The following is a 57,671-nucleotide window of genomic DNA, read 5'->3' as shown; positions in this document are numbered from 1 at the left end:
GACCGCTTTATTTCCATCGTCCACCTTACCAATAAGATTCGGAAGATCACGGTATGCGTCGGGACCAACGACCACATCGACCAATTTTTCCTCTTCCAAAAACTTGGATTTCAACCGCTCGGCCATACAGCCTAAAACGCCGACAATCATTCCCGGATTCCGATTTTTTGCCGACTCAAATTCCTTTAACCGATTCCGTACGCGCTGCTCCGCATTCTCGCGAATGGAGCAGGTATTGATAAATACCACATCGGCCTCTTTATAATCTTTTGTAGTCTCAAAACCATTATCCAGTAAGATGGAGGCAACGATCTCACTGTCAGAAAAATTCATCTGACATCCATAACTTTCGATATATAATTTGCGCCCTGTAGATTTACCTGTGGGCAACATATCCAAAGCCTCTCCCTGGCGAGCCTCATCGTGTGTTTTTGTAGTGTGTTCTAATTCTAGCATGACTCCGTTTAAAAGACTACAAAGCTAACAATAAAAACTCAAATCGATGACACTTTGGCAGAGCTTGACCCAAATTTAACAAACCGATAGATGTGCTGTACGATGATGACAAACACTAAAAAAAGAGCCACCTAAGGTTAGATGGCTCTCTTAAACTTTATGCGTATAAAATTATCTACCGGCCTCAGATTGAGCCTCTTTGATCATTTTGTCGCCAGCGACAATCACGATTTCTACACGACGGTTCTCTGCGCGTCCTGCATCTGTATCATTGGATGCCAACGGTTCCGAATAGTTTTTGCCCTGCGTTTTGATACGCGCACCGCTTAAACCCTGTGATACGGCATAGGCCTTAACGGCAGCCGCACGAGATTCAGAAACTTTTTGATTCGCTGATAGTGAGCCTACATTATCCGTATGGCCAATCACTAAAATCTCCGTGTCCGGTTCTTTGTTTAAAGTCGATACTAAATTACCGATATTTGTCTTCGCTGCTGATTTTAACGTTGAACTGTTGAAGTCAAACAAGATTCCTTCATCAAATTTCACAATAATACCTTCATCGGCCTTGATCACCTCTGCACCAGCCACTGTGTTTTCAATTTCTTTGGCTTGCTTGTCCATTTTTTTACCGATCAAGCCACCGGCAACACCACCAATGGCAGCACCTGCAATAGCACCCACTGCCGTATTACCTGCTTTACCACCGATCAAAGCACCCAGCCCTGCACCAGCAGCGGTACCAATCACAGCACCTTTAGTGGTACTGTTCGTGTTTTGTATAGTAGAACAACTCGCAAACAACATAACGGATGTTGCCACCGACAAGCCATATATAGCTACTTTTCTTCTCGTTTTCATATTCAACTTTTTACTGTTACACTGAAATATGATAGCTTTAAATCAAAGCGAATGCCAAAATGTAAAAACAACGGTAAATTCAACAGAAAAGAAAAAAATTATTTTTCCTGAGGTGGGATTTCGAGCTTCGGAAGACGAGAGGATCGCGGCCTCCCATTGCGTTCCCAGCTTTCAAACGAGGTCTTTACATAGTTCATAAAATCATACTGTCCCCAACGTTGCACCATGCTAAACGATGGTCTGTACAGATCCATGAACGATTGCAGCTCGTCGCCTTCCAAATCCGTCAAGGAAGAAACCGAACTTTTATTGAAAATCCGATCCACCTGTGACTCTTCAAGCTCACGGTCCATCATCGCCGCAAAGCGCTTGGCGTTCTTAGCATCTTTGCCAAAAAGATTGTACAGTGCTGTAGCCGGGCTACCTAGATAGGTTCCTACGGTGTTTTTACCACCATTATAAACACCCTTTTTCCGATAGTCGTCCAGCATGTCGCGCATTTCGGCTTCTTTGCTCATCCGGTTCACCACAACGGTCTCGATGGTCAATCCTTCCTGCAGCTCAATGAGAATATCTTCCGCTGTCTGAATAACGGTTTTGACCGGGCCATAGCCTGTTTTACTAAACGCGAGGCTATCGCCCACCGATGCCTCGATGATAAATACACCAAATGTGTTCGTTTGTGCGCGACGGTTTGTGCGCAAATTATGCACATTGACCTCCGCTAACCGTACGCTTCCACCTTTGGCCACCACAATACCGGAAACCGCAGTGGACTGCGCTGCAGCAATCTCCACACTGCCCAAGGCCAGCAAAACGCTAAGGATGCTTATATAGATATATTTTATTCTTACGTACATTCGGTTAAAAATAGCAATTGTTTGGACTACCCCGATGTTAAAAAGTTCTAAATCGATCGAAATCAACGGTATGGATAGAAAACAAAGTTTGCCCCCTCTGGAACAATGACAAATAAACACATAAAATCGTTTGCGTTTTTGTAGTTTTTAACGAAATGATCCTTCCGCTCTTCCTTAATCAGGCCCCGATCCACAAATTCTTCCAACGATGACACCTGTATCGTCCACTGCGTATTCAATTCATTTCTATCCAACAGCACTTCGCCTACGCTCACTTCGTGCTGGTGGGCAATGAAGATTGGATAAAGGGTATACCCTTCGGCCATCATCTCGGTGGAAACTTCCTGGATCGATTCTTTATAAAAATCCAAGTCCAGCTTTAGGCTTTTCAACGGGCTATTTGCCTTCGGATCGCCGTTAGCGGCATCTCTAGCCATTAAATCCTCGATATTCATTTTGAAAAAATCAAACCTTAAAATCAACTAAAAAAATCGACAGCTAGGTGCCTACTTCAAACGCAATAAAACAACATTTTCCACATGCTGCGTGTGCGGAAACATATCGACCGGCTTGATGCGCTCGACTTGGTATTTTTCTTGTAAAAGCGCCAAATCACGCGCTTGTGTGGCGGCGTTGCAGCTCACGTAAACCACCTTCTCCGCTTCCATCTCTAAGATACGATGCACGACATCTACATGCATCCCAGCACGTGGCGGATCCGTGATCACGACATCAGGCTTTCCGTGTTCAGCCACAAACTCGGCCGTCAGCACATCCTTCATATCGCCCGCGAAAAACTTGGTATTGGCAATATCATTGATAGACGAATTGATCTTCGCATCTTCGATAGCCGAGGGCACATACTCTACACCAATAACTTCACGCGCGCTCCTTGCCACAAAATTCGCGATGGTACCGGCTCCGGTATATAAATCATACACCCGTTCGTCACCTTTCAGATCCGCAAATTCCCGTGTGATTTTATAAAGCTCGTATGCCTGTGCAGAATTTGTTTGATAAAACGATTTTGGTCCCACTTTAAATTTCAAGCCTTCCATCTCTTCATAGATAAAATCGCGACCAGCAAACAGGTGGATATCTTGATCAAAAATCGTATCGTTCCGCTTTTGATTGATGATATACAACAAAGAGGCCAAGTCAGGAAACTGCTGGTGCAGATAAGTCATGAGGGTGTCCACCTGCTCTTCCGTAGGATAGGCAAAGACGACGATCAACATCACTTCTCCAGTAGATGAGGTACGGATGATCAAATTTCGCAAGGCCCCTTCATGTGCTCGCAAATCATAAAACGAGATTTCGTGGCGGGTCGCAAACGCTCGCACGGCATTGCGAATCTTGTTGGAAGGATCCTGTTGCAGAAAGCAATGATCTATATCCAAAATCTTATCGAACCGACCGGGTACGTGAAAACCCAGCGCATTCATGTCTTCAGGTAAGACATCTTGATCCATCGACGTCAGCCACCTTTTGTTCGAAAAAGTAAACTCTAGCTTGTTTCGATAGTATTCGGTTTGGGCAGATCCCAATATATCTTCTATGCCATCCGTATCTACTTTCCCTAACCGGCGTAACGCATTATCGACATACTGCCGCTTGAATTGCAGTTGTGCCGGATAGTTCATATGCTGCCATTTGCAACCGCCACAAACACCGAAATGCGGGCAGAAAGGCTCTACACGGTGGGATGATGGCTGTTTCAACGCGACCATTCGTCCTTCGGCAAAATTTTTCTTCTTGCGCAGCAGCTCGATATCGGCGATATCGCCTGGAACGGCCTGCTCTATAAACATCACCAACTCGTCTTGCTTCGCAACACCTTTACCTTCCTCCGCAATATCAATGATGGCGATGTCGGACATAAACCGCTTATCCTGTGGAATTCTTCTACCCATAATAGCTGCAAAACTACGCTTTTTTACGCGAAGAGTAAAGCGCTATTCATGCCGACGTACAAACAGCCGATACCGCCTAGGCCCGGAGGATACGCCATAAACATCAACCACGGGCTGCGCGTCGCGGCAAAAGCAGGCCCTACAGCAGCAGCCTCTAGCTGTCGCCACGGTCATTAAAGCAATGTGGCTTGCACCAGGTAAGGTAAAATTTCCTTTTGGAAGGATATAAAATTCTTACGCACGTCGGCCTCCGTTACGGCAGTGAAGGCAAAGGAGAAGACAATGTTTTTACTGGATTTTATCAAAAAAGTGAGGCGCTCTTCCGGCACGGTCTGCCCAATTGTTTCATTCTGTATAAACGAGCTTAAAAGCAGAAATTCTAAGTCATCAGACAGTGTTTTTAAATATTCCTGCGCATTCGCAGATTCACGGATAAACTCCCACCCCACAAATTCGTTGCACACGGTGTACGTTACGCGGCTGACCCGCAGGATCGTATTGGCTAAAAAAGTGGACAGGTCGCGTTCCCTGACATTTTTTTCGAGGATGTCCTGCACATTTTCCCGAATATAATCCATCAATACGGCATGCAGAATCAGTTCTTTACTGGCAAAGTGCTTATAGAAGGTGGCTTTTGCAATTTGGGCCTGCTTCGCTAGCTCATTTACACTGGTTTTATTATAGCCATAACGCCTGAAGAGATCACGGGCAGATTTTTTTATGGATAGGATAACCTTGTCTTGTTCCATGGGTTAGTTTTGTACGTAAAAGACGTTCCCCTGTTGGCCCACCGAGTAGGAGCGCAACGGGCATTCGGCCAATGCTGCAGGAGAGCCATCTTCCAAAAGCCATTTTGCGCCGGATTGCGGATCCACCAAAAGCATGCCTTGAACCTCTACACGGCTGCCTTTTTCTGGGTTCACGGTACTGCAGCGGTCGTATGCAATAAGCTTAGGATCCTGCTGGCTGCCCGTGTTGTAAACCACCAAACCCGCATATCCGCCTTGGGCGTACACCCACCCCTTGGTGGCAAAAACATCTAAATGTTGAGCCTGATTGATATTGGTCGTGAACGATCGATCAGGAACCACATTACAACTTCCTCCTCCACAACCGGCGAGTAGGGCGACGGTCAGGAAAGCGGCGATGTAACGGGTTACTTCTTTCATCATTTTATATAATTTCCGTTTCGAATTGCGACAGGAAGCGAACATCATTTTCGGAGAACAACCGCAAGTCACGGATTTCGTACTTCAGATTTGTGATTCGCTCGATACCCATACCGAAGGCAAACCCCGTATATTTTTTACTATCTATACCGCAGTTTTCCAACACGTTCGGATCTACCATACCACATCCCAAAATTTCTACCCAACCGGAATACTTACACAATTGGCAACCTTCGCCTTTGCAAATGGTACAGGAAATATCCATTTCTGCTGAGGGTTCCGTGAATGGGAAATATGAAGGGCGGAAACGGACTTTGGTGCCCTCTCCATAGAGTTCTTGTACAAAATGGTAAAGCGTTTGCTTTAAATCGGCGAACGATACACCTTCATCGACATACAATCCCTCTACCTGATGGAAAAAACAATGGGCGCGTGCCGATATGGCTTCGTTGCGGTAAACACGCCCCGGCATGATCGCACGAAACGGTGGTTTTCCCATTTCCATCAAACGTACTTGAACCGAAGAGGTATGTGTACGCAAGGCGATATCATTCCCGTCCTTCTTCTCCACAAAAAATGTGTCTTGCATATCGCGCGCAGGATGTTCTGGCGGAAAATTAAGCGCCGAGAAATTATGCCAGTCATCTTCGATTTCGGGACCTTCGGCAACGATAAAACCTAATTTTTTGAATATCTCCACGATCTCTTTCCGAACGAGCGACAAGGGATGGCGGGAGCCCAGCTGGAATCCCACGCCCGGCAATGTCAGGTCGTCAGCTGTACGTTCAGCCTTCGCTGCCGAAGCAGCAAACTGCTCCTGTGCCTCCGAAAATTTAAGTTCAGCAAGCTGTTTAAAATCATTTAACACTTTGCCTAAGGTTCGCTTCTCTTCCGGACTGACGGACTTAAATTCATCAAAAAGAGATTTGACGATCCCTTTGGATACCAAAAACCTTAACCGAAATTGCTCTACATCAGCGGCTGACGTAGGCGTAAACTCATTTATTTCTTGCGAATACTGCGTAATTTTGTCCTGCAACATAAGGCCAAAGATACAGCAAAATATTAAAAATTAGGGGCAAACGCGCTTAATTTTTGCATGCATGGATGGCGCCGATCCCTTAAAAAGGCAACCCATCGGGGTCGTTGCTGTTTTCCGTAAAATCGACCTCCTGCTCCTTCTCGCCCTCGTCCGTCGTATTTTCGTTGGCCGAACTTTTTGTGGTCTGCCCAAAATCAGAGGGCCGTCCCAACAGTTTGAAGCTCTCTCCTACTATCTCCGTCACAAACCGCCTGTTCCCTTCCTTATCTTCGTAATTGCGTGTGCGCAGGCGTCCTTCAATATAAACGAGTTTCCCTTTCTTTAAATACTTCACGGCCATTTCTCCCAAGTTACGCCACATCACGATGTTGTGCCATTCGGTATGCTGCATCCGTACGCCATCCTTCGTATAGGTTTCGGATGTTGCCAACGGAAAACTACAGACCGTGATATTGCCTTCAAGATATCGCACTTCCGGATCCTTTCCCAGGTGCCCAACCAAAATTACTTTGTTAACGCTTGCCATAATTAGATTTTAGGATTAATCAGTTGTTTGTTCTTTTCAAGAAAAGAAAATATAAGTTTATGTTTAGCTAATGTATCAATTTTTTCCAACAGATGATATGTCCAGTTGCTTTTTTTTGCGTGACACATAGCCGGATCCGGAAGGATATAAAACTTTGCGTAAATGTTTTGGTGACTGAGCACATGCTTGGACACCTTCTCTAATTCAAACAAATGTGCATCTAATTGAAAGTGAGCGGCAAATGCTGCTGAACCGCGCAACGCATCTACCGGTGTATCATGCTCCGTCTCGATCATTGGGAATTCATACAAATTAGCCCATACATCTGCTGTGCCGCGTTTAGACATCAGTATATGATCGTCGGTGCGAATGATAAAATAGTGAAAAAAACGATCCCGGCTTGCTTTTCCTTTCAGTTTAACGGGAAGCATCTCGATGCTACCAGCGTTATAGGCCACACAATCCAGCCGTAACGGACATCCTGCACAGTGTGGTCTTTTGGGTCGGCACTGCAGTGCTCCAAAATCCATAATGGCTTGGTTGTAGGTGGCTGCGTGATCAACATCCATTACTTCTTGGGCTAGCTTAGCAAAGCGCTTTTTGCCCTGGCTACTATTGATAGGCTCGGCGATACCAAAATATCGAGCAAGCACGCGATACACATTCCCATCCACAACAGCTTTGGGCTCATTCGCGGAGAATGACGCAATGGCCGCTGCGGTATACTCGCCCACGCCCGACAAACGGATGGCTTCTGCATAACGCTGCGGGAAAACACCTCCAAACTCGTCCACGACCATCTTTGCGGCCTTGTGCATATTGCGGGCCCGCGAGTAATAGCCTAATCCTTGCCATAGGCGGAGGATTTCTCCCTCATCGGCAGCGGCAAACTTTGTTACAATTGGAAAAGCCTCCAAAAAACGGTGAAAATAGGGCAAGCCCTGTTCCACGCGGGTCTGTTGTAAAATAATCTCCGAAAGCCAAATAACATAGGGATCCTGGGTGTTTCTCCAAGGTAGGTCTCTTCCATGCTCACGGTACCAAATCATCAAATTTGAAGCAAACGACATGCACAAAGTTGCTTATTTTTTTACAATAAAAACAGCCTATCAAAATGTTAAAAAATGTAAAATATTGAACATAAACCACTTGATCGGATACCTTTGTGCTCCGTATCATTAAAAAAGTTTTTGTCATTGACGCTATGCTAAAGAAAAAAACAGCGGTACTGTTCGTGGAAACGGATGGTACATCCACCCGAAAAATGCAAGTACCGACACTGATCGTCAACCACTGGAAAAAAATAGTAGGATCTTTTGTAGCGCTGATCGCAATGACGGTCTTTTGCGTTGCGTATATCGTTAAACAGCAGACCTCCGAAGCGTATACCGCCGTCTATAATAAAAAAATAAATCTGCTGAACGAACAGAAGAAACAGTTGGAAGAAGAAGGCTTTAACAGCCAGTTGACGACCGACGAGATGAAAAAATCGTTCGATTCCATCGACAGCACCTTGACAAGCATCAATAAAAAAATGCGCACCCGAGGGCTGAAAGAAATTAAAATGAAACATGTCGGTGGACCTGTAGAAACAGGAGAAGACGATTTGGTCGAGCTATCCCTTTTCTACAAAAAACAACTCAAAAATCTGGAAGCTAAACTGGATGGTATGCCCCTGGGTGTGCCGCATCCCGGACGCATCACCTCACCTTTCGGCTATCGTCGCAATCCATTCACCAATCGTGGTCGAGAAATGCATGCCGGTGTTGATCTAAAAGGAAGAATGGGCGACCCTGTTCGGGCCACGGCCAAAGGCCGTGTCACCTTTGCGGGATACAAAGGGGATTACGGTTATGTCGTGATGGTGAAGCACAACAACGGATATGAAACACGTTATGCCCATCTGACACGAACCCGCGTAAAACGCGGGGAAGCAATCGAAGCTGGCGAAGTTGTGGGGTTGTTGGGTAGCACCGGCAGAAGCACCGGACCACATCTGCACTACGAGGTCGTAAAAAATGACAAAAAGTTGAACCCCAGCAAATTCTTTTCTTTCTAAAGCGGGACAGAAAGAAGTACGTCCGATTTACCCCCGTAAATATCTCGTGATATTCGAACAAAAGAGCTAAATATGATGGCTCTTTTGTTATTTTTGGTCCATGAGCGAAAATACGTTCCACATCGCAACCTTACATCGCGGAAAATACATGGCTCTACTTTTACTGGGCGTATGTATCGTCACGGCTATTTCGGCGAGGTTACCCTTGGCAGAAGCCGCGAAAATTCTAATCGTTCTGTGCAGTCTTCCGCTGCTGCTAATGCTTAGCATCAAGTGGAGTCGCAACGATTCGCAATGGGTCGTAAACCAGGAAGAGGTTACCATCACGTTTCCTGGTGGGAAGACCGAGCGCATTCCGCTTTTCGAGGTGAAATATCTCCGGAACGTACCCCGATCAGGCGGCAACCTCATCATGATGTTTATGAAAAATAAAAAGGTACCCAAGCGATATTGGCGCAATAAGCTCTTTCAAAAAGACGACGATCTGCAGGCTTTAATACATGTTTTAAAGCAAAAAGGGGTCGAATATTATTACATGTAAAATCTAACACACAAATGAGAAAACTATTAATCTTTGGTTTCTTTATGCTCTCCAGCGTGCTTATGTTCGCGCAACGTGCCGGCTATTGGCAGCAAGCCGTTGATTACCGCATGGAAATTGACGTAGATGAAAAAAACTACCAGTATCAGGGCAAGATGGATTTGAAATATACCAACAATTCCAATCAAGCACTATCCAAAGTATATTTTCATCTATATTTCAACGCTTTCCAACCGGGCAGTATGATGGATCACCGACTGAGCAATATAAGCGATCCCGATTCACGGATGACAAAAAATCTCGGCACCAAAGAAAATCCGCAATACCAAAGCCGCATTGCGACGTTGACGGAAGATCAAATCGGCTACCAAAAAATAAAGAGTCTTCGGATGAACGGGCAGCCTACCACTTACAAAATCGATGGGACGCTGTTGGAAGTCCTTTTGCCGCAGGCTATCGCAGCTGGCCAAACCGCAGACTTCGAAATGGAATGGAGCGCCCAAGTTCCCGAACAAATCCGCCGAAGCGGACGCAACTCATCCGAAGGTGTGGCGTTTTCGATGGCGCAATGGTATCCCAAAATGGCTCATTTCGATGAATTTGGCTGGCATCTGGATGAGTATGTTGCGCGCGAGTTTATCGCGCCGTTTGGCAACTTTGACGTTACCATACATTTGAACAAAGATTATGTAATTGGAGGATCGGGAAAACTGCAAAACCCCAACCAAGTGAAAGGCTATGTCAAAAAACCGAAAGTAAGCCCTGTCAATGGAAAGGCCACATGGCATTTTAAAGCAGAAAACATTCATGATTTCGCGTGGGCGGCCGATCCGAATTTTGTGGTTGATTCCGCCAGAAGCAACGGTGGTGTTACGGTTTATACCGTCTTCCTTCCGACGAATAAGGAGGTCAAAGAAAATTGGAAAACAGCGTTGAGCTTGGCGACGGAATTTTTTGATTATACCTCGGCACATTTCGGCACATACCCGTGGCCAACCTACAGTATCGTGCAGGGTGGAGACGGCGGTATGGAATACGGAACAGCCACCTTGGTTACTGGCGGACGTAATTTAAAGAGCTTGGTTGGCGTCATCTTCCACGAAGCTGCCCACTCGTGGTACCAACATCTATTTGGGATCAATGAGACCGTAGATGAATGGTTTGACGAGGGATTTACAAGTTACGTGCAGGCACTTGCCTTTCAGGCACTCTTTGAAAAGAGGGAAATACCGGCACCGAACCCAGTGATCAGCGGCTACCGTGCTTACTACAAATTGGCGATGTCCGGCAAAGAGGAACCTATGAGCCTATTGGCAGACTACTACAACAGCAATTACGCGTACAGCAATGAAGCATACAGCAAAGGCCAAGTGTTGGCCGAACAGCTGGGATATATCATCGGTAAAGAAAACCTGCAAAAAACCTTTCTCCAGTTTTATGATATCTGGAAACTGAAACATCCTACGCCGAATGATTTCAAGCGTGTCGCAGAGGAGGTATCCGGCATCAACCTCAAATGGTATTTTAATCTTTTTATCCATACAACCCGCAAAATAGATTATGCCATAAGCAAGGTAAGCGATCAGGAAATCACACTCACCAACAAGTCCGATTTTGCCATGCCCATAGATCTTTTGGTAACATATGCCGATGGCACGAAAGAACTTTTCTATATCCCTTTGCGAGAAATGCGGGGAGATAAGCCGGTCGAGAACTTCGCCGTGTACCAGGGCGTACGAAGAACGGTGTTGGAGGACTGGTTTTGGACAAAACCGACCTATACCATTCGTTTGAACAAGAAGGCGGTAAAAGTGGAGATTGATCCTACACAACGCCTCGCGGATGTGGAATCCGCAGATAATAGCTACACTGCCCAATAAAAAGTAAGGCTTACCCACATACGCGGTAAGCCTTACTTTTTTTATGACGCAGTCGCAGGCTCAGCTAGCGCATGGTATAATTAAACGCTTTTGGTCTTACCATATCTTCTGTATAAACGCGTCCGAAACGATCCGCAACCTTAATTTTTAAGGTGCTACTGGCCGACGAAGCCCTTACCTTAAACATATGTGACGAATTCGACGCATCGAAAGTGGGTACTGCATTCACGTTGATCCTTTTCATGGCATAGGAGATGAGCTGTAAGGGGTCAAAAGAAGCAACACGCTGTACGGACAATGCAAGGCCGTTTTCGGTCACGGAAATCGTCCAGCTGGGATCATACCCCCACACGTTAATTAACACCTCGTTATCCCGATTCTCATTCGCAAAATCAGCCGCATACTGCGGGACAAGATTTTGATGTGATGTGTTTGCATCCGGGGCGTATTTGGCCGCTGTAATGTGTACATTGTTCAGATCGTAGGATCGAAATTGGTAATCTTCGGGATAACCAATAGATTTATATTGCCACGTTAAATTTTTTCCGCTCACTTCCCAAATCCCATAGCCTCCGGGGCTTCCGTCTGGCGCGATATGGTTTCCGGCATAACCTGTCCTGCCGGTCCACCACCACGTTGCACACACCGCAGCCGTATTATGCTCCATGAAATGATCATTTCTGACCACGCGATAGTTTACGTGTGTGTGCCCAGTTAGCACATGCACCTGTTCAAACCGCGTAAATAAATCGACCAATTGCTGTCCGTTGCTCATGCGGAATGCGGGTAAGCTGCCCGTGATGGAGGGCGCATGATGTAATTGGATATGCGTTGCCAATATGATCGGCGTCGATGCGTCTACCGTTTCCAGATCCTTCTTAAGCCAAGCAAACTGCTGCTCGGCAACTTTTGCGTTATAATTCCGGTTCCCTATATTCCCCGTGGATCCACCTACATTGATATACTCGATGTTATCCAAAACGATATAGTGTATTTGGCCGATATTAAATGAATAGTAAGTAGGACCCAATACCCGACGGTACGCATTCTCTGACAGCCAGTCGCTGGCAAAGTACGGGTCGTTGTCGTGGTTCCCAATGGTGTTAAAGACCGGTGCTTGGAGCTTAGCAATCTCTTTTACATATTCGGGAAGCATAAAGTTATTGCTATACCAGTAGGTTTCCCACGTCTGGTCTCCCAGCGTCAGCGCGTAGACCTTTTTACCGGCACCCTGCATCTTGGCAATCTGCTGGTTGGCGTCTGCAATAAAACCAGCCTGAAATTGATGCAAGTCATCATTCCTGTTTGCCAAATGCATATCCGCTAGACTAAGCAGCACGTGGTTATTGTTATCGACTGCCTTCAGCTCAAAATCCCGCGTATCCACGACATTCGGGTTGGGGTTTAGATAGCGATAAAAGACTGGTAGGTTACTGGCCATGCTTAATACTTCGTGGTTTCCAGGCACCGAGACAAAGACATATCCATTTCTTTTGGTGGAAGACAGGTAGTATAAGCCATCGCGATCGGTTTTTGTCACCTCAGATCCATCCGAAACGACCACATTTGCGAGGCCTTGGCCTGCTATATGAACGACTCCCTTTATGGTTTTACCAGCTATATTCGGCAGGTTGGCACGCAACACGAAGTTGAAGGTGCTGCTGCCTAACGTTTGCTTGACACCCTCCCGATCGAGCACGACGGTGTAGCGTCCCTCTTGCAAATCTGCAGGAAGTGGAAACGAAGCGCCTGCCGAACCTATTTCAGACAAACGTATCCGGAAAAAGTTGGTTAATCCATCCAAGGGCTCCAGCAAAATTTCGTCGTTAGACTGAAATCCCTTGCCCGAAATCTGCGTCGCAGCGTCTCTTTGGACATCCCATACCAAAGGGATACGCACATCTTCGAGTCCGAGCTTGTTTTGTTCGGTGGTTGGCGGATGGATTTCTTCCGGTCTTGATACCACTTCTTTTCCGCATGAGAAGCAAATTAGCAACAACAGCAGCAGAAAGGCATGAACGGAACGCCTGCGTTGGGCAGGTAACAATATTTTTTTCAACAGCATAAAAAAAGCTTTTAAAAATTTAGGCAAAAAAAGGCGTCTGTTCCCTTAGCAACAGACGCCTTTCATAAAAAAAATCTACTCTGTTTGTCGTGTCACAAATTCCCCAACTTCTAGATCGCTAGCGAGAGACTGTTTTGACAGCTGCTTTGCGTTGTAGCCGCGGGCTGTTTCCCAGGTGCGTGTACGGGTATTGAATACGCCGCCCAATTGGATGAAGAAACCCACGTTTGCCGGGAGAAAATGCGGAACGCGATATTGATTGCTCCCCATGGAAAAGAAGGGTTGGGCAGCACCGGTTTCTGCATTAAAAGGTCGGTAATGATCGTTATTTGCGACGCGATAACCTAGATTCGCCACAGAATCGATGATGGTACTGGTGCCGAGACCGCCAAACATCACCAAATCTATTGGTACCGTACTTTCATTAATATTCGTCCCTACAAACAAGGCCATTCCACTGGCGTTTCCACTGTTCGCTAAGATATTTGCGTTTGCGTCGCCCAAGCCATCGCCCCCGGATGTGGCATATGGTATTGCACGTACCCAATTCAGTTCGGCTAGGGAAGTAGAGTTTGCGCCACTAATACGCTTCTGATGGCCACCTACATAAAAGAATTCGCCTTTTTTTACGGATCCTTCCGTTAGGTTGAATTTCAGGGTACGTGCACCGCCAGTTGCCCAGCCTGCACCTGGAGGCGCACCGGCATTCGGCTGATTTCCTCCAGCGTTATTGGTGGTGACTACCGAAAATGGGATCTCTGCAAAATTAATATCCGCATTTGCCCTGAGCTGAATGTACTCATAGTTACCGTCTCCACCCTCAGGATCAGGACAATAACCGGTAAAAACCAAGGGCATAGCGCCTAAATCCCCCGGAATCTCGGGATCGGAAACGTCCAAGATGTCGGAGGCCATCCTTGGCCAAATGGCCATGACGCCTGCATGGTCCGAATCGCCAAGGAGTATCCCCTGTACGTTCACATTGCGTGGCACTTGGAGATTGGCGAAAGGCGCGTTGGGGAGGGTGCGTATGTTTAAGGTATCAGCCCCATTTACCATTCTTTTTACGCCGGCGAATGTTTGACCCGCTTCCGGACGGGGAAACATCTCCCCACCAATGATCTGGACGTATGTACCCTCGAACTCATGGGGGCGCTGATAAATAGCGGAGGCTGTTACGTTGCGACGGTAGATGCGGGAGACGTTAGCGATGACCTCGATATCGGCCGCTTGCACCGCATCCACATAGAGAAACCCTGCTCGCTTTAATTGTTTATTGCTGATATTTACCGCTATGGAGTCGCCAACGCGATAGTTTGCTGCGATGTCGCCAACGTTGAGCGCGATACCGTGTAGCTTGCCCGGCTGCGCTTGCTGCACGATCAGCATTCCTGCAGGAACGTTTCCTAATTGGACATCCGAGATCACTACTCCCCGTGTCTGCTGCGCTTCGCTCAGCAGCGCACCGGTCAGTTGTATATCGGTACCCTTATGTATTTGCCGCAGATCCTCAATGCTGATGTACGGGCTTAATCTGCCTTCCAAAAAATTACGCTTTTCGCACGACTGCATCAGGAGCACGAGCAGCGGTAACAAAAAGATATAGTTTAAACTCTTTTTCATCAATATACGTTTTACAATAAATATTATGGTCTTTGCCACCAAACCAAGGTATTGATATCATCTGGGCCCTGTTCAGCTACCGCTTTCATATAATTCTCCCGATTTGCAGACTGCACATACACCGGGTAATTAAGACGGGCAGGCATTTTGCCGCCATTAAGATGCCCGGAACGAATAGGCAGTACGGGATGTCCCGTACGTCTGTACTCGAACCAAGACTGCATGTCGGTAAAAAATAGCGCATAGTATTTCTGTAAATGGATAAGCTCCATTTTCTCGAATTCGCTATATGAATCGTCCCACGCAACCAAGTCTGACGTCAAGTAAAAGGATGGAACGGTGTGGTTCCAAAGCTCTATGCCGGCGACAGTGCCGCGTTCGTAGTAGGTCTGCGCAGTTTCCGAACTGATCCAGCCCTTGACGGCAGCCTCAGCCAGTATCAACTGCAGCTCCCCATAGTTCAAGATGTTGCCCAGCAGCGGATTGGTCATCAAGCCCGTGTGTAGGGCAGATCCTGCTACGGGGGGCTGTCCGATAGGATAACCACTTGGCACCCCAAAATAGTCGCCATTGGCTAGAGACGCCCAAGTTACGATCCGTGGATCACTCCGTTCGTTTAGCTTGTCAATAAAAAAACTTGCGGAGCGAGGGCCATACCAATCGGCGGGGCGCCATGTCGCAAAGGGGGATACATAAGCTCCAACACCCGTCCATCTCAAAATAGCTGAATAATCGTTGTTCACCATAATAGGATAAATCAAGGGCGATTCATCAACGATTTTTTTGATGATCGCGGGTGTATTCAGCGCTGTTTTGTGCGATAGGCGCAGCGCTAGACGCAAATACAGTGAGTTGCCGAAAGTACGCCATTTAAGCATATCACCGGCGAATATAGGATCCACGCTGCCGTTGATACGCGTAGTTGCTGGCAATCCGCGCAAAAGTGTATTGGCTTCTTCCAATTTTGCAAATAATGCGGGGTAGATATCCTGCTGCTTATCAAATACAGGACGAACAAGATTCAAGTCTTTGGCACGTAAAGCTTCTGTAAATGGAATGTCACCATAAATATCCGTCAGTATAGAAAATATCCAAGCTTCACAGATTTGTGCAACCGCCATGTATTCAGGTTGGTTAAGCTCCTCCGCAAATTCGTAGATATCCCGGAAATTGCGCAGCTGCAGATACAGGTTGTTCCACATGTAGTCAGCTTCGCTCGTCCGGATATCGTACCGAAAGATACGCCCATCGCCATCGCCCATATTGACCGTAACCTGCATCAGCTCGTTGGTGATGCGTTGGCTACGACTCATGTTGTAACTCACCACTTTCGCTATCGCGGGAGCGAGCAAATTTTCCGGCTGTACGCGCGGACTGGAGTTCGGATCGGTATTGATTTCTTGAAAGTTTTTGTTGCACGAGGGCGCGAGCACAAGTGTCATCACTCCTAAGCCTAGCATGTATATTGATCGTTTAAAAATTCTCATCTTCATCATTCATTTAATTATAGTCCTATAACGAGGTTCAGGCCGAATGTGCGGGTGGCAGGGAATTGTCCGAGTTCGAAACCACGGGTAATTTCCCCATTGCCCAGCGTTCCAAATTCGGGATCGAAGGCCGGCCAACTCGACCAAATAAATAAGTCGCGGCCAAATACCCCTACCGACGCTCGCTGAAGCCCGATGTGGGATAGTATGGATGGGCTTAACGTATAGTCAAAACGTAACTCGCGAAGTTTTAAAAAGTCCGTTGAATAGCTGGTTCCCTCCACGTTATCACGCCCAAGGTGGGCATTGTAATAATCCCAAACATTGGTCGCGATAACATCATTTGGACGGTAGGTACCGTCACCGTTCGCAATCACACCATTTCCAATAATACCGTTGTACCGTCCGGGCAATGTGTTTTTTGTTTTCCCCTGTTCGCCATGTACGGCCGAAGTCAAGGAGTAACCCACCGCACCAAATTGCGCATCAAACATAAAGCCCAGGCGGAATTGTTTGTAGCGAAATTCATTGTGCAAGCCTACGCGCCATGCCGGGTTGGTTTGACCGATGTATTGCATGGTATCCGTCAATTGTGGCAAGCCATTCTCATAAACAATCTGTCCATCGGGCGCGCGCTCATACCCACGACCATAAAGGTCGTCCATACGTGCGCCAACCTTGGCAATAATGGCACCCCTGCTGCCGGGGCCATTCTGCAGAATCATCTCGTTCAACTCATCCGTCAATTCCAACACTTTATTTTTATTCGTGCTAAAAGTCGGACTCATCGTCCATTGGAAATTCTCCTTCCGTATCGGCATAATGCGCGACTCGATCTCCAAACCACTGTTTTGAATTAAACCTGCGTTGACCAATATCGAAGAAGCACCAGACGACCTGTCTACCGTCGCTGTCAAATGCTGATTGGAAGTCTTCGCGGTATAGTAGGTCATATTCAAGGAAAATCGACCCGCAAACATGGATATATCTGTCCCTGCTTCGTAACTTGTCGTATAAAGTGGTTCCAGCATCAAATTGGGCATCTTCGTTGGGTTGGATCGACCTCCCGAGAAAACAGATTCTACGGAGTAATTATAGGAAGTAACGTAAGGCTCATCGGAACCACTTCCAACGCCGGCAACCGATCCACGAAACTTAACCAGCGAAAATTGTTTAGGTAGGCGGACGACATCGGAAAGTACAAAGCTTAAGTTAAGCGAAGGATATTGGAAGGGTTTTCCTTTACTGACTGGAGAAGCCAATGCACTATTCCAATCGTTTCTGTAGGAGAAATCGGCAAACAGGTATTCTTTGAAAGATAATGTTCCCAGCGCATAAATACTATTTGTCACCTGCTGTTCTTTCCGCGGATTGCTCACGATAACACCTGCTGGGTTACCGAGATTAAATATGCCTGGATAGGCAAGCGAGTCGGCACTGTTTCTTTCCAAATCGCTTTCGCGCCTCCTCGTGCTCCCTCCTGCAGTCACCCGTAACTTAAGATCAGGCATAATTTCCTTCTTGTACGTTACCATGACGTCTGAGGTTGTTTCCGTGCTGTTGATAGTCTGTGTGCGGTACATACCCTTTCTGAATTTTTCGGTGTCATAAGGACGTTGCTGGCTCCTTTCTTCTGCATTCAGATCCATCGTTGTGCGAACCAAAATATCCCAGTTCTTGGAAAATTGATAGGTAGCATCCACGCTTCCCGTTAACCCATGACGTTTGTTTTTATTCAACATTTCATTTGTAATCAGGTACGGATTGTCGACCAAACTGCTGAACGGATAATTTTGCAAGATATGCTCTTGCCCTATACGCCAATAGTCTTTCAACCAATCTAACGATGCGTTAGGTTGCCAAAAGGCATTCCAGTACATCAGCGATTGGTTGTTGTATCCTGTTGACGGCAAGTTGTCACTGCGGTTTTGACGGTAATTGATCCGTGTTTGTATCCGCAATTTGTCCGTCACGCTATGTCCGGCCGTCAGGGACACGTTGTTCCGCTCGTAGCCGGTGTTAGGAATAATCCACTTGTTCCGCAGATCTGTAAAGGAAAATCGGATTTGTGTTTTATCGTTCCCTCCATCTAGACCAACAGAGTTGGTAAAGGTGGTGCCCGTGTTAAAGAATTTCTTCCGTTCGTTCGGATAAGCTTGCCACAAGGTGCGCTCCGTTGCACGTGTTTGTGTTACTGGATCGTACTGAAAAAAATATTGGCCATCAAACTTAGGTCCCCATGCTGAGCTGGTGCTACGGGTGCTTGCTCCATCAACACCGGCGTTAAAAGAGTAAAAACGAACCCCTTCCGTACCTTGCCCATATTCATATTGGTAATCCGGCCATCTAGAGATCGACTCCATAGTGGCATTCGAGGTTATCGTAACGCCGATCCCTTTCCTTGATCTACCGGACTTTGTCGTAATGACGATGGCACCGTTACCACCGCGCTCGCCATAAAGCGCCGTTGCGTTGGGTCCTTTTAAAACCGTCAATGTTTCGATATCTTCAGGATTGATATCACTAATACCTGTTCCAAAATCCGTCGGTGAGTCGCCGCCTAAATAGGCGCCAGACCCGTTTCCAATCTGCCTACCACTGCTTTGACTCACCATCACACCATCGATCACAATAAGCGCTTCATTATTTCCGGTAAGGTTGTTTTCACCACGGAGAATAATCTTGTTGGAACCTGCAGGGCCTGCTCCCGAACGGACGAGGTTTACGCCCGCAACGCGACCAGACAAGGCCTCGCTCCAGTTATTGGGCATTGTCTGTGCAATTTCTTCACCTTTCACTTCGGTAGCAGCGTAACCAAGCGCTTTTTTCTCTCTCGAGATACCGAGCGCCGTAACCACTACTTCTTCCAAATCACCCGTTGTCGGAAGAAGTGCAAAATTAACCTGTGCTGTTCCACCTTCAGTGACTGTGATTTTCGACTTGTTCATGGTCTCAAAAGAGATATACCGCGCGGCCAGCGTATAAGTGCCGGGCGGAACAGCGATGCTAAAGCGCCCTTCTGCATCGGCGATTGCCGTGCGGTTCAGTTCCACCACCTGCACGGACGCTGCGGCCAATGGCTCACCCTTACTGTCTGCAATAATTCCAGTGATCCGACCCGGGCGTTGCTGCTTCTTCAACACCAAGATACCATCAGGGCGTTCTTCATACATAATCGATGTACCTTTAAAAAGGGTTGTCAGCACTGCGTCTACCGATGTAGCGCGAAAGACATGCCCGGATACGGCGATATTGGCCAAATTAAGGGCCTTGTCATCATAAGCCATCTCCAGGCCTTGCTCTGCCTGCAGTTTTTTGATTGCTGCATGCAGCGAGCTGTTTGACACTGTAAAGTCCACTTTTCTTAAATGAACCTGTCCGCGAAGCGGAGCCGCCCACAGGAGCTGAGAAACTGTTAGGCCGATCAGATATATAATAATTGTCGTACGCATCATTATTCGTATGAACAATAGGTTTTTATTCATATTTTTATTGTCTTAGTAATTCATATTTAGCTAAGTGGCCTTGCTAAGGGTCTCAAGCTGAGCTCGGCCAAGCGAATTTAAACAGGTGCCTCTTTGGCGCCTGTTTACTGATTAATTAGTAAAGTATTATTTCATCGTTTTCCCTCCTGTAATTTGTCCGGTGCATGCGGCAAATAATATCCAGTGTTTGCGCAAGCGATCTATTGCTGTGTATCTGTAAATTGTATGAGTAATGTTTTCCGGATTGACGTTCATTTCGCAATCTTACACCATATATGTTGTAGATGGCTTGGGCAAGCTCTTCAAAGCTCGCTTCTTCCAAAACTATGCGCCCGTCTCTCCAAGAGCCCACTCCAGCAATGCTGCGCGTCAGGTTATTTCCATCATGCGTATTGTACGATAACATCTGTCCTTGGGTTAATTGGTTCAACGTCATGCCTACCTTGTCCTGCACCGCGACCTTGCCATGTGCTACACCGACGCGAAACGTCGTTGCGCCAGCATAGGCCTGTACGTTAAATGCCGTGCCTAGCACCTGAATGTTGAGATGGGAAGTTTTCACGACAAAGATCTTTTGAGGATTCGGCACGACATCGAAAAAGGCTTCCCCATCGATCGCCACCTGCCGAAATTCGCCACCATATCCCGCTGCTATCGATAAGGTAGAATTGGCATTCAGCCAGACGCGGGAACTATCAGGCAACGTCACAAGCTTTCGCTCTTTGCTTCCCGTGGTAAAGGTCGATGTGGCTATATCGTTGTTATGCGCTATTTGCGGATGCGGTTCATCGGGAATCGTAACCGTATAATGCCAAAGAAACGCTACGGTTAACAGTGCGGCTGCGCTTAGGCCAGCAAACAACTTACGATGCTGCCGAAACCATGAAGGTTGTTTCCGCAACGGCTGGACATTGTCCCATATCCGTTTGCGCATTGCCTCGCGCGCTGCAGGATTCTCCCATATTGGGCTGTCCTCTTTTTTTGAAGAAAAAGATTCGTACCAAATATCGACCGCGCGCCGTTCGGCGGGAGTAGCCTTCCCCTCTTCATATTGTTTTAACAGATTTTTTAATTTTCTTGAGATCACATCCACTCGTTTTACACCTATACAGTGCATCGAGAATAGCGAAAGTACCTCAAGAAATTGTTATGCGTCCGTTAACTTTTTGTTAACAGCAAAAGGAGGGCGTAGATGGAGGATGAAATTTCAGGATGTTGTTGAGCAAGCACCTGCTTTAAGCGCTTTAATGCTTCTGTGTTATTATTTTTCACCGTTTGCGGCGAGATTTGCAGTGCCTCGGCTATTTCTGCGACGGTAAAATCTTGGGTGCGCAGGGCAAAGATTTGCTGCATGTTCGCTGGGAAGTGGGCGATTGCATCTTGCAACGTTTTCTGCATTTCACCGGCAGCGATAACGTCGATGATGCTATCTTTTAATGTACGCATATGCAGGGCCAAGTGATCCACAACCGTTTGGTGCAGGCGCGAACGCGAAACATAACGAATGATTTGGTGCTTCAGCGCACCGTTAAGATAGGCACCGATCGAAGTAGATATCGTTAAAGTATATCGCCGTTGCCAAAAATCCGTAAAAATATCCTGCACGATATCCTGCGCCTCATCATGGCTTTTCAACCGATAACATGCATCCCGAAACAAACCTTCCCAGTGCTTATGGAATATGTGCTCGAACACTTCTTGCCGTCCATCTTTTATGCCTGCCAAAAGTTCTGCGTCTGTCATATAGCTCATCCCTTGCATGATACACAAAGATAGCTGTTTTATATTAACGAAATATTAATTTCAAAAGGTTCACACCAAGACACAAGCAGATCAGCGTATCCTGTTGTACAAAACGAAACAGCGCAGGCATTTCGGATCGGTATATGGTTCATATGTGTATCTTTGCTGCATGATTTACTTCCATATTCCTTTTTGCAAACAGGCTTGTCATTATTGCGACTTCCACTTTAGCACTTCACTGGGGCAAAAGACAGCCATACTGGAAGCCTTGCACAAGGAAGTCGATCAACGTCATGCCTACCTGCACGACCGAACAGTGCGTTCTATTTACTTTGGCGGAGGGACGCCCTCCATTTTAGACGCCTCGGATATTGATCGCCTAATTGACAAGGTTGCCCGGCATTTCGAGATTGCGTCAGACGTAGAAATCACCCTGGAAGCGAATCCCGATGACCTTCATAAACAAAAGGTGAGTATGTTGCGTCATACGGGCATCAATCGCTTCAGTATCGGTATACAATCGTTCTTTGAAGAAGACCTTCGCTGGATGAATCGCGCACACAATGCTGATGAAGCGGAATCCGCGATCAAGCGTGTACAGGATGCCGGCTTTGAAAATATCACCGCTGATCTTATCTATGGTTACCCGCTCCTAAGCGATGAGAAATGGAAAGCGAATATGCAGCGCCTCTTGGGCTACGACATCCCGCACATATCATCCTACGCGATGACCGTAGAGCATAAAACAGCTTTAGCACACTTTATCAAGCAGGGAAAGGCAAAACCGATGGACGAATCACAAAGTGCCGCGCAGATGTCTATGCTCATGGAAACCCTCACTACAAATGGCTTCGAGCACTATGAAATTTCGAATTTTGCGAAACCGGGGCATTATGCGAAGCACAACACCAATTACTGGCGCGGCATACATTACTTGGGGATCGGGCCCTCGGCACATTCTTTCGATGGTAAATCCAGAAGTTGGAATATCGCCAATAATGCACAATATATCCAACGTGTCATCAGTGGAGAAAACAACTTGGAAACCGAGCTACTTACGTTGGAAGATCGTTTAAATGAATACGTGATGACTTCCCTTCGAACAATGTGGGGCATTGACCTACCACATGTCGAACAGGTATTTGGCAGCGCTGCATGCAAGCATATCAACGATGCAGCGCAACGGTTTATAGAAAGACACGAAATGATCGCTGTGGACGGTCAACATCTTCGCTTAACAACTTCAGGAAAACTTTTGGCCGACCATATTGCTTCGGAACTCTTCCTACTCGATGGAAACGATTATCATTAAAAGTCACGTGTTTTCTTCATATGATGGTATAGATCTGCATATTGCAATCCGTTTAAAAAAGAGCGCGATACCTTTCTACCCTTTTACATGGGATACGAATACAAGGTGATATCGTTGATTTCTCCTTTTCTTATTTCGTAAACACCATACCCGAACCCCATGTTGCTATTTTTTGGATTATATATAACAAAATTATATGTGATATTCGAAGGAACTTTAATAGATACATAGCCCTGCGCATCGGTGGTACCTTTAAGTGTGGTGCTGTTTATATAATCTGTTAAGTTATCGGATTGCAGTGCAATATGTGATGGATAGGCAACAACGGATAAGTTCGCTAACGGCATAGTATAGTCGTAGTAGGAAAACAGCCTAATACGAAGTGTTCCCGAGAAATCGGAAACCTTTACCACTCTTTCTTTCACAACGCCTGCCACAGCCTGCATGTATTCTGCTGTCCGGTACCGAAGTCTATTCATAGGCACCGAGTCCGCTCGAATTAAGTAACTCTTCGGCAAAAGGTTCTGAAAGTAAACGATCCCTTGCTGATCGGTCAACACAGAGTCAATCAAAGAGTTAAAGTAAACATCACCTAAACCAGCATACGATCCATTATCATAGAGATAAACTTTTGCTCCTGCTATTCCTCTTCCATCATCATCCTGAAATATACAGCGCAGGGCGCCGGTAGTTTCCACATCTACAAGGGCTACATTCGTGGTCTTCTTACACGAAAACAACGAAAATAACAGGCACAACAACGTTGTTAAAAATCTGCATTTCATAGGGTCCAAAATCAGCTATTAGTAGATCAACACTGTTTGATCAGCCTTTTGACCTTTTTGTACTCGGATGTAATTATACGCGTTATAAGTAGCATTGGTCGAACTGTTGTAAAGGCACAGTACATATTCCTTATCGGAAGGAATCTTTAGCACTGCCTGACCTGACTCATCCGTCACGCCTTTTACATCTGCGACACGCAAGGCATAAGTCGTGTTTGCCGAATAATACCATCTATTAGCGGGGATAACTGCCACGCCTACATTTCTTAGTCGTTGGTTATTGTAGGCTTGAACGGTCACGGTAAGCGTTCCGGAAAAATCGGTTACTTTAGTTTCTCTTTGTCTTGTCTCTCCTGTGATGACCTGTAAGTATTCTTGAACCATGTATCCCACATTGTTCACCCCTACAGAATCGGCGCGTAATAGATACGTTTTTGGGTTAAGGTCACCAAAATCTGCTACACCGGCTGCATCCGTCGTACGCTGATCAATCAAAACATTTTGGTTCGAATAGCTTCCAATCATGTCATACAAAGAAACCTTCACATTAGGCACGCCTTTCCCGCTGTCATCAATAAGTTTATAATTCAATTTTCCGCTAGTGGAGAGGAGAACATCGACGTTGGTCGTTTTTTCGCATGCCGTTAGCAGTCCAATAATCAGAGTAAGTAAGCCTAATGTAGATTTCATATTTTTTGGTAATAATATTTGCGCCGCAAATATATTACATCTATTTATTATTTCTAAAAAAATAAAAAAAACATCACTATTGTTAGCGGCCACACCTTTGCTACATTGACTTTGCTGGTTATATAACCAGGTAAATATCCTCTTTTCAAGAAATTTGAAACAGCGCTTAAAAAAAAGAGGCATAAAATTATGTCCTCTTCTCATTCACACGATCACAACAATCACACACTGTATTAAACTATTTTTTATATTTCTCTGCCAACATTTTCATAAAATAACCGCCCACCACAGAGCGTGCTTTGAAACCACGACGTTCTGGCTTATCGGTAAATATCCAATCGGACATCGGTACACGATGCACCGTCTCGTTCATAAATGCATGAACGGGCTTGACAAACGCCTGAAAAGTTTGTAGATCGTCTGCAAGCACAGCAGACCAAATAATCCAGTCGGACTTTGTATAGGTTTCTCGGCTATCTAATGGTAAACCATATTTGTTTTGTTTACCCAGGTAATAGTTGACTTCTTTTTGGCGAATCTGTGGATCGAAAATCTGCATGTCCAGCACCTTATCCCATACAAGATTATATTTTTGGCTCCACGTTCCGGGTTTGTCAAAAGTTAACCGATAGTGGTCGCCATCGTTCGCCATACGTTCCCATTGCCGAGCCATATCCCGGGCGGCAGCAAGGTAGCGCTCAGCCACCTGTTCTTTGCCCAACATACTGGCTAAATGGCCGTATGATGCGATGCCTAAGATAGCTTTTACAGAAAGGTTGGCATTGTGGGCAAAATGTCCAGCGAAGTCGTCTGTACACAATTGATTGTCGGGATCAAGCCCTTTTTCAAGCAAATAATCGGCCCAAGTGGTCAGTACGTTCCAATGGTTTTTCGCGTAGTCGCCATTCCCTTCTGCTCGCGCGATAGCGTAGGTCAAGATCAGCATATTACCGCTTTCTTCCACCGGCATATCGCCTCCATAGGTTTGTCCATTTGCAATAGGGTATGTACCGATATCATGCGCCGCAAAAGGTTTCTGCCACTTGCCCGATTCGGAATAATAAAAAATAAAGTTTAACAGCGCTTTGGCCAGCTCGGGGTTATAATACAAAAACAGCGGGGCTGACGGATAAGTTACATCAACTGTGCCGATCGAACCGTTACTGTCATTCTCCTTGGATAGGAGCAGTAATTCACCATTCGGAGACTCGACAAGCTTATGTGCCGCAATCGCTTGCCTGTAGGCCAATGCACAAAGCTCCGCATACTCCTTTCCAAATGCAGCATATTGCTGCATAAATTTCCTATCAAAGGCATCGGCCTTTTCCATAACCTCATCGTAGCTTGCAAACGCCTGTTCAAACTGTCCCGCTATCGTTTGCTTTCCGTCGCGGTTCCAATATGGACGTAGATTATTTCCGAAATACTGTATGGCATATATGTCATCATATCCGACAGCTATTTTTCCTTTCCAACTTCCCTGCACAGTCCCTTTCTGCCGCAAAACGAGCTGCTTTCCTTGTTCAGCCGGCACCGTGCTAGATTTACCGCTCACAAAATTTGCCCTTAGCCCTTGTTCTGTCCCGACGGATGCTTGTGTTGTCGCCTCTTCGCCCGCCATATAGAAATAGCCCCAGTCATTACGTACATGATCTCCTTTACGACCTAAGATCCGTTGTGCCACACTCCCGGTTTTCACGTAACGTAAACCATTCTTGCTATACGATTCACTACCAGCATCCTGAGCCGGAAGATTCAATGCCCAATGCGGAGCAGCCTCAAAATAGAGTTCTACCGTTTGTGGCTTTTCGGAAATGACCTCGTAACTGATGTAGTTGACGGGCCGTGATAAAAGTCGGAGGTCATCCAAAAAGAGCGGAGCGGTAAATGTCAGCTTAAGTTTCACATCGCCGCAAGCGAATTCATAATGTGTTTGCATAGGTTGCACATCGGCAGAAAGCTGTTCAGCCTGCTTTTCAAAATATTTTCTTGCCGAACGTTCCACCTGCAACCCCATATCCAAAAAAGCATTTCCTCCGCGGTTATGGCAATAGGCTGCCAACAGGTTCTTACCCTTTTTCAAACTTTTCACCGCTGCAGCATCCAATTTGACCCGTCTATTTTTTCCGGTGGCTTGTCCCGTGGACAATATTTTGACTCCATTCACAAAAAACTCCGCATCATCGTCATGTGCATAGATTAAAAACACATCCCTCCCCGCTACGTTTTCCGTCAAGACTACCTCTCGCCTTACCCATATTTTCTCGGTTGTCCAGTCCGTCTTGCTGTGGGGTTCATTTTCAAACGTACCAAATGCCCCTTGGCCTGATGTCCAATCCGTGTCATCGAAAGACCTGCCCGTCCAGTCGCCTTGCGGTGCTACGGTGCTGTACTTGGCGTCCCATCCCTTATCCTCTCCGTTGGGCACCAAAGTGCTAAGCTCGACATCCTCTGTTCCCATAAAGCGATAGACTTGCTTGCCGACTTTTATGGCTCCCAAAAGGGGTAAGGGTCTGTTGTCTGACCAGTGTGAGACAGCGCTGCCATACAATTGATCTGATGCCGACCACGCACTTACATTGGGGTCAATACTGATCAGCGGATAGGCCGGTGCACGCAAACTATTCAGCGAATGCTGCCCTATAACCACACTTAGACTTGCGACGCTCAAGCCAATGGTGCATAAAAGATATTGAATTCCTTTATTCTTCATAAATGATTTGCTTTTTATCTTCATTAGAAATGTTCCAAAATTTCGCGACCGTCTCCATGCAATGAGCCAATAAACCTTTTGCAATGCTGGATAAAACCTACAGAACGGTTCATTATTAGTTAGCCCAAAAATATAATTTATCACGACACTTTGATCCCACTGCACGCAAGATCGATCTATTTTGAACAGTTTATATTATTTTTTGATCAGCGGAGTCTATAAGCTAATACGAATTAGCTTGTAATTTTCGATGACTACTGGGCAATTTGCGCTCGCTATAGCCTGCCTGGGAGGACAGCGCTATCGTTTGGCTCGTGGTATCCTCTACAAAAGAAGTTGCCACCAAGCTGCTTTACTCAGCGTTGGATTAGCGATATGCGCTTTATTCCGCGTGCGGCGGCCTATCGAAAAAATGCTGGCTCTCCAAATATTTCATCACAATCTGGGTTGCACCAGCCTTCTCGCGCACGTAACCTGCCGCTACCTGCGAAACCATGTGCAATTTCGCGACGTCGCGAAAAGTCATCATTAATTCGTGTAAACCATGGCTGCTATGCACAGAAAAACCCACGCCCAATTCGATTAGATCAACGGCCTCCTGAAACTTGGCATACCTTGGACCAAATACCACGGGCATCCCGTAGGTGGCGGCCTCCAAGGTATTATGTATACCTGCGCCAAAACCACCACCCACGTAAGCGATCTGACCATAGGCGTACAGCGATGACAGCATGCCGATATTATCGATAATAAGCACTTGAGCCGCCGCAATCTGCGCTGCTGTTGCTGCAGCAAACTCGGAATAGAAAAGTGCCGCGGGAAAAATCTGCCGCAACTGCTCCAGATGGCTGTCCGTAACTTCATGCGGCGCGAGAACCAATTTCCAATCGGCATGTTTTGCCAAACAAGCAGACAGGATCCGTTCATCGTCGGGCCAAGTGCTTCCAGCCACCATTACACGCTCGGCAATCGCGATAAACTGCTCAACGGCTGGCACACGTTTCCGAGACTTGGGCAATTCGGCAACGCGGTCGAAACGGGTATCGCCCGCCAATCCTGCTTTTTTGATATGAATAGCCTTGAGCAGATGCACAGCATCCATATTTTGCGCAAAGAAAAACGTTACCTGACGCAAAATTTTCCGAAAGAATACCCCATACCACTGAAAGAAAATCTGCTCTTCTCTAAAAATAGCGGAAACCATAAACAAGGGTATAGCACGTCGGTGCAATTCACGAAAATAATGGTACCAATATTCGTACTTGGTAAAGACGGCAAACTTAGGCTGTACGACATCCAAGAATTTCCGGGCGTTGCGGGCCGTGTCGAGGGGCAAATAGAAAACATAATCCGCCAACGGTGTCTCTCGGCGAATCGTATAACCCGAAGGAGAAAAGAAGGTAACCAGAATTTTTTCCTGTGGATATTTTTTTTTTATCGCCTCCATCACCGGTCTTCCTTGCTCAAATTCACCTAACGATGCGAAATGAAACCAAATGGGGTTTTGCTTCGGCTCAATAGTTTGTTCGATTGTGTTCAGCAGGTCCCTGCGCCCCGCTACCCATAGCTTTGCTTTAGGGTGAAAAGGGGCTATCAGCTGTAAAACAACAGCATAAAAGCCTATTCCAAAGTCGTACAAAACACGCATCTTGACAAAATATCCTTATATTCGTCAAAGATATTAAACTTTATCCATTCCCAACATTCGTGAATAAGCAAGAACAAAAACGAATACTCATAACTGGCGCCGCCGGCTTTTTGGGATCGCATCTGTGCGATCGTTTTATGCAGGAGGATTTCCATGTGATCGGCATGGATAACCTCATTACGGGCGACCTGCGCAACATCGAGCACTTGTTCAAGCTGCCTAACTTTGAATTCTACCAACACGATGTTTCCAAATTTGTACACGTTCCTGGAAGGTTAGATTACATCTTGCATTTTGCTTCGCCGGCGAGTCCGATCGATTACTTACAGATCCCGATTCAAACACTGAAAGTAGGGTCGTTGGGCACGCATAATCTGCTGGGACTGGCAAAGAGCAAATCAGCAAGGATATTGGTGGCCTCAACGTCTGAGGTGTATGGCGATCCTTTGGTTTCGCCGCAATCCGAAGAATATTGGGGCAATGTCAATCCTGTGGGGCCACGCGGTGTATATGATGAGGCCAAGCGCTTTCAAGAAGCCATGACGATGGCCTATCACAATTTTCATGGACTAGAGACCCGTATCGTTCGGATCTTTAATACCTACGGCCCGCGCATGCGCCTGAATGATGGACGTGCCTTGCCCTCTTTTATCGCCCAAGCACTTGCTGGCGAGGACCTCACCATTTTTGGCGATGGCACCCAAACGCGCTCTTTTTGCTATGTGTCGGATCAAGTGGAGGGCATTTACCGTCTTCTGCTGTCGGACTATCCATTGCCCATGAACATCGGAAACCCAGACGAAATGACCATCAATCAAATGGCGCAAGAGATTCTTCATGCTACAGGCAGCCATGCGGGAATACAGTACATGCCACTACCCATCGATGATCCCAAACAAAGACGTCCCGACATCAGCAAAGCAAGTAAACTATTAGGCTGGGAACCAAAAATAACACGGCAAGTGGGATTGCAAAAAACTATTGACTACTTTCAAGCTTTACCACCAAACGAACTTAACCGAAAAGACTTCACGTATTATAATCAACGTTAGCAATCGAAACGTGCGCATGGATTACGCATGAACTTTTCATGATGATTTATCAAGCTGCGGAAAAGAGTAGGCTATTCAGCATAGTATTTGCGTGCTACACTGAATAGCCGTATAAACCCTACGGCACATCTCTTATACAGCGTACCGTGAAAGCAAAGTTCTTGTTATTTGTCCCTTGACCCATAACAGCAGAGGTTTGGTCCGTTATCAATCGTGCCGCATTGGTTGCCTCGCTGTCTGGTGCAATGGATAAACTTGTCCAATAAGCGCCAATAGATCCCCTGTTTTGTGACGTAGCTGGAGACGCACCATTTGTAGGACTAAAAACGCCGCCAGACGGGAAGGTAAGCACGACATTGCGATCGCGAAGGCTCCGGAATACCTTTGCCGTGCTGTAGTTTGTCGCACTGGCCGACCAAGAGGTTCCCACATTATCACTTTGGTTCTGTGTCGTATTAGCCAGTAACAAGTTCCATTCGGTTCTTGTTGGAATACGCCATCCCGCCGGGCAAGGATCATTTGCTGTATTTTTAACTGGGGCAGTTTCCGAACCTGTATTCCAAGCGATAAGGCTTTCTTCACGGGTACCCCAATGCGTACCGGTCTGGTTAGCAGTGGTACTTCCATTTCCTCTAGGCGTTATCCTACCCCATTGGTAATAGTTGCCAATATGGTCCCGGAAGCCAATAGACGCTGTTGCGTTGGGCAAATCGGGATTAGACACGGTAGAACCTAGGTTTCTGCGCAGCCAATATCTCCCTGCTATCAATGCGGCATCTTGTCCGTTGATTGTTACGAACTGGTCTGTGGGATTTAACCGCAGCCGAACGGTATAGGCAATTCCGGGCACAATATTGATGTTATTCAACGTGATGGGCGTTGTCCTGTTTAAAGGCCCAACAACCAACGAAGCTATTGAAAGTTGAGCCGTTGTTGTGTTGTTCGAGAAATAGGCCATATTGGAGCTCCATCGATCCGCGGCGCTGGTATTCGGGAAAACCATCGTTTGGGTCGTCGAGGATCCGCCAAAGTTTGAAACTGTACCCGCACTTAAATTAACCGTTGCTGTACCCCTGGTAGTTCCCAATGTCGTGGCTCCTACACTGGTGATTAAATAACCGTTGGTAGCTGTGGCATCAAGCAGCACCTGCATAGGCGAAGTAAGGTGTCTTAAGACAACATTTAAATTAACTGTCGCTTGGGAAGAAACGGTAATCAACCCAGAATTAAAAGCTAGAAACCCATTGGCAACAGGGGCATTGGCTATAGTAAAGTTCGAAACCGTCGTGCCAGAAAGGTTTTCAGATGGTGCCACATTTGTATTATACGAGTAAGCGATAAAGGTGTATTGCCCGTTAGGCAACTGCATAGCCACGCCATCGGCAGGCGTTACGGTACCGTTGGCCGCGATGTTATATATTTTCGCTTGAACAAAATTTCCGGCACTATTGAAAGCCGCTAGCCGAAAGGACAATGTCCGTTGTATGGGGTTGACAACCACCGCAGATCGGTTTCCTCCCGAAGAAGATCTAGCCGGTCTCGGACGATACACCGCCTGTTGGGCCGTTATCTCGGCGGTCATGTAAAGGCCATCACCCAAAGACATTTCCTGAACCTGAAGAGCCTCCATACTGCTTAAATTCGATTTGTTGGTCAATCCAGATCCACCTAAAGCAGACCTACCTGCATAGGTAGTCTCCTGTTCGTCATATTCTTCCCCACCCAGGCTTACTGTGAGCGTCACGATTTCTCGTCCAAAATCCTCCTCTCGGGTGCAAGATAAAAACGATAATAGGAACAAAACGCTGGATACTATGCTCAGTGATTTCATTATCATAAAAACATCTTAATGGAAAAACTACCAATCAAAGCCTCTATCCTGTTCCTGCAAATCGTACTGTTCCTGTACTTGGTTGCCACTATTCGTTGGCGATACCGTTGTTGATGTGGCCGCTATCCCTGTTTCCATCTGAACCATAGTGACCGTACTTTTTGGCGATGTGTAAGTCAATAAAACCTTGTCCTTGAATTGTTTGTCCTTTTCCATGTAATTCATGTTGTCGCTTGCTTATGAGTATAGAATAAAAATGTAATAGCATGTAATTTTTTTCCACAATAAATGAATTACATAAAAAAGTTTTCCGTTAGAGCAGGATATCAACTTTCAAAAATGTAATCAACTTATCAATAATAACGCATAAATACAGGAGCACTTAGCGTTGAGTCTAGGAACTATTTACTCGATTTCTACTGGAAATGCGAATAGAACGGCCGAAGTTTATCTATGATATATCTTTACAGCGTTCGGTCAAGTTTTAACAAACTGCATGCCAAGCGGTCAGCAAAAATGAAATTTAATTCAAAAAATAATATCTCTTTGTAGAAACAAAAACAAAGCGCCCGTATGCCAAACAAAATATTATCATCAACTTCGCCGACGCTATAAAATTCTCCTCTTTCGCTAAAAAAACTAGGAGCTTGTGCAAAATATCATCTATTCTGTTGCTAAAACGAACTTCCCAAAAGTTCATTTCGGACGATGCTATTCCGATAAAATCTTATTAGCACCTACAGAACAGCTTGAAAGTTTGGCACAACTCCAAAAGAGGCTAGTAAGCAAGTGTAGTTGCATTTGTCCGTACATTGACTTCTCGATTTCGCATCTGTACGTTCCGTCTCACGCGTAACCCCCGGCTCCTTCAGCAAGGCGATTAGCAGGTGAAAGTTGAAAGAAAGCATGCAAATTATTTTCAAATGTTACCATTTATTGAAACATATGTACTGTTCCACTTTTTTGGGATACCGGTAATGACCATTTTCAGTAGTTAGCACGTAAAGAATTTTGTATATTTGACAGGGATAAATGGCTTGTGTCAACAAAGGGAATACAGATGATGCAACAGCTTGAGGGCAAGGTCAGCTATAAAAAAGGAAATTGAAAATGGCTAAAAACCAAAGGTTAAGGCTATTTTCCAGTCGAGATGGATTGGATAGCCGAATGCTTTACCGCCTGGCAAACGAAAAGTTTATAGCAGGACCTATTGTACATGCGAAAGTTATCCTATATGCGTCATCGCATCATACGAGCAGCGTTTATTCATTCCATTACCAATCAGAAGCCTTTTCATGTGAGGCTCGACGAATGGACGCCCGCAGATACCGAATGCAGTAATACACACATATTATAATCAGAAATAATGAGCAAAATACTAGTTACAGGCGGTACCGGATACATCGGATCGCACACAGTGGTCGAGTTGCACCATGCGGGCTATACACCGATTATTGTTGACGACCTTTCCAACTCCAATATGCAGATCTTGGACCAGATTGAAAAAATTATTGGTGTGAGGCCAGCGTTTCATCAATTTGATCTTTGCGATGCAGCAAAAGTAGCGGATTTTGTGAACAGCAATACCGATATAAAGGGCATCATACATTTTGCAGCATCTAAGGCCGTAGGCGAGTCAGTCATCAAGCCTTTGAAATATTACCACAACAACTTTTTCTCGCTAATCAATTTGCTGCAGGCTTTCCAAGAGAAACCAATCAACTTCGTTTTTTCATCGAGCTGTACGGTTTATGGGGAGCCCGATACATTGCCCGTTACAGAATCAGCGCCGGTAAAGAAAGCTACGTCTCCCTATGGCAACACCAAACAGGTTGCGGAAGAAATCCTAGCAGAAACGGCGAAAGCGCATGACAATTACCGGGTCATTGCCCTCCGCTATTTTAATCCTGTTGGGGCGCACAAATCTGCTTTGATAGGCGAGCTGCCGCTGGGCGTGCCACAGAATCTCTTGCCCTTCATCACACAAACGGCTATCGGTAAACGGGACAAGCTTACCGTATTCGGCGGCGATTACGACACTGTCGATGGAAGCTGCGTGCGTGACTACATCCATGTGGTGGATTTAGCCAAGGCGCATGTGGCAGCTATTCAACTTTTGGAAAATGGGAACCCCAATGGAAACTACGATGTTTTCAACGTAGGTACCGGCATTGGCTACTCTGTTTTACAAACCATTGCCGCTTTTGAAAAAGTTTCCGGTAAACGGTTAAATTATGAGGTTGGGCCGCGTCGCGATGGCGACGTCGTGCAGGTTTGGGGCGATGTAAGCAAATCCAGCAAGGAGCTCGGCTGGACGGCCGAATTAGGTATTGACGATATGATGGCGTCGGCCTGGGCCTGGGAAAAATATCTAAAAGAAAACCCTATAGGTTAATATAACACATGAAAGTGGAGGCAGCATCTATGCCTCCACCTTTATCTCGCGGTTATATTTTTCGCCGTAGTATCTTGGTATAAAGTCCAAATTTGGCGTTAGCCAGTAAAGTTGGATCACGCGAGCATATCTAAAGTTAAATCCAGCGAGAAAAATAGCAGCTAAGCAACAGACAACTAGATACAGCCACGGAGATTCGGATTGCCCGGAAAACACATAAGTCGCCACACAAACCGCAATAAATTGCGCCACATTGAGCGCGTAGCTCACAAACATCGAAACGTAAAAGAAGCCAGGCTCCATCTCAAATTTAAGTGCGCAATGCGGACAGTACTTTGCCATCTTTTGCCCTTTCAAACTCATCAGTCCCCCCGCAAACATCTTTCCTGTTCTACAGCGTGGGCACCTGCATTGTCTTGCAGCTTGAAACTTTCCGATCGTATAGGCTGTCTTGTCTTCCATTTTATTTGTGTTTTATGACCATGGTCTTCCGAAATTCGTCTGGGGTTAGTCCGGTAGCTTTTTTAAAGAATTTTGTGAAGTAGGAGTTGTCGTTAAAGTTCAGCTCATAAGCAATGTCTGACACGCTGTAGTCGTGAATAACCAACAGGCGTTTCGCTTCCAGCACAATACGATCGCGAATCAACTCGCCGGCAGAAAAACCTAAAAACTCTTTTGCTAGCGCGTTAAGATGGTTTGGCGTGATATACAGCAAGGCGGCATACTCCTTCGGCAAGCGGAGCCTCCTGTAGTTTGTCTCTATCAAATCCATAAAATTACGCAGCAACGTATGGTTGTAAAGGTTGTTCTCTCCTACATCGGGTAGCCGACGCTGCTTCTCCAAGACATGGAAAAGATACAAGAGAGAAATGCGCGCAAAATCCAAATCATCGACATGCGCCAAGAGCCGTGCAAGAATGTGTAGCAATGCCTCACGCTCCTGCTCAACCACAACAAATACCTCATCTTTTACCAAACCCGAGAAGAAAGAAAAATTGTTTACATATTCAGGTCGCAAGAGGAACGTTTTAAAAAAGTCCCGATCAAAATTGATGACAAAGCCGGCTATATCTTTATCGAAAGCCCAGGTATGTATCTGCCCCGGCGACATGAAGTACATCTGCCAAGGTTCGATCTCGAACTGTTCGAAATCGATACTATGGCTTCCGCTACCTGAAGTAAAAAGAATAAAATGGTAAAAATTATGTCGATGCGGAAAAACAAGGTTTTTATTGCGACCCAAGTAGACCGCCAAATCCTCCACCAATAGGCCTCCATGTTGCAGGCTGTTGGTGACGGTACATTGCGCGATGACGGGTATTTTCGAAGCCATATACAAAGGTATTGTCATTTCAGCGAAATCCATGGTATATTTCATACCAATAATGGTACTTTTTAAGGATGGCTATGCTTTTGAAGACAGGTTGTATAAGCCCTTATTTCGGATTCCAGCATTTACTTATTATTTTTAACCTTTACATTGATAGCTATTACGCATGAGTCTCCATAAACAACCCGAATTAAAGGACGCAGTACTCAACTTGCCACAAAAAGAGAAGGATAAACTTTTGGTTCGCTTGGTCAGTAAGGACAAGATGCTCATGAAGCAGCTGCACTTTCAGTTGCTGGAGAGTCAAGTAGACCTTGAGGATCGGATTGAGCAGCTAAACAACACCCTTCGCAATCTCTTTGCCGAGAACAGGCATACCATTAAAAACATTCCGCAGTACAGTAATTACCGCGAACTGCAGTCGCTCTTGCGGCAGGCAAGCGGATTGGTCAATGAACACGAGAAGGTTACCAAGGATAAATTTAGCGAAATAGCATGCCGCATTTTTTTGTTGAAAGAAGCTTTTGAACGCTTCCCTACACTTTTTGAAGCATCCGCCATACATGCAGCCTTTAAACTCCACCTGTATGTAAAGGCACGAATAAAAGCTACCGCGAACAAATTCGACAAGCTGCACGAAGACCTGCAGTTCGACCTTCACGAAGATATGCAGCAGGTGCTCGATTTTGCCTTGGCCAATCGTTTGCTGTAGCGCCGCGTCGTGGTCGCCATGTTTCTAGCTATAGAAATAAGCAATTTAAAGCCACGGTGGCTTTTTATAGGTCGATCGACAATGTTTCCCCTTGCAAACTGCTTGGCACTGATTATTTTTGTAAATTCGCAAAAAAAGAAAAAAGGTAGCACGTGGGCATACAAGAGGTCATCGATAAATATACGCAAAGTGAGCAGCTAACAACATTGGTCAAGGCCATCCAGGCAAAAAATCCGAAGGTACAGCTTAAGGGGTTGGTCGGCTCGTCCGATGCTGTGCTGGCAGCGGCCGCCTATACATTACAGGAAAGGCCGTTTGTGTTTGTCCTTCCCACCCATGAAGATGCCTCGTATTTCCTCAGCGATCTGGAAAGTATTTTGGACAAACAGGTTCTTTTTTTCCCGGCATCTTTTCGCAAAGCATACGAGTTCACACAAATCGACGCTGCACACGTGTTGCAGCGGGCCGAAACATTGAGCGCACTTAACCATACATCGGAACTACCGAAAATGGTCGTGACCTATCCCGAAGCAATTGCCGAAAAAGTCATCAACCGTGACGACCTCGACAAAAACACCTTGGCCATAACCGAACACAGCAAGCTTAGCACCGACTTCATCAATGAGTTTCTATATGAATATGATTTTGAACGCGTCGATTTTGTTTATGAGCCCGGACAGTTCGCGATACGTGGTGGTATTGTAGATATCTTTTCTTTTTCCAACGATCTTCCCTACCGCATTGAGTTTTTTGGCGATGATATCGAAAGCATACGTACTTTCGATATCGAATCCCAGCTATCGGTGAGCAAAATGCATACGGTAACCATCGTTCCAAATGTGCAGGCGAAATTCCTGAGCAATAACCATATTTCATTGCTGGAATATGTTGATCGGGATACGGTATTTTGGCATAAGGATATTCAATTTATGCTCGATGTGCTCAAAGACGGCTATAAGAAAGCGGCTGAATTTTGGAAAGCTCTGCCGGAAAAAGATATTAAAGCAAATAGTGAATGGGTGGATCCCCGGGTGACCTTCACCAACGATCGCACCTTCAGCGAGATGCTCTTTGAGTTCCCTAACATTGAGTTTGGAAAACAATTTTACTACAAAGCAGATACCAAGATCCTGTTCGATACGCATCCACAACCCTCTTTCAACAAAGACTTTAACTTGCTTATTCACAATTTAAAGGAGAATGAAAAACAGGGAATTAGCAATCTCATCTTCTCAGACTCCACGAAACAGATTGAACGCATCTTCGCCATCTTGGAAGACATTGATAAATCGGCGACCTTCATTCCGGTACACCGCGGCCTGCGCGAAGGCTTCCGAGATGATAACGTTAAATTGGCGTGCTACACCGACCACCAGGTATTTGACAGATATTATAAATACAAACGTAAAAAAGGCTACGAACGGTCGCAGGCCATTACCTTAAAGGATCTGCGCGACTTGAAGCCTGGCGACTACATCACCCACATTGACCACGGCGTAGGGAAATATGCCGGTCTGGAAAAGGTAGAAGTTAACGGAAAAACACAAGAAATGATCCGCTTGGTTTATGCTGACAATGACCTGCTCTACGTCAACATCAACTCCTTAAACCGCATTTCCAAATATTCGGGGAAGGAAGGTACGCTGCCTAAAATGAACAAGCTCGGAACTGACGCCTGGGATAAGCTGAAGAAAACAACAAAAAAGAAAGTCAAAGATATTGCCCGCGACCTGATCAAGCTTTACGCTAAGCGGAAAGCGCAGACCGGAAATGCATTCAGCCCCGACAGTTACTTGCAGAATGAATTGGAAGCGTCCTTCATCTACGAAGATACGCCCGATCAGGAAAAAGCAACCAACGATGTCAAACGAGATATGGAGTCGCCACATCCGATGGATCGGCTGGTATGCGGCGATGTAGGCTTTGGTAAAACAGAAGTGGCTATCCGCGCAGCATTCAAGGCCGTTGCCGATAGCAAACAGGTTGCTGTCTTGGTACCTACGACAATCCTTGCCCTGCAGCACTACCGAACCTTCAGCGAACGGCTAAAAGGCTTTCCGGCCAACATTGATTACATCAACCGCTTTAAATCTGCCAAACAAATAAAAGAGACCTTAAGAAAGCTCGCTGCTGGCGAGGTGGACATCATCATCGGTACACACCGATTAGTGAGTAAAGACGTGAAGTTCAAAGAGCTTGGACTGATGATCATTGATGAGGAGCAGAAGTTTGGCGTATCCGTCAAGGAAAAACTGAAGGTGATGCGCGCGAATGTCGATTCGCTGACCCTAACCGCAACCCCCATTCCACGAACCTTACATCTTTCCCTGATGGGAGCCCGAGACTTGAGCATTATCTCTACCCCTCCCCCGAACCGCCAACCGGTGCAAACGGAACTCCATGTCTTTAATGAAACGTTGATCCAAGAATCGGTTGCTTTTGAGCTGGATCGCAACGGACAGGTTTTTTTCATACATAATCGCGTGGCAGACCTGAAACAGCTGGGAGCCATGATCCAAAAATTGGTGCCGGGTGCACGCGTTGGAATAGCGCACGGGCAATTGGAAGGCGACGATTTGGAAGATGTCATGCTCAAATTCATCAACCATGAATTCGATGTATTGGTTGCTACGACCATTATCGAAGCCGGGCTAGATATACCGAATGCCAATACCATCATCATCAACCACGCGCACATGTTCGGGCTCAGTGACCTGCACCAAATGCGCGGTCGGGTAGGTCGTTCCAACAAAAAGGCCTTCTGCTACCTGCTTAGCCCGCCGCTGTCTACCCTAACGAACGAAGCGTACAAAAGGCTTTCCGCGTTAGAAGAGTTCTCCGAACTGGGTTCCGGCTTTAATGTAGCCATGCGCGATTTAGATATCCGCGGATCGGGAAATCTTTTGGGCGCCGAGCAATCGGGCTTTATTGCCGAAATAGGGTTTGAGATGTATAACAAGATCTTGGATGAGGCCGTGCAAGAATTGAAAGATGACGAATTCAGCGAATTGTTTGCGGATGATAAAAACAGAAAATACGTCAATTTCACTCAAATTGACACGGATTTGGAAGTGATGATCCCCGATGAATATGTGACAAATATTGGGGAGCGCTACAACCTGTACAACGAGATTGCCAAACTTGATAACGACCAGCAACTTGCAGGTTTTCAAAAAGAGTTGGAAGATCGCTTTGGCCCTATTCCTGCCCCTGTTTTCGAACTGTTCAATACGTTGCGTCTGCAGTGGTTGGGCAAACAGATCGGTTTTGAAAAGATATCCTATAAGAAAAATGTGCTGAAGGGATATTTTCTTAACAACCCCAAGTCAAGCTATTTCGAGTCGGATCAATTTGGTAGGGTATTGGGATTTGTGCAAGCGCATCCGCACATCTCCAACCTTAAAGAGGTAAAAAACCAACTGCGCCTTGCGCTGAATAATGTGAATAACATTGACTATGCGCTCAATTTGTTGAGCAAAATGGTTTGAAGAAAATCTTCAATAAGCGAGGTGGGACAGAACGCATAAGAACACCATTATGCCATCTGTCTCATCCTCATTTATCCTTCGAAATGTCTTTTTCGAATTCCAAAATATCACCTGGCTGGCAGTCCAATACCTCACAAAGGATCTCCAACGTACTAAATCGGATTGCTTTTGCTTTACCCGTTTTAAGTATGGAGAGATTAGAAAGAGAAATCCCCACCCTTTCTGACAGTTCGTTAAGGGACATTTTCCGTTTGGCCATCATGACGTCCAAGTTTACAATTATTGCTCCCATCCTAAACCGTTAAATCATGTTCCACCTGTAAATCTATACCTCGACGGAAGATCTGTGCGATCACAAGAACCACGCCCCCCATAAACAAAAAAGCATCCCGACCCTCCCAAAAATCAATAGCTTTTCCTATTACAAGGCCATTTTTGACAAGCTGATCCGCAAATTGATGTGCTAGTAATCCAATTCCGCCCGTCGCAAGTGAAAAATAGCTAATCTTAGAAATTAACAAAAAAATCTCCTCACTGAAGGGACGAACCAAATTGAGCTTTTCAAAAATGGAAACCACGAAGTAAAAAATGAAGGCTTGCATACTTGATAAGATAATGGCAAATGCCATTAAAAAGATATAATCCAATCTGCTAGCGCTATAAAGTATGGAAAGATCGAGTCCTTGGTATAGATCTGCCGCATAGGGAGGATTGTACAAAGAGATCGTAAAGGTAAATAGAACCGCCCCAGCCTTAATACACAGGCCAAGGAATACGATCCACGATAAAACGCGAATCACGGGAATGATGGAGATAGTTTTCATATTTTCGTCATTTATAAAAACAAATATCAATAATTATTTTATGATAATCAATAAATATATATTCTTTTTTAAAAAATTAACGAAATATAATCGATAAATAACTTCCAAACATCCACCTATCTGGCTGATGCAGATCTTTCCGCGTGCATTGAGGCTGCTACAGCGACCAAACATCCCGAGTTTTACCATCGTCATGGAAACCCGACGAACAGTCAAGTCGCGGAAATCGTAGCCAAGATGGAAAATACGGAAGACGCGTTGGTGCTCGCTACCTGCATGGCAGCCATCATTCCGCTACTCAAAAGCAAACCTCCGGCATCACCCGCGGCATGTTGCGAAATCAGTGGGCATAGAGGATATCGATGATCTGATCGCCGACTTCCAGCAGGCATTCGAACATATTCAGAAATAATAGATAGACAGGTTAATAACCGAGAAGCTATAGCGATGATCGACAATGTTCCATGATTGCAGCAAACGATCTAGGAGAAGTCGGCCCCAACCGTCAGTTAAGCTATCCAAACCAAAATCTAATCCAAATTTTACCTCTTTGATTTATCTATTCATTTTTCCGCCCTCTTTTCCGTGTATTATAACTCGTATTATCTTCTTTCAACACGTCGTCTATCGACGCAAAAACGGATTTAGAGAGTTGTAGCGCCTCGATGATTTCTTCAAGACCTCCAAAAATCATCAAAAGCTTTACAAATGACTCTAAGGAGATTGATCATTTATGCTCAAACTTGCGTAATGTCGGAAGTGCAATGCCAGAGTGTTCTGCGAGCCTCTCCTGTGTGAGATTCATCGCAAGTCGCTTTGCACTTACTTTTTCGGCAATTTTTACTTGCGCTTTCGATGCAGAAATAAATAACACTATAATATTACTACTATAATAAAAGAGCCGTACAAAACTTTACTACGCAATTTTTCCACAGTGGGATCCCCGACAGGTTAAACAACTTACCCCGCAAAAAAGGGGGCTGCATCTGTATATGCAACCCCCTTGGCTTCTATACCTTATTTAGCTTACAAACTAAATTTGTAAATCGACTTTGTCGTATACGTTTGGCCGGGCTCTAAAACGGTAGATGCAAAATTCGCTTGATTTGGTGCATCAGGAAAATGTTGCGTCTCCAAGCATAGACCTGTCCTGAAGCTATCTTTTTTACCGTTCTTCAAGGTCACTTTCTCTGCCATAAAGTTGCCGCTGTAAAATTGCAAACCGGGTTCTTCGGTATAGATATCCATCTTGATGCCTGTTTTGTCACCGATTAGGGTTGCTGCATGGTTCAGCTGATCAACCTTATCACCCCGAAGCACAAAGTTATGGTCGTATCCGCCCCCGAAACGCAATTGTTCATCGTCTTGCTCAATATCCCGACCAATGGTTTTTGCTTGCGAGAAATCAAAAGGCGTGCCTTTCACAGCGGCTATGACTCCTGTAGGGATGAGGGTGCTATCCACCGGCGTATATTGATCGCCGTAGATCTGCAGACTATGGTTCAAAATTGTGCCACTACCTTCACCATTCAGGTTGAAATAGGCGTGATTGGTCAGATTGACGACCGTTTTCTTATCTGTTGTCGCTGTGTATGCAATCTCCAGCGCATTGTCCTCTGTAAGGGTATAGGTTACTGTCATGGCAATATTTCCAGGAAAACCTTCGTTTTTGTCAGGAAGTGTATAAGAAAACGTCAACTTGTTATCACCTTCCTGTCGACCCTCCCAAGAAGCGAAATGCACACCTTTAAATCCACCGTGCAGGGTGTTCGCTCCGTTGTTTGTAGGCAAGGTGTATTCTTCGCCATCCAAAGAAAATTTGCCTTTGGCAATGCGGTTACCAAATGGGCCGACAATCGTTCCATAGTATGGCTCTTCCGGGTTGTTATAATCTGTCGCCTTATTGAATCCGAGCACGACATCCGTTAACTTACCATCCTTATCCGGCACCCAAAGCGAAACGATACGGGCGCCAAAGTTCGTAAATGTCGCTTTCGCGCCTTTACTATTGTGCAATGTGAATAGTTTGGCTTCTTGGCCATCAATCGTGGCTGCGAAGGCGCTGTCCGCCACGTGGTTATCCGTTGTGGTTTTGCTCGCTTGATTTTGGCAAGCCGTCCAGGAAAGGCTCGTTGCCAAGCCGATAAACAGCAATGTTCTTTTCATCATGGGTATTTTTAAGGTTTATATCAATATCTCCGTTCCGTTGGAGGGAACTACTTTAATGGCGGTTAGATCCAGTCCAAATTTCGTCTGGTATATCGGCGTCAACCGCTCGATCAGAAGATCTTGGAAAGATTTCTTAACCAAGTTGATCGTACAGCCTCCGAAACCACCACCCATCATCCTTGCGCCCAGTACTTCCGGAAATTCGCGTACATATTCCACCAAAAAATCCAACTCCGGGCAACTCACTCCATATTCTTTGCTTAACCCTTCATGCGCACGGAAAAGCTGTTGTCCAAGTTGCTCAAGGTCGCCACGCTCCAACGCCGCGCAGGCATCGTTCAAGCGTTGATTTTCCTCCACCACAAAGCGGCATTTTGTATAGATGTCGTCATCAACGGATTTGACAAGCTCGTCCAGCATCGCCACCGAAACATCCCGCAGGCTGTTCACTTCCGGATACTTCGCTTGCACCAGGCGAACACCTTCCTCGCAGGATTCCCGCCGGTCATTGTAGGCTGATGAAGCCAGTGAATGCTTGACATTGGTATTTAACAGCAGAATGGCGTAGTCGCCAAGTTCTAAAGGGGTATAGACAAAAGAGAGGTCACGGCAATCCAGTTTAACGACGTGTCCAGCCTTGCTCATAACCGATGCAAACTGATCCATGATCCCACATTTGACGCCAGCGTAGGTATGCTCGGCTAACTGCCCGATCTTGGCAATATCTACGCGCTGCAATTGCAGGTCGAATACGACATTCAACGCAAAGCCCGCGGCACATTCCAAGGCCGCCGATGAAGACAAGCCAGCACCTAGGGGCACATCGCCATCGATATACATATTAAAACCACCCAAGGGCAGTGCGCGTTCACGCAGTTGATTGACGACGCCCAAGATATAATTTGGCCATCCCTCTGCTATGGGCTTAATATCATCCAATGCAATCTCAAAATAGGACTTGAAGTCCTCTGCATAAAGACGAATAAGATGATCATCTCTTTTGCCCACCGCTACATAGATAGCTTTGTCGATGGCCGTGGGCAACACAAAACCTTCATTGTAATCCGTATGCTCACCGATAATATTTATCCTTCCCGGCGAACGCACCACATGCGTAGATTTACTTTCAAAAACGTCTTTATATCGCTGTTCTAGTTGTTCTTTGGAAATCATGTTACTGTGCTTTGTAATGTACCGTTGCTTGTTGTTTTAGGGTGTCCGCGGCCTGTTCCGGCGTGATGTCACGTTGTGGATTGGCCAGCATCTCGTAACCCACCATAAATTTCTTCACTGTTGCCGAGCGCAACAGCGGTGGATAAAAGTGCATGTGCCAATGCCAGGCCGGCTGTTCGCCACTGTTAACTGGAGCCTGATGCATCCCCGCTGAGTAAGGAAAAGATGTCTTGAAGATATTATCGTAGCGTATGGTCAACTCCTGCAAGGTTTTCGCCAGATCTTCCTTCTCTTCCTCGGTAAATGCCAAGATAGAAGGTACGGCACGCTTACTGATGATCATGGTCTCGTAAGGCCAAGCTGCCCAAAAAGGTACCAGCGCCACAAAGTAATCGTTGTTCACAATAATACGTTCGTTTTTCCTCAACTCAACATCCAAATAATCTTGCAGCAGGGTACGACCTTTACTCCGGAAGTAAATTGCCTGCTGCTCGCTTTCCTTTTGTATCTCAACCGGCAGCGAGCTTTGCGCCCATATCTGACCATGTGGATGCGGATTGCTACAGCCCATGATACTGCCTTTATTTTCGAAAATCTGGATGTATTTGATCCACTCGTATGCCGATAGCTCCCGGAATTCGCGTTGCCACAAATCGACCACCGACTTGATCTCCGCGGCACTCATTTCAGGCAACGTCAAGTCGTGCCTCGGCGAAAAGGAAATGACCTTACAGATACCGCGTTCGGTCTCTGCCTGCAGTAGATCTTCCTCGTTGAAGGCATCCAAAGCTGTATCTTCCAGTAGCGCTGAAAAATCGTTAACAAAGACAAAACTGTCTTTGTAAGCGGGGTTGACGGTACCGTCGGCTCGTGCATTGCCAGGACATAAATAACATTTGGGATCGTACTGCGGACGATCATCAGGTGCCAGGTCTTCAACCTGTCCTTGCCACGGGCGCTTGCTGCGATGTGGCGAAACTAAAATATACTCCCCTGTTAATAGGTTTTTACGTTTGTGTGGTTGTTCTGAAAAATTAAGCATGGCTAGATTTTTATAAATATCTCCTTTTTAAATCAGATTTCAAAAAAAAGCCTATGAAAAACATAGGCTAAACAAGGATTAAATACTTTTTAAGAGAGAGGCGGCTTATTCCCCTTGATCAACTCAAAGATCGTGATCTCGGGCAAGATCCCTACACGACCGGGATAACCCAAGAATCCATAGCCTACGTTAACGTAAAGCTGTTGCTTTTGTTCTTGATACAGACCTGCCCACTCCTTATAGATATATTGGACAGGGCTCCACTGGAAATGCTCGGCACGTACACCAAACTGCATTCCATGGGTATGTCCGGCAAACATCACATCGACATCGGTATTCAACACCTGTGCTCGCCAATGCGAGGGGTCGTGCGATAGCAGCAATTTCACGGCCGATTCCTCCGTTCCCTGCAAGGCCTTCTTCAGGTCGCCTTTCTTGGGAAAACGATGTCCAGCACCCCAGTTCTGAACACCCACGATCGCCAATTGATCACCGCCTAAGCTCAGCATCCGATGTTCATCCATCAGCAGGTCCCATCCCATCACTTTATGGGTATCGATCAGGTCTTTTAGGTTCTTGCGCTTGGCAGGCGAATCTTCCTTGCCATAGTAATAATCGCCGTAATCGTGGTTCCCCAATACGGAAAAAACACCTAGATCAGCCTTTACTTTACTAAAAATATCTTGGTAGTCGCGCATCTCTGGCGCCACGTTGTTCACCAAATCTCCCGTAAAGAATATGGCATCGGGCTTTTCACCCAACAGCATTTCTACACCGCCCCTTACCGCTTTTTGATTGTAGAAGGATCCGGAGTGTACATCCGAAATCTGTCCGATGCGCAATCCATGAAAAGAAGCTGGCAAATCAGGAAGGTATAACTTTTGGCGTCGAATCCGGTAATCATATCCACCAGAAATGATGCCCCATGACAAAGGGAATATCGGCAAGGAGGCAACGATAAGGCCAGATTTTGTTAAAAATTCCGACCGACTTATGCCATTTCGCGGGGCGTCGGTCGTCGGTTCCGTATCGGCTATCGTAGACGCGGTAGCGTGGGACGCTCTTCCTTTCGCGGGCACAAAAAGCCGAACAATCCATAGCCCGCCACGACGCAGGTCATCGATCAACAAAATAATGATGAAGATAAATTTACAGACGGCCGTCATAAAGAAAGCCACCAGCACGACAGAGCGGAAAGAAAGCGGAAGATCAAATTTTGTGGCTAGCAGCAAACTTATCAGCAAGCCGATGGAATAACCCCACCACACAACAGGAAACCACTTTTTCCTAACCGTTTTTATCTTCGTTGCTCGCAGTGCGAAGAAAATATAGCAATCAAAAAAAAGCAGCAATATCGCATTAAATAGTAACATCGTATCAATTTTATCCTTGCGCTAAGCGCTTCAATACAGCGATCCATTTGGGATCGTCATTCAGGCTTTCCACCATCGCTACCTCTTCTCCGCCTAGTTCTTTAAATTCGTTCGCGTATTCCACTTGGATTTCGTCCAAGGTCTCAATACAGTCGGCTACAAACGCCGGACTGAACACCAAAAGTTTTTTAACCCCTTTTTCTGCCAATTGATGTAATGTATCCGAGGTATAGGGCTGTATCCAAGGCGTCTTGCCCAATCGAGACTGGAAGCATAGTGTATAGCGATCTTCAGAGAGCCCTAGTTTAGAAGCTATCATACGCGTGGTAGCATAACACTGGGAAAGGTAGCAGTAACTTTTCTTTTCCACGCGGCAGCTGTCGCACCCACGATCGGGACATGTAAGGGTACCGGAAGGGTCTACTTTCCCTAACTGGCGTACAGGCAAACCGTGATAGCTGAACAGGATGTGGTCATAATAGTCAATATCATGACGCTTGGCGTGATCGGCGAAGGTTTCGCACATCGACTCATCGTCGCAATAGTTACTCACAAAAGAGAGCTGCGGAAAATACTGCCAACTGCGCATCACTTCCATCACCCGGTCGATCACCGATCCGCTGGTTGCAGATGCATACTGTGGAAAAAGCGGAATGACACGAATAGACTCCAACATCATGGCTTCCATATTTTTCAGTGCATGGGCAATGGATGGATTTTGGTAACGCATGGCCAGCTCGACATGATATTCCTCGCCAAGCTCCTCTTGCAGCAAATCGCGTTGCAGTTGGCTGTAGTACATCAACGGCGATCCTGTGTTCTCGTCCCAAATCGTTCGGTAGGTAGCGGCAGACTTCGGTGCACGACGAGGAACAATCAGCCCCTTCACCAATAAGGTACGACCCACAACAGGAATGTCGATTACCCGAGGATCCATCAGAAATTCAGTCAAATATCTACGCACATCGGGCGTGGTGGGGGCATCGGGCGTGCCAAGCTGCACTAACAGAATCCCCTTCGTCGCGCTTTTACTCATTACTACAAAAATAATTATTATTTACAGCCACCGCAGCTAGGCATTTGAAAATGAAACTGACATGACGTTTTACAGCAGTTCCAACGTTTGTTTTACGTCCTTCATCAGCCACATGGGTGTCGAGGTGGCACCACAGATGCCTACGGTTTCATCATCGGCAAAAATCGACTGATCTAGCTCAGCAGGATCTGATATAAAGTAGCTGTTCGGATTCGCCTGCAAGCATACATCATACAGTACTTTTCCATTGGAAGATTTCTTTCCAGAAACAAACACAATCTTATCGTATTGCCGCGCAAAAGCTCCGAGATCCTCATAGCGATTCGACACCTGCCGGCATATCGTGTCATTTGCCTTCACTTCGTAGCCTCTTTTGAGCAGCTCCTCTTTGATTGCATAAAATTTGTCGACACTTTTCGTGGTTTGGCTGTAGAGCGTAAAAGAGGCCGGCAGATCTACATGATCCAATTCATCCAGATCCTGAAAAACCAGCGCCTCGTTGTTGGTTTGCCCTTGCAGACCAATAACTTCGGCATGGCCATGCTTGCCAAAAATAAGAATCTGCTCGTTATCATCGTACGATGTCTTGATCCGGTTTTGTAACTTCAATACTACGGGACAGGAGGCATCGATCAAGGTAATGTTGTTTTCCAAGGCGGTTCTGTATGTCTCTGGCGCTTCGCCATGCGCCCTGATCAAGACCTTTTCATTCCGCAGCCCAGCGAGATCCGCATGCCCAATAATACGGAGACCTTTGGCACGTAACCGTGCGACCTCTTCGTCGTTGTGCACGATATCGCCCAAACAATACAGGTAGCCATCCTCCGCGAGGATCTCTTCGGCCATATCGATGGCGTATACTACCCCAAAACAAAAGCCAGAGTCCTTGTCGATCGTTACTTGAAGATTTTTAGCCATATACAAAGTTAAGCATTAGATGTTACATTAAAAGGGCGTCTGCACAGAAAAAGATCGGACCTTTATTGACTGTTCTCGCCAACCTGCTTATAACAATCCAATACAATTATCGTTTGGCCAGCACCGGTTTATTTGGGAAGCAATCCATCTATAGCTGATTTCATAAAAAAGCCGAATTGAAAAAATTCAATTCGGCTAAGAAACACTATGTTAAAACTATAACGGTACGGGCATTATTTAATAATACTCAATCATCCTCCATTCGCTCATTTGGAAAAGCGTTGCACCATTGTTAGCAACCACCACAATCCTATAGCGTGTATATGCGTCGGTATTAGCAAACTCAAATCGACGCGTTTGTGTCCGTGACGTAAACACTTGATCGGTTCGGGTATCCAAAACGGTCCATTCCGTACCATTATTTGAGCCCTCCAAGCGCCAAGTTTTAGGATCGCGCGTATCCGCATCGTTCCCTGATGTAAAGGTATAAGCACCCAATGCTTTCGCAGTTGGGAAGGTCAACTGAAACCACATACCCGACGTGTAATTCTGCGTGAGGTATTTCGTCGCGGTATTATTGTCCACCAACTTCAGCGAGCCTTCATTTGCATTTGCCCCCCCATTATTTTCATGACTGACAGCGATGGTACCTTGCGCGGTCACATCCCGTTCTCGGCGGATCAACGAGTCGATACGCAAATAAGAAACGGACAAGGCCTCATTAATTGGGCTCGAACCCGCACTTACCAACCGAACGGGCAACATATACGATACCCCCAACGATAATTCCTTTGCCGAAACGGCTATCTTTAAGGGATCGGAGTCAGAACGTCCGGAACGGATCGTGGACTGCAATCCAGAAATCGTATAGGAGCTTTGTGGAAACGCGATGAAATTTGTGCCAAATTCTTGGTTATAGCTGTCGATCAAGGCGGCATCAACCTCGAACACAACAGGGATATCTGACTCCGGATATTTTAAGCCACCATAAGAAGCCCCGAAATGTACATCTTGCAACGTATCGATGGCATACAAGGTCACTGCTGCAACATTCGAGTAGGCTTGTGCCATATAGATGGTGCCTTCGTTTTCCACTTGGTACTCGACGTCTTTTGTGCAGGCAGCGATGCCTGCGAGAACGACAGTGGCAAATAGCAAACGTACGCACACCTGTCTGTATCTTATATATATTCGTTTTTTCATTTTTTTATGCTAAAAGTATAACCGTCTAAATAAAATTTACCAGCCTGGATTCTGAACAAGAAGTTTGTTCTTTAAAATTTCATTATTCGGTATTGGCCATAGGTAATCACGTTGACGAAATACCCGATTCTCAATCAGCGTTTTCTCATAAAAAGCATTACCATCCGCAAACATATTCATACCGAACACTTCGCCTGCAAATTCCGATGCGGCTGTTTTCCAACGGCGACAATCGAAATAGCGTACATTTTCGAAGGCAAGCTCTATCTGCCGTTCTTTACGAATAGCTTCGCGCATAGCGGCCTGCGACGCCGGAATAGGCAATTGCCCGGCCGCAGCCCCATAAGTTGGCACGCCCGCCCTCGTCCGGATACGGTTTAAATACGTGATGATTTGTGCATTCCCGGGCTCGTACTCGTTGAGTGCTTCGGCATAGTCTAAAAAGATGAGCGCGAGGCGAAATTGCACAGAACCCCTATTGTTGCTGTTGACCACCACATTTTTACGCACGATATATCCGGTAGGTGATACATCAGACGTACTTTGCTTTCTACCAGAGTTTCCCGAGAGCTCCATATTAGTCACCACTTCGTTGCTGCTGCTCACCTGGTTCAACCAAAAACTTTTATTATAGGTAACGCCTACATAAAACCGAGGCTCCCGATTTGTCCATGGGTTAAAGGTCGATCGTTCTTTATTGTCGAAAGGTGCCTTAAAATTGGAAAAACCACTTCCCACATATCCCGACCCATTGGCCGTAATTGCCAGACCATTAGCCATGGCATAGGCATCTACCATTTTCTGGGTGACGCCAAGCGCACCGGCGCCCTGCACTTCCGTGGGGTATCCAATATGTTTTGGAGTTTTGTCATATTGCGACCGGTTCATCGAATTCGGCCTTGCAAAAATCCATTCCTTATTCCACTCGGCAGACATGACATTGCGGGTGGAGAGGTAAGCTTGCATAAACGGATCTGCATTCGCCACTACATACAAATCGTACACAGTTGGCACGAATTCATCAATGAAATCCTTCGCGGCGTCGGCCGCCAACTTCCATTTGTTCTGATCGTAGTTTTGATTGATCAAGGCTGTTCCGTCGGTGTTGGTCAATGCAGCCAAATCGGCGTTGCCATTAAAAAGTGGACTCGCGTTCAACATAAGGGCTTGCTGCTTGAAAGCCTTCACGATACCCTTGGTCATGCGCCCGTATTCCGCGCTTACCGGCGTGACGGGTAAATCTGCGTATGCCAAATCGAATTCGCTGGTGATGTAGGCAATGCATTCATCCATGGTGTTCCGCGCTTTTAACACGTCAGCCAACGGGGCATCAGGCGGCAATACCGTCTCGATGATGGGCACCGGACCATACACCCGTACAAGATAAAAATAGTACAATGCCCGTAGTGCCCTTGCCTCGGCTTTATACCTCGATTTGTATTCGGCCGTAATCTCACTTGTTTCCACGGCTCCGTCTATCTTATCGATAAAGTCTGACGCATTGCGGATGGACTTATAAAAGTTATCCCAGTAATTAGCTACCGAACCATCTGTCGTGGACCAGGTGCTGCGGTTCAGGTTATTGGCATAGTTGAAATCCCAGTTGTATTTTGCCTCGTCGGATCCGGCAGTCCACGGTCCTGAATATTGCTCTCCCAGACGCTGCGCCAATTCATTGGGCAAGTTTGCATATACCTGTGCTAAATAGTTATCAATGTAATTTTTCGATTTAAAAATATCATCAGTCGTCAATATGTTGTCGGGAATTTGATCCAAGAATCCAGCACATGAGCTCGCTGATAGCAAACTCGCCGTTGCGACACATAGCAGTAGGTTTCTTTTTATATTAAGTTTCATGTTGAAGTTCTTTTTAAGTTGTTAAGGCTATCGTTCCTAAAAATTTGCCTGTATACCGAGCGAGAATGTCCGTGTATTCGGATAACTGGATCCATTTCCGGTATTTAGCTCAGGATCCCACAGCTTGAATTTGCTCCAATACAAGAGGTTCACTCCTTGCGCGTAAATCCGTGCGGATTTCACGCCGATAGTCTTCAATTTTTCACCACGCAGGTTATACCCTAAATCCACGGTTTTAAGTCGCAGAAAGTCGATATCTTTCACCCACCAGGTAGAGGCAACCGAATTGTTTTTGTTTATCGAGTTACCGTAGCCCAGCCTTGGATAAAAGACATCTTCCGAAGGGTTCTCGGGGGTCCAACGCGATTCAGCCATGGCATATAAGTTACTGCGTTCGGGGCCTGTGCTGTTGTTGAACGGCAGGATACCATCTCCGGACAGTACACGGTTCGCACCGTTTATGCCTTGGAAAAATGCCCCAAAATAAAACCCTTTATAGCTTACGTTGAAGCCCGCTCCGTAAACCCAATTGGGCACGTCGCCATTTCCAATTTTGGTCTGGTCATAGCTATTGATGACACCATCACCGTTTAGATCTTTGTAACGGATATCGCCAACGCGTTGTGTCCCTAATTCAGACTGATCTGCATGATTATCGATTTCGCCCTGGCTTTGGAACAGCCCATCCGCAACATAACCGTAATTAGCTAAAAAATTTCGGCCTCTTCGCTCTAGATACGGATAAAGCTGTGTGGGATTGTCATTATCGATTACCTGATCTTTATTGTAGGAAAACGTGCCGTTGAAGGACCAAGTGGTTTGTCCCCACTGCGCTCCTTCCAACGCTATGGTACCATCAAATCCTTGGTTTTTTATAATGCCTAGATTTCCGAAGGGCTGATTTTGCAAACCCAAGTAGTTGGGCAAACTGCCCCGCTGCAGAAATATACCGCTTCTATTCTCCTTAAACCAGTCAACAGTGACGTTCAACTTCCCTTTAAGTGTGGTAAATTCCAAACCGATATCATGTTTATGTGATTCTGCCCATGTTACGTCATATCCATAATCCGATATCGCAACACCGCCATAACCTTTATTGGTAGCGCTGGACATATCATAGAATGAATACCCTGTTGCACCGGTTGATACAATGGTTAAGAAGCCAAATCGACGACCTCCGCCACCCGAGCCGGTTATACCATTTGAGTAACGCAGCTTAACCATTTGAAAGGTTTCCTTTGCGTTTTCGAAAAACTTCTCATTGGACAGGATCCAGCCGACACCAAAGGAAGGGAAAAATCCAAAACGTCTACTGGGCACAAAGTTCTCCGACCCATCGTAAGCGAAGTTGAATTCGGCGGCATAACGGTCATCGTATAAGTAGTTTGCGCGCCCGACGATACGCTGCGTACGGAAGGGAAGCGAGGCCGTAAGATCCGACGCAAATGCCCTTACTTCGTCCGTTTGTGTGTATAGCAATAGTCCAGTCACGTCATGTCTTCCAAATTGCCGGTTGTAGTTTGTACCGCCTTCGAAATAGAACTGACGCGTTCCGTTATTCGTCCTTCGGTACCCTAAGTCATCACTACCATTGGAAAGAAGAACCAAATTGAGGGATCCATCTTCGAGATACGGATTTGCTCGGTCAATCGTATAGGTATTCCGCATACGGTGACGAGCGATACTGTGCGAATTATTGGTATCAAAAGAGAACATGGCATATGCATTCAACCCCCTTGTAACGACATCTAGCTGTTGGCTAATCCTGGCGTTGGAGTAGACTTGGCTTCGAAAATTGTTAATATAGCCCGTTTGCGTAGCCAATGCGTAGGGATTGGGTTGCGCATCGGACGACTGATTGACAGCCGGAACCAGATTCCCCGGATACATGAGCGGGTAAAGCACAGGCGTCGCTTGCATTACCCGACCGAAAATAGATTGTACACCTCCGGCAGGGCTGTTGTTTGACGTGGCCGTGATGTCGGTTTGGGCATTTGGATAATTCGTATTTGTGATATAACCTTGGATACCTAAAGAGAATTTAGTCGTTTTCGTCCAATCCATATCGATGTTCGACGTGAAATTATACCGTCTAAAACGGGAATCTGCTTTGTAGTTTTGCAGGGCATCCATATTCAGTAAGCTCGACTCGTCATAATAGGCTATTGAAGAATAATATTGAGTGCTTTCAGACCCTCCTCGCGCACTAAAATTCGCCCGACGGTTGTAGGATGCCCCTTTGAAGATTTCATCCATCCAATTGACGTTGGGATATAGATAAGGATCTATCCCATTCAAGGTGTTGTCAATATATTCTTGGCTATATTCTGGCGCCAGCCCTGAAGCAACCATCGCTTCATTTCGCAAACGCATATATTGTTCCGCATTGGTCAGCTCGGGCGTTTTTGTAAAATTTACCATGCCTTGGTTGTAATTGAACATCAAGGTAGGCTTACCGGTACGTCCCTTCTTGGTCGTGATCAAAATTACACCATTTGCACCCTGCGCACCATAAACAGCGGTTGACGAAGCGTCTTTTAAAATCGTCAAACTTGCTATATCTTCTGGATCGAACGCGTTCAGATCCCGTCCCTGTACACCATCGACAACGATTAGTGGAGAGGCGCTGTTTTGGGAATTGAACGTCGAAATCCCGCGAATCCATACGTCAGCGGAATTACTGCCCGGCAACCCAGAGCGTTGAACACCCACAAGCCCCGCAATACGACCTGCCAAAGTTGCACTCAAATTCGCCACAGGCTGTTTCAAATCCTCTACCTTAACCGTGGCTTGCGCACCAACTGAATTAATCTTCCGCTGTTGCCCATATCCAACGACAACGACTTCATTCAGCGAATTGTCCTCGCCTTCTAGCACAACGTTGATCTCGATGCTAGTTGTGACACGCTGCTTCAAGGATTTGTAACCCACATATCGGTATTGCAAACTATCACCTTGGTTGGCAACGATAGCATACATCCCTAATGCATCGGTAGAAACGGTTTGTTGGTTGGTTAGATTGGTAATCGATACACCGATTAATGGTTGATTTAGGTTGTTCTGTACCTTACCAGTTATCGTTAATGTACGTTCGCTCTGTGCGGACGCTAGCAGACAACTGAAAAAGAAAAAACAAACTAAAAGGTTTTTGCGAATGGATCGCAACTTGACTTTTTCCATAACTTTTAGTAATTGCTTTTTTAGCTTAATGTTAAAATATCAGTTAGATTCGGTTAGTGAAATTAGCAAGATATTTAAGCCGATCTTGTTAATGACTTCCTAACGGATTGTTAACACTTTGTTAAGCAATATGCATATTTCAAAAAACAGCATCCCTAGCACAACTTAAAAAACCAATAAATCAATCGATTACAAACAGTGTGAAAGCATACAGTGGTCTGCATACGTGTAGCATTTTGGTGTCTTAAAACGGAAGTGATTACGTGGTATACCCAGCGCAAACCAGCAAGTGCGAATAGCTGAACACGACCTACTTGCTATCTGCCGACAGGGTGAAAAAGAGCATTAAAGACAATAAAACACAAGATGACTTGTGGAAATGGCCAGCAAGACAAAGGAGCGATTAGGGAAAATGTGGCCAAGCGTCAAAAAGTGAACCAGCAAAACACTGCTGCTCTTAGAAGAACGTAATAAGCTAAGAAGGTAGGGTTCAGGCCTTAGGACACCAACGTCTTGTCTGTTGTATCGAGCTCACCAAACACAGAATTTTGGGAGATAAACTCTGGCACAATATGCTTCAGCTGTCGAACCACTTCTCGTCCGGTATCCTCCACCGAGCTGTGCTCCTGCTGCACGTAGGTACATAGCACTTCAATTTGATGACGTTTCGCCAGCAAATTTTCGGTACATACCTTTGCGATCATAATTTTTGGATGATGTGTATTCACCGTATTTTCATTATTGGCCAATAGTTCTTCATAGATCTTTTCGCCCGGACGTAAACCGACAATTTTAATATCTATATCCTGCGGATAACGATAGCCTTTCAATTTGATCATACGTTTTGCCAGATCCATGATCTTCACGGATTTGCCCATATCAAAAACAAATATCTCTCCACCATGCCCCATCGTCCCGGCTTCCAGTACCAGCTGGCATGCCTCGGGAATGGTCATGAAATAACGCGTGATATCGGGATGGGTGAGTGTAAGCGGGCCTCCTCGTTCCATTTGCTTTTCAAAAAGCGGTATCACCGAGCCATTAGATCCCAGCACATTGCCAAAGCGGGTGATGATAAAGCTAGTTTTGCTACGCGCATTACAGGAGTTCACATAGATTTCGGCAGCCCGTTTAGTGGCTCCCATCACATTGGTGGGGTTAACGGCCTTATCAGTAGAGATCATCACAAATTTATACGCATGAAATTGCATAGCTAGGTCGGCCATAATCCGGCTACCATACACGTTCGTCCAAACAGCTTCATACGGATTTGCTTCCATGAGCGGTACATGTTTGTAAGCTGCGGCATGAAAAATAATTTCTGGACGGTATTTTTCGAACAACCGTGTCATGAAAACGCGATCCCGTACATCGCCCACAATGAATGCAGCCTCTTCTGGAAATTGCAGGTGCATGGTTTGTTGCAGATCATACAAAGGCGATTCTGCCTGATCCAGCAGGATCAGCTTTTTATAATGAACGCGGGCGATTTGACGCGCCAATTCACTGCCGATAGATCCTGCAGCACCCGTGACGATAATGACCCTGCCCTGCAGTTCCTCTTCCACAATAGGATTGTTCAACCGGATAGGCTTTCTGCCCAACAAATCCTCGATCTTTAATTTTCGAATTTGCCGCTTCCCTCCCCCATTCAAAAGCGATCGGCCGGGCTGCATGATCTTCAACTCCAGATTTAATTGCTGAAAGTGATCGGTCACGCGGGCCAAACGTTCAGGGTCATTGTTCTCTACCGCAATGATCACCTCGTCGATGTCATGTCTACGTACATATTCTTCGTCGATATCCGAGATATCCAATATGCGGATGCCTCGCGAATTTTTACCCACCTTATTTGCTTTATCTTCTACGAAAGCCACCACCTTATTCTTCGCCCGAATATCATCATTCAGCATCGCATAGGCCACCAGACCGGGCCGAGAGGCGCCAAAGATCAGTAAATGCCGACTTTTTCTTTTGGTAAAAAACAATATTTCGTACAGCTGCCTGTAAACCACGCGAGCGGCAACAAGCATCACCATGGTAAAAAAACCATGCGTGAAGATGAGTGCATAGGACTGTCTCATGTATGCGCTGACGACCGTATTAGCTGCAAAAGCCTGCCGAACAGCAAAAGAAAACACAAAGAGGAGCATACAAGCTAACCATACCGTCTTAAAGATCCGGATCGCTTCACTTAATCCGGTGTGCCGCACAATATCCCGGTAGGTGCGCATATACAAAAATGACCCCGCATACACGGTGAGGATCAAAACGCTTTTTTTGCTCATTGCCAAGGGATCGAAACTGCCTTTGAAGCTATTGACGATGTAATGCGAGACGAGATAACACACCGACACAATAAGTAAATCCACCAATAGGATGACCCAACGGGGATTATCTTTCCGCAACTTCCTTCGCAATAAATTCAGCTTCATATCTTGCCGATTTTTCCTCAAAACAACTACTACATGACAGCTTCCCCTACGGTACTCAACAGCTTCTTAATCGGATTTAACGCCCAGCAGACTAAGAAGATTTTTCTTGAAATAAGGGATGCGGCAAGTAACTAAGGGTTAATAACAATAAGTGCAAAAAGCTGCAAAATGACTACAATAGTCAATGCAGAAAACGCCCACAGATTACGTTCTGCAAACGATGCACGGGTGTAACGATTTATCAATTTTTCCATTCTCGTTGTGCGGCTAAAAAGATAACCGCATCATGCCAACTGCAATAACTATACCGAAAAAGAAAATTCTAAAACTTATTACCGCATATTTCCTCATAAAATAGCTTTAAAGCAACGCTAAAGACTTAATTCCCAGAAAACTCATTTTTATTTATTACCCCAAAATCTGCATAGCTATCCGTGTAGGTTATCACAAAAATATTACTAAATCGGTTTTGCTGTTCTAAAATTAGTTCATAGATTTGCACTATCATAATTTAGGTTTATAATTGGTTAGCAAAGGCTTTCATTCTCCCCGTTTGAAAGCCTTTTTTTTTGCACTAAGATCTGCTAAAATTCGTTTGGAAATAGCGATGTGTTAACTTGTTTTTTACCAAAGTCAAGCATTCTCATTCAACCCTTTGAAAGCTTCCCTTCCCACAACCGCTTCTGCCGCTCGTGCTAGCCGGATTCTTTCCTTCCCACAAAACCTTCCGCCGCTCGCCGCGGCAGGGCATCACTTTTGAAGGCCAAAAGTGATCAAAAGCCTTTGTCTCCTTGA

General features: G+C 45.8%; 45 protein-coding genes (1 of these 45 running past the window's edge). 9 read left to right on the top strand and 36 right to left on the bottom strand.

Annotation, left to right across the window (positions count from 1 at the left end):
* The 10 genes from miaB to mutY all read right to left on the bottom strand — a co-directional run.
* Positions 1 to 456, bottom strand: partial view of a tRNA (N6-isopentenyl adenosine(37)-C2)-methylthiotransferase MiaB gene (gene miaB / locus IE165_RS10255; RefSeq protein ID WP_189626532.1) — the beginning only. It extends 978 nt beyond the left edge of the window; only the first 456 of its 1,434 coding nucleotides appear in the window; the start codon lies at positions 454 to 456; its stop codon lies beyond the left edge, outside the window.
* Positions 457 to 627: 171 nt separating this feature from the next.
* Positions 628 to 1,317: a YiaD family glycine zipper/OmpA-like lipoprotein gene (locus tag IE165_RS10250; protein ID WP_189626531.1), complete on the bottom strand. Its 690-nt coding sequence runs from the start codon at positions 1,315 to 1,317 to the stop codon at positions 628 to 630.
* A 98-nt stretch (positions 1,318 to 1,415) separates the two neighbouring features.
* Positions 1,416 to 2,177: a hypothetical protein gene (locus IE165_RS10245; protein WP_189626530.1), complete on the bottom strand. Its 762-nt coding sequence runs from the start codon at positions 2,175 to 2,177 to the stop codon at positions 1,416 to 1,418.
* Between the two features lie 62 nt (positions 2,178 to 2,239).
* On the bottom strand, positions 2,240 to 2,632 hold the full coding sequence (locus IE165_RS10240; RefSeq protein WP_189626529.1) for a hypothetical protein: 393 nt from the start codon (positions 2,630 to 2,632) through the stop codon (positions 2,240 to 2,242).
* Between the two features lie 51 nt (positions 2,633 to 2,683).
* The gene (gene rlmD / locus IE165_RS10235) at positions 2,684 to 4,090 is read right to left on the bottom strand and encodes a 23S rRNA (uracil(1939)-C(5))-methyltransferase RlmD (RefSeq protein ID WP_189626528.1); all 1,407 of its coding nucleotides are present in this window, start codon (positions 4,088 to 4,090) and stop codon (positions 2,684 to 2,686) included.
* Positions 4,091 to 4,263: 173 nt separating this feature from the next.
* Positions 4,264 to 4,839, bottom strand: coding sequence for a TetR/AcrR family transcriptional regulator (locus IE165_RS10230; RefSeq protein WP_189626527.1), 576 nt, complete (start codon positions 4,837 to 4,839; stop codon positions 4,264 to 4,266).
* A 3-nt stretch (positions 4,840 to 4,842) separates the two neighbouring features.
* Entirely contained in the window at positions 4,843 to 5,262 is a 420-nt protein-coding gene (locus IE165_RS10225; protein ID WP_189626526.1) for a hypothetical protein, read from the bottom strand.
* Between the two features lies 1 nt (position 5,263).
* Positions 5,264 to 6,301: a phenylalanine--tRNA ligase subunit alpha gene (pheS, locus tag IE165_RS10220; protein WP_189626525.1), complete on the bottom strand. Its 1,038-nt coding sequence runs from the start codon at positions 6,299 to 6,301 to the stop codon at positions 5,264 to 5,266.
* A 79-nt stretch (positions 6,302 to 6,380) separates the two neighbouring features.
* A complete protein-coding gene (locus tag IE165_RS10215; protein WP_189626524.1) occupies positions 6,381 to 6,827 on the bottom strand; it encodes a single-stranded DNA-binding protein in 447 nt (148 codons plus the stop codon).
* Between the two features lie 2 nt (positions 6,828 to 6,829).
* A complete protein-coding gene (gene mutY / locus IE165_RS10210; protein WP_189626523.1) occupies positions 6,830 to 7,897 on the bottom strand; it encodes an A/G-specific adenine glycosylase in 1,068 nt (355 codons plus the stop codon).
* A gap of 134 nt (positions 7,898 to 8,031) precedes the next feature.
* Here mutY and IE165_RS10205 point away from each other — a divergent pair, with 134 nt between their 5' ends.
* The 3 genes from IE165_RS10205 (at position 8,032) to IE165_RS10195 (ending at position 11,307) form a co-directional block, all read left to right on the top strand.
* Complete coding sequence (locus IE165_RS10205) at positions 8,032 to 8,886, top strand: M23 family metallopeptidase (protein WP_189626522.1); 855 nt, start codon at positions 8,032 to 8,034, stop codon at positions 8,884 to 8,886.
* A gap of 100 nt (positions 8,887 to 8,986) precedes the next feature.
* Positions 8,987 to 9,427, top strand: a complete 441-nt coding sequence (locus IE165_RS10200; RefSeq protein ID WP_189626521.1) for a hypothetical protein — start codon at positions 8,987 to 8,989, stop codon at positions 9,425 to 9,427.
* 14 nt (positions 9,428 to 9,441) lie between these two features.
* A complete protein-coding gene (locus IE165_RS10195; RefSeq protein ID WP_189626520.1) occupies positions 9,442 to 11,307 on the top strand; it encodes a M1 family metallopeptidase in 1,866 nt (621 codons plus the stop codon).
* A 64-nt stretch (positions 11,308 to 11,371) separates the two neighbouring features.
* Here IE165_RS10195 and IE165_RS10190 read toward each other — a convergent pair whose 3' ends face one another.
* From IE165_RS10190 to IE165_RS10165, 6 genes are all read right to left on the bottom strand, one after another.
* Entirely contained in the window at positions 11,372 to 13,372 is a 2,001-nt protein-coding gene (locus IE165_RS10190; protein ID WP_189626519.1) for a calcineurin-like phosphoesterase C-terminal domain-containing protein, read from the bottom strand.
* A gap of 75 nt (positions 13,373 to 13,447) precedes the next feature.
* Positions 13,448 to 14,995, bottom strand: coding sequence for a DUF5689 domain-containing protein (locus tag IE165_RS10185; RefSeq protein ID WP_189626518.1), 1,548 nt, complete (start codon positions 14,993 to 14,995; stop codon positions 13,448 to 13,450).
* Between the two features lie 23 nt (positions 14,996 to 15,018).
* Positions 15,019 to 16,455, bottom strand: a complete 1,437-nt coding sequence (locus IE165_RS10180; RefSeq protein ID WP_229826503.1) for a SusD/RagB family nutrient-binding outer membrane lipoprotein — start codon at positions 16,453 to 16,455, stop codon at positions 15,019 to 15,021.
* Between the two features lie 44 nt (positions 16,456 to 16,499).
* Positions 16,500 to 19,967: a SusC/RagA family TonB-linked outer membrane protein gene (locus tag IE165_RS10175; RefSeq protein WP_189626516.1), complete on the bottom strand. Its 3,468-nt coding sequence runs from the start codon at positions 19,965 to 19,967 to the stop codon at positions 16,500 to 16,502.
* A 115-nt stretch (positions 19,968 to 20,082) separates the two neighbouring features.
* Positions 20,083 to 21,054: a FecR family protein gene (locus IE165_RS10170; protein WP_189626515.1), complete on the bottom strand. Its 972-nt coding sequence runs from the start codon at positions 21,052 to 21,054 to the stop codon at positions 20,083 to 20,085.
* A 71-nt stretch (positions 21,055 to 21,125) separates the two neighbouring features.
* On the bottom strand, positions 21,126 to 21,710 hold the full coding sequence (locus IE165_RS10165) for an RNA polymerase sigma factor (RefSeq protein WP_189626514.1): 585 nt from the start codon (positions 21,708 to 21,710) through the stop codon (positions 21,126 to 21,128).
* Between the two features lie 169 nt (positions 21,711 to 21,879).
* On the opposite strand from IE165_RS10165, the gene hemW reads away from it, so the two are divergent.
* Positions 21,880 to 23,022: a radical SAM family heme chaperone HemW gene (hemW, locus tag IE165_RS10160; RefSeq protein ID WP_189626513.1), complete on the top strand. Its 1,143-nt coding sequence runs from the start codon at positions 21,880 to 21,882 to the stop codon at positions 23,020 to 23,022.
* Between the two features lie 83 nt (positions 23,023 to 23,105).
* Here the strand turns inward: hemW and IE165_RS10155 are convergent, their stop codons facing one another.
* From IE165_RS10155 to IE165_RS10140, 4 genes are all read right to left on the bottom strand, one after another.
* Positions 23,106 to 23,807, bottom strand: coding sequence for a hypothetical protein (locus IE165_RS10155; protein ID WP_189626512.1), 702 nt, complete (start codon positions 23,805 to 23,807; stop codon positions 23,106 to 23,108).
* An 18-nt stretch (positions 23,808 to 23,825) separates the two neighbouring features.
* Positions 23,826 to 24,497 (bottom strand): hypothetical protein, encoded by a 672-nt coding sequence (locus tag IE165_RS10150; protein WP_189626511.1) that lies wholly within the window; start codon positions 24,495 to 24,497, stop codon positions 23,826 to 23,828.
* A 238-nt stretch (positions 24,498 to 24,735) separates the two neighbouring features.
* Complete coding sequence (locus tag IE165_RS10145; RefSeq protein WP_189626510.1) at positions 24,736 to 27,210, bottom strand: glutaminase family protein; 2,475 nt, start codon at positions 27,208 to 27,210, stop codon at positions 24,736 to 24,738.
* 382 nt (positions 27,211 to 27,592) lie between these two features.
* The gene (locus IE165_RS10140) at positions 27,593 to 28,858 is read right to left on the bottom strand and encodes a 3-deoxy-D-manno-octulosonic acid transferase (RefSeq protein WP_189626509.1); all 1,266 of its coding nucleotides are present in this window, start codon (positions 28,856 to 28,858) and stop codon (positions 27,593 to 27,595) included.
* A gap of 59 nt (positions 28,859 to 28,917) precedes the next feature.
* Here IE165_RS10140 and IE165_RS10135 point away from each other — a divergent pair, with 59 nt between their 5' ends.
* A complete protein-coding gene (locus IE165_RS10135; protein WP_189626508.1) occupies positions 28,918 to 29,910 on the top strand; it encodes a UDP-glucuronic acid decarboxylase family protein in 993 nt (330 codons plus the stop codon).
* Between the two features lie 118 nt (positions 29,911 to 30,028).
* On the opposite strand, the gene IE165_RS10130 is transcribed toward IE165_RS10135, so the two are convergent.
* The gene (locus IE165_RS10130; protein ID WP_189626507.1) at positions 30,029 to 31,747 is read right to left on the bottom strand and encodes an FISUMP domain-containing protein; all 1,719 of its coding nucleotides are present in this window, start codon (positions 31,745 to 31,747) and stop codon (positions 30,029 to 30,031) included.
* A gap of 21 nt (positions 31,748 to 31,768) precedes the next feature.
* Positions 31,769 to 31,957 carry a hypothetical protein gene (locus tag IE165_RS10125; RefSeq protein ID WP_229826502.1) on the bottom strand — a complete coding sequence of 63 codons (189 nt, stop codon included), beginning with the start codon at positions 31,955 to 31,957 and terminating at the stop codon, positions 31,769 to 31,771.
* Between the two features lie 1,150 nt (positions 31,958 to 33,107).
* Between IE165_RS10125 and galE the strand changes: the two genes are divergently transcribed.
* Entirely contained in the window at positions 33,108 to 34,136 is a 1,029-nt protein-coding gene (galE, locus tag IE165_RS10120; protein WP_189626505.1) for a UDP-glucose 4-epimerase GalE, read from the top strand.
* A 27-nt stretch (positions 34,137 to 34,163) separates the two neighbouring features.
* Here the strand turns inward: galE and IE165_RS10115 are convergent, their stop codons facing one another.
* A complete protein-coding gene (locus IE165_RS10115) occupies positions 34,164 to 34,598 on the bottom strand; it encodes a DUF983 domain-containing protein (RefSeq protein WP_189626504.1) in 435 nt (144 codons plus the stop codon).
* Position 34,599: 1 nt separating this feature from the next.
* The gene (locus IE165_RS10110; protein WP_229826501.1) at positions 34,600 to 35,514 is read right to left on the bottom strand and encodes a helix-turn-helix domain-containing protein; all 915 of its coding nucleotides are present in this window, start codon (positions 35,512 to 35,514) and stop codon (positions 34,600 to 34,602) included.
* A gap of 118 nt (positions 35,515 to 35,632) precedes the next feature.
* Here IE165_RS10110 and IE165_RS10105 point away from each other — a divergent pair, with 118 nt between their 5' ends.
* Both IE165_RS10105 and mfd read left to right on the top strand, forming a co-directional pair.
* Entirely contained in the window at positions 35,633 to 36,178 is a 546-nt protein-coding gene (locus tag IE165_RS10105) for a hypothetical protein (RefSeq protein ID WP_189626503.1), read from the top strand.
* A 152-nt stretch (positions 36,179 to 36,330) separates the two neighbouring features.
* A complete protein-coding gene (gene mfd, locus IE165_RS10100; RefSeq protein ID WP_189626502.1) occupies positions 36,331 to 39,666 on the top strand; it encodes a transcription-repair coupling factor in 3,336 nt (1,111 codons plus the stop codon).
* Positions 39,667 to 39,733: 67 nt separating this feature from the next.
* Here mfd and IE165_RS10095 read toward each other — a convergent pair whose 3' ends face one another.
* Together IE165_RS10095 and IE165_RS10090 are read right to left on the bottom strand one after the other, a co-directional pair.
* Entirely contained in the window at positions 39,734 to 39,958 is a 225-nt protein-coding gene (locus tag IE165_RS10095) for a helix-turn-helix domain-containing protein (RefSeq protein ID WP_189626501.1), read from the bottom strand.
* A 1-nt stretch (position 39,959) separates the two neighbouring features.
* Positions 39,960 to 40,490: a DUF2975 domain-containing protein gene (locus IE165_RS10090; protein ID WP_189626500.1), complete on the bottom strand. Its 531-nt coding sequence runs from the start codon at positions 40,488 to 40,490 to the stop codon at positions 39,960 to 39,962.
* Positions 40,491 to 40,583: 93 nt separating this feature from the next.
* Between IE165_RS10090 and IE165_RS18565 the strand changes: the two genes are divergently transcribed.
* The gene (locus tag IE165_RS18565) at positions 40,584 to 40,856 is read left to right on the top strand and encodes a PLP-dependent transferase (protein ID WP_189626734.1); all 273 of its coding nucleotides are present in this window, start codon (positions 40,584 to 40,586) and stop codon (positions 40,854 to 40,856) included.
* A gap of 660 nt (positions 40,857 to 41,516) precedes the next feature.
* Here IE165_RS18565 and IE165_RS10080 read toward each other — a convergent pair.
* The 10 genes from IE165_RS10080 to IE165_RS10035 all read right to left on the bottom strand — a co-directional run bounded on the left by IE165_RS10080 (position 41,517) and on the right by IE165_RS10035 (position 56,876).
* On the bottom strand, positions 41,517 to 42,659 hold the full coding sequence (locus IE165_RS10080; protein WP_229826500.1) for an aldose epimerase family protein: 1,143 nt from the start codon (positions 42,657 to 42,659) through the stop codon (positions 41,517 to 41,519).
* Between the two features lie 15 nt (positions 42,660 to 42,674).
* Positions 42,675 to 43,832, bottom strand: coding sequence for a galactokinase (gene galK, locus IE165_RS10075; protein WP_189626499.1), 1,158 nt, complete (start codon positions 43,830 to 43,832; stop codon positions 42,675 to 42,677).
* A 1-nt stretch (position 43,833) separates the two neighbouring features.
* Positions 43,834 to 44,874 (bottom strand): UDP-glucose--hexose-1-phosphate uridylyltransferase, encoded by a 1,041-nt coding sequence (locus IE165_RS10070; RefSeq protein WP_189626498.1) that lies wholly within the window; start codon positions 44,872 to 44,874, stop codon positions 43,834 to 43,836.
* A gap of 89 nt (positions 44,875 to 44,963) precedes the next feature.
* On the bottom strand, positions 44,964 to 46,247 hold the full coding sequence (locus tag IE165_RS10065) for a metallophosphoesterase (RefSeq protein ID WP_189626497.1): 1,284 nt from the start codon (positions 46,245 to 46,247) through the stop codon (positions 44,964 to 44,966).
* Positions 46,248 to 46,257: 10 nt separating this feature from the next.
* On the bottom strand, positions 46,258 to 47,283 hold the full coding sequence (hemH, locus tag IE165_RS10060; RefSeq protein ID WP_189626496.1) for a ferrochelatase: 1,026 nt from the start codon (positions 47,281 to 47,283) through the stop codon (positions 46,258 to 46,260).
* Positions 47,284 to 47,352: 69 nt separating this feature from the next.
* The gene (locus tag IE165_RS10055; protein WP_189626495.1) at positions 47,353 to 48,201 is read right to left on the bottom strand and encodes a 4-hydroxy-3-methylbut-2-enyl diphosphate reductase; all 849 of its coding nucleotides are present in this window, start codon (positions 48,199 to 48,201) and stop codon (positions 47,353 to 47,355) included.
* A gap of 237 nt (positions 48,202 to 48,438) precedes the next feature.
* Complete coding sequence (locus tag IE165_RS10050) at positions 48,439 to 49,404, bottom strand: BT_3987 domain-containing protein (RefSeq protein ID WP_189626494.1); 966 nt, start codon at positions 49,402 to 49,404, stop codon at positions 48,439 to 48,441.
* A 36-nt stretch (positions 49,405 to 49,440) separates the two neighbouring features.
* Entirely contained in the window at positions 49,441 to 51,261 is a 1,821-nt protein-coding gene (locus tag IE165_RS10045; RefSeq protein ID WP_229826499.1) for a RagB/SusD family nutrient uptake outer membrane protein, read from the bottom strand.
* Positions 51,262 to 51,297: 36 nt separating this feature from the next.
* Complete coding sequence (locus tag IE165_RS10040) at positions 51,298 to 54,441, bottom strand: SusC/RagA family TonB-linked outer membrane protein (protein WP_189626493.1); 3,144 nt, start codon at positions 54,439 to 54,441, stop codon at positions 51,298 to 51,300.
* A 497-nt stretch (positions 54,442 to 54,938) separates the two neighbouring features.
* Positions 54,939 to 56,876, bottom strand: coding sequence for a polysaccharide biosynthesis protein (locus tag IE165_RS10035; RefSeq protein WP_189626492.1), 1,938 nt, complete (start codon positions 56,874 to 56,876; stop codon positions 54,939 to 54,941).
* Positions 56,877 to 57,671 lie beyond the last annotated feature (795 nt).

The organism is Sphingobacterium griseoflavum, from assembly GCF_014653155.1.
GTDB classification, from domain to species: Bacteria; Bacteroidota; Bacteroidia; order Sphingobacteriales; family Sphingobacteriaceae; genus Sphingobacterium; species Sphingobacterium griseoflavum.
Note: the sequence above shows the minus strand (reverse complement) of the source record. Positions and strands in the feature narration are given on the sequence as shown.

What these genes read in the sequence shown, in the direction of transcription:
- IE165_RS10250 (WP_189626531.1), bottom strand. Translation starts at nt 1,317, where the DNA reads ATGAAAACGAGAAGAAAAGTAGCTATATATGGCTTGTCGGTGGCAACA.
- IE165_RS10245 (WP_189626530.1), bottom strand. Translation starts at nt 2,177, where the DNA reads ATGTACGTAAGAATAAAATATATCTATATAAGCATCCTTAGCGTTTTG.
- IE165_RS10240 (WP_189626529.1), bottom strand. Translation starts at nt 2,632, where the DNA reads ATGAATATCGAGGATTTAATGGCTAGAGATGCCGCTAACGGCGATCCG.
- rlmD (WP_189626528.1), bottom strand. Translation starts at nt 4,090, where the DNA reads ATGGGTAGAAGAATTCCACAGGATAAGCGGTTTATGTCCGACATCGCC.
- IE165_RS10230 (WP_189626527.1), bottom strand. Translation starts at nt 4,839, where the DNA reads ATGGAACAAGACAAGGTTATCCTATCCATAAAAAAATCTGCCCGTGAT.
- IE165_RS10225 (WP_189626526.1), bottom strand. Translation starts at nt 5,262, where the DNA reads ATGATGAAAGAAGTAACCCGTTACATCGCCGCTTTCCTGACCGTCGCC.
- pheS (WP_189626525.1), bottom strand. Translation starts at nt 6,301, where the DNA reads ATGTTGCAGGACAAAATTACGCAGTATTCGCAAGAAATAAATGAGTTT.
- IE165_RS10215 (WP_189626524.1), bottom strand. Translation starts at nt 6,827, where the DNA reads ATGGCAAGCGTTAACAAAGTAATTTTGGTTGGGCACCTGGGAAAGGAT.
- mutY (WP_189626523.1), bottom strand. Translation starts at nt 7,897, where the DNA reads ATGTCGTTTGCTTCAAATTTGATGATTTGGTACCGTGAGCATGGAAGA.
- IE165_RS10205 (WP_189626522.1), top strand. Translation starts at nt 8,032, where the DNA reads ATGCTAAAGAAAAAAACAGCGGTACTGTTCGTGGAAACGGATGGTACA.
- IE165_RS10200 (WP_189626521.1), top strand. Translation starts at nt 8,987, where the DNA reads ATGAGCGAAAATACGTTCCACATCGCAACCTTACATCGCGGAAAATAC.
- IE165_RS10195 (WP_189626520.1), top strand. Translation starts at nt 9,442, where the DNA reads ATGAGAAAACTATTAATCTTTGGTTTCTTTATGCTCTCCAGCGTGCTT.
- IE165_RS10190 (WP_189626519.1), bottom strand. Translation starts at nt 13,372, where the DNA reads ATGCTGTTGAAAAAAATATTGTTACCTGCCCAACGCAGGCGTTCCGTT.
- IE165_RS10185 (WP_189626518.1), bottom strand. Translation starts at nt 14,995, where the DNA reads ATGAAAAAGAGTTTAAACTATATCTTTTTGTTACCGCTGCTCGTGCTC.
- IE165_RS10180 (WP_229826503.1), bottom strand. Translation starts at nt 16,455, where the DNA reads ATGCTAGGCTTAGGAGTGATGACACTTGTGCTCGCGCCCTCGTGCAAC.
- IE165_RS10175 (WP_189626516.1), bottom strand. Translation starts at nt 19,967, where the DNA reads ATGAATAAAAACCTATTGTTCATACGAATAATGATGCGTACGACAATT.
- IE165_RS10165 (WP_189626514.1), bottom strand. Translation starts at nt 21,710, where the DNA reads ATGACAGACGCAGAACTTTTGGCAGGCATAAAAGATGGACGGCAAGAA.
- hemW (WP_189626513.1), top strand. Translation starts at nt 21,880, where the DNA reads ATGATTTACTTCCATATTCCTTTTTGCAAACAGGCTTGTCATTATTGC.
- IE165_RS10155 (WP_189626512.1), bottom strand. Translation starts at nt 23,807, where the DNA reads ATGAAATGCAGATTTTTAACAACGTTGTTGTGCCTGTTATTTTCGTTG.
- IE165_RS10150 (WP_189626511.1), bottom strand. Translation starts at nt 24,497, where the DNA reads ATGAAATCTACATTAGGCTTACTTACTCTGATTATTGGACTGCTAACG.
- IE165_RS10145 (WP_189626510.1), bottom strand. Translation starts at nt 27,210, where the DNA reads ATGAAGAATAAAGGAATTCAATATCTTTTATGCACCATTGGCTTGAGC.
- IE165_RS10140 (WP_189626509.1), bottom strand. Translation starts at nt 28,858, where the DNA reads ATGCGTGTTTTGTACGACTTTGGAATAGGCTTTTATGCTGTTGTTTTA.
- IE165_RS10130 (WP_189626507.1), bottom strand. Translation starts at nt 31,747, where the DNA reads ATGATAATGAAATCACTGAGCATAGTATCCAGCGTTTTGTTCCTATTA.
- IE165_RS10125 (WP_229826502.1), bottom strand. Translation starts at nt 31,957, where the DNA reads ATGGAAAAGGACAAACAATTCAAGGACAAGGTTTTATTGACTTACACA.
- galE (WP_189626505.1), top strand. Translation starts at nt 33,108, where the DNA reads ATGAGCAAAATACTAGTTACAGGCGGTACCGGATACATCGGATCGCAC.
- IE165_RS10115 (WP_189626504.1), bottom strand. Translation starts at nt 34,598, where the DNA reads ATGGAAGACAAGACAGCCTATACGATCGGAAAGTTTCAAGCTGCAAGA.
- IE165_RS10110 (WP_229826501.1), bottom strand. Translation starts at nt 35,514, where the DNA reads ATGAAATATACCATGGATTTCGCTGAAATGACAATACCTTTGTATATG.
- IE165_RS10105 (WP_189626503.1), top strand. Translation starts at nt 35,633, where the DNA reads ATGAGTCTCCATAAACAACCCGAATTAAAGGACGCAGTACTCAACTTG.
- IE165_RS10095 (WP_189626501.1), bottom strand. Translation starts at nt 39,958, where the DNA reads ATGGGAGCAATAATTGTAAACTTGGACGTCATGATGGCCAAACGGAAA.
- IE165_RS10090 (WP_189626500.1), bottom strand. Translation starts at nt 40,490, where the DNA reads ATGAAAACTATCTCCATCATTCCCGTGATTCGCGTTTTATCGTGGATC.
- IE165_RS10080 (WP_229826500.1), bottom strand. Translation starts at nt 42,659, where the DNA reads ATGATGAAAAGAACATTGCTGTTTATCGGCTTGGCAACGAGCCTTTCC.
- galK (WP_189626499.1), bottom strand. Translation starts at nt 43,832, where the DNA reads ATGATTTCCAAAGAACAACTAGAACAGCGATATAAAGACGTTTTTGAA.
- IE165_RS10070 (WP_189626498.1), bottom strand. Translation starts at nt 44,874, where the DNA reads ATGCTTAATTTTTCAGAACAACCACACAAACGTAAAAACCTATTAACA.
- IE165_RS10065 (WP_189626497.1), bottom strand. Translation starts at nt 46,247, where the DNA reads ATGTTACTATTTAATGCGATATTGCTGCTTTTTTTTGATTGCTATATT.
- hemH (WP_189626496.1), bottom strand. Translation starts at nt 47,283, where the DNA reads ATGAGTAAAAGCGCGACGAAGGGGATTCTGTTAGTGCAGCTTGGCACG.
- IE165_RS10055 (WP_189626495.1), bottom strand. Translation starts at nt 48,201, where the DNA reads ATGGCTAAAAATCTTCAAGTAACGATCGACAAGGACTCTGGCTTTTGT.
- IE165_RS10050 (WP_189626494.1), bottom strand. Translation starts at nt 49,404, where the DNA reads ATGAAAAAACGAATATATATAAGATACAGACAGGTGTGCGTACGTTTG.
- IE165_RS10045 (WP_229826499.1), bottom strand. Translation starts at nt 51,261, where the DNA reads ATGAAACTTAATATAAAAAGAAACCTACTGCTATGTGTCGCAACGGCG.
- IE165_RS10040 (WP_189626493.1), bottom strand. Translation starts at nt 54,441, where the DNA reads ATGGAAAAAGTCAAGTTGCGATCCATTCGCAAAAACCTTTTAGTTTGT.
- IE165_RS10035 (WP_189626492.1), bottom strand. Translation starts at nt 56,876, where the DNA reads ATGAAGCTGAATTTATTGCGAAGGAAGTTGCGGAAAGATAATCCCCGT.